Origin of the sequence: Asanoa ishikariensis (assembly GCF_900107455.1) — a bacterium.
Lineage (GTDB): Bacteria > Actinomycetota > Actinomycetes > Mycobacteriales > Micromonosporaceae > Asanoa > Asanoa ishikariensis.
In genome coordinates, this window is the sequence record NZ_FNQB01000001.1 from 680,259 (window position 1) to 737,929 (window position 57,671).

Sequence of the window (57,671 nt, forward strand, 5' to 3'; positions counted from 1 at the left end):
TTCTTCGAGCAGGTGCACCAGTTGATCGAGCCGTTGAAGAGGCGGAATCGCGGGGACGCGCCACCGGACGGCGCGCGTACCGTTCGCGTGCATTTTGCCGTGTTCCCTGACGACTGAGTCGAAGTCAGGGGTTGCGCCCGGCGGATGTGAAGGATTATTTTCGAAACATGTCCTTCGCATCTGCCGGTTCGTCGCGCTGGAGTGACGTCTACATCACCGCGGGCTCGCGGGCGCTGTCCATGGCCGGCGACGCGCTCGCCGCGACCACGCTCGCGCTCGCCCTGCAGGACCGCGGTGCCGGCGGGCTCGCGGTCTCCGGGCTCTGGCTCGCGGCGTCCCTGCCCCTCGTCGCGCTCGCTCCGCTGACGGGCCGGTTGGCCGACCGGTTCGACAGCCGCACGCTGCTGGTCGCGACCGGGCTCGTCCAGGCCCTGGTCTGCGCCGCCCTGGCCTTCGTCACCGCGCCCATCGCGTTGATCGCCCTGGTCGGCGTGCTGGCAGCGGGGCTAGCGATCACCAACCCGGTGTTCTCGGCGCTGGTGCCGTCGATGGTCACCCGCGACGACCTGCCCAAGGCGAGCGCGATCGGGCAGACCGCGTCGATGATCGGCACGCTGCTCGGGCCGGCCGCGGCCGGCTTCCTGGTCGGCGCCTTCGGCACCCGGCCGCCCCTGCTGATCGACGCCGCCACCTACCTGGCCGTCGCCTGCGCGGGGCTGCTGCTGCGTACCCGGCGCGGTGGCGCGACCGACGCGGCGCCGGCGGCCGCCGGCGCGGTGAACACGGTCTGGACGTTGCGCGGCGACGGCCTGCTGCTCGCCACCTTCCTCGCGTTCGGCGCGGTGGTCGCCGGCGTCGGCGGCGTCAACGTCATCGAGGTCTTCTTCATCCGCGACTCCCTCGGCGCCTCCGCGTCGGCGTTCGGGCTGGTCGCCGCCTCGTGGACCGCTGGCATGGCGGCCGGCGCCTGGGTGTTCGCCAAGCTCGTCCGCCGCTACGACGACGACGCCGGGTTGGCCCGGGCCGTGCTGATCCTGTTGGGCTCCACCTGCGTGCCGGTCGCGATCAGCGCCGCCGCGCCCGGCGTCTGGCTGGTCGTGCTGCTCTGGCTGGCCGGCGGCCTGCTCAACGGCGGTCTCGGGGTGTTCAGCACGATCCTGGTCTCCCGCCGGGTGCCGGAACGGGCGCGCGGTCGGGCGTTCGCCGGGCTCAACGCCGCGGCCAACGGCGGTGCCATGTTCGGGTACGTGCTGGCCGGCGCCCTGCTGGGGCCCTTCTCCCCGCGTGCGCTGGTGCTGGGGTTCGGCCTGGCCGGGGTGCTGGCGGTGGTCGCCGTCGCGGTGCCGGTCGCCCGGGCGATCCAGCGGGAGCGCGTCACATCCGCGGCGGTCGCCTGAGCGCCGTCCCACTGCTCGGGATACGGTGAGGTCACCATGATGGAGATTCGCAGACCCCGAGTCGGGCACATCCAGTTCCTGAACTGTCTTCCGATCTACTGGGGCCTGATGCGCTCGGGCGCTCTGCTCGACGTCGACCTCCACAAGGACACCCCGGACAAGCTCAACACGGCCCTGGTCGCCGGTGACCTCGACATCGGCCCGATATCGCTGGTCGAATACCTGCGCCACGCCGACGAGCTGGTCCTGCTGCCCGACCTCGCGGTCGGCAGCGACGGCCCGGTGCTGTCCGTCAACATGGTCTCGACCAAGCCGCTCGCCGAGCTGGATGGTGCCCGGGTCGCGCTCGGTTCGACCTCGCGGACCGGGGTGCTGCTCGCGCAGATGCTGCTGACCCAGCGGCACGGCGTGACGCCCGAGTACTTCCGGTGCCCGCCCGAGCTCACCCAGATGATGCTCGAGGCCGACGCCGCCGTGCTGATCGGTGACGCCGCTCTGCGGGCGCTCTACGAGGCACCGGGTCGCGGGCTGACGGTCACCGACCTGGGCCAGGCCTGGCGAGAGTGGACCGGCCTGCCGATGGTGTTCGCCGTCTGGGCGGCCCGGCGGGACTTCGCCGAGCGCAACCCGGGCCAGGTCAAAGAGGTGCACGAGGCGTTCCTGCGCTCGCGCGAGCTGTGCCTGTCGGAGCTCGACGAGGTGGCCACCGCCGCGGCCCGCTGGGAGCCGTTCGACGCGGCGACGCTGGCGGAGTACTTCCGGGTGCTCGACTTCTCCCTCGGCGAACGCCAGATCGCCGGCCTGCGGGAGTTCGCCCGCCGTGCGGCGATCGCGGGCGAGGCGCCCGAGCTCCCGGCGACCGGCCCGGTCTTCTACACGGACTAACCCCCGGCCGCCTTGCGGAGCTGCGCGCCGACCAGCCGGCAGATCTCGGCGCCGTACTCGGGGCCTTTCTCGATCTCGTAGCGGGCCATCACGCCGACCACCCAGCCGGTGCCGATGGCCATGCAGCTCACGTGGTACTCCTGCTCCTCTTCCCGGTCGACCCAGCCGTTCTTCGTGGCGATCGCCTTCTGCTGGTCCTCCGGGAACGCCTTGCGGATGCCGAAGTCGCCGTCGTCGCGCACCGCCCGGAGCTGTTCGAGCAGGTACTCGGTCCAGGTCGGCCCGGCCGCACGCCCGTCCGCGATGCACGCTCCGAGCCGGGTGATGTCGGCGGGGGACAACAGGGTGCCGCTCCAGCCGCCGTCCGCGGCGACCAGGCTGTCGTGCAACTCGCAGGTCGAGATCAGGCGCCGGATCGAGTCGTCCCGGCCGTTGGCGGCGTAGAGCTCCTCCGCCGCCTCGTTGTCGCTGTCTCGGATCATCGTCTCGACCAGTTCGGCCTCTTCGGCGCTCGGCAGCAGACCCCGCTCGGCCTCCCGCCGCAGGAAGTCCGCGCCGATCCACGACTTGATCAGCGACGCGGTGGTGCTCAGGGCATCGCGGTCGGCCGGACCGGACAGCTCACCGGTACGGGTGTCGAGCAGCGCCCACGAGTACCAGCCGCTGTGCGAGATCCTGATCTCGGTCGCCTTCACCGGCAGCGGCGTGAGCTTCGACGCCGCGGTGGTGGGTGCCGACTCGGGCACCCGGCCGGTGGCGACCGCCTGGGGCATGACCCGCGAGCGCGCCGCCGACCGCGAGGCGAACGGCGACCCGGGCCAGAGCCGCGCTCCCGCGAAGCCGAGAACGGCGAGTACGCCGATGACGGCGATGACGGTCGTGGCGCGGTGATCCCGGCGCCGCCTATGGCTTGTGCTCAACGTCAGCCCCGGATGCGCCGGACGAAGGGTGGCAGACCTTCGTTCTGTCCAAGATTCCCTGGGTCAGGTTAGCGAGCCGGCGCGGCCCGCACCCGGAAACTTGGAGATCTAGCCAGCGGCGGCGCGGAGCTGCTCGCCGACCTGCTCACAGATGTCGGCGCCGTACGTGTAGCCCTTGTTGATCTCGTACTTGGTCATCACGCCGACTACCCAGCCGTCGCCGATCGCCATGCAGCTCACGTGGTACTCCTGCTCGCGCTGCCGGTCGACCCAGCCGTTCTTGATGGCGATCTTCTTCTGGTCGGCCGCCGGGAAGGCCTTGCGGATCCCGAAGTTGCCGGTGCCGCGCACCGCCCGCATCTCGTCGAGCAGGTACTTCGTCCATTTCGGACCCGCGGCGGTGCCGTTCGCGATGCAGGCGCCGAGGCGGGTGATGTCGGCGGGGGAGAGCAGCGTGCGGCTCCAACCGCCGTCGGCCGCGACCTTGCTGTCCTTGAGCTTGCACATGGTGATCAGCCGTTTGATCGACGGCGACCCGCCGTTGGCCTCGTAGAGCGACTGCGCGGCGTTGTTGTCGCTGTCCCTGATCATCGTCTCGACCTGGGCCATCCGCGACGCGCTCGGGTCGGTGCCCTGCTCGGCCGAGCGGCGCAGGAAGTCGGCGCCGATCCACGACTTGATCAACGAGGCGGTGGTGCTCAGGTCGGTGCGGTCGGCCGGGCCGGACATCTTCCCGGTGCGGGTGTCCAGCAGCGCCCACGAGTACCAGCCGGTGTGGTCGATCTGGACGTCCGTAGCCGCGACCGGCAGGGGCTTGAGCGTTGGCTTGGGCGTGGTCTTGGCCGGCGGCGTGGTCGGCGCCGCGTCCGGGTCACCAGTGGCGCCGGTCAGGCCGGGTGGGGTCTCCCAGCGGGCGGCGGCACGGGTGGCCATCGGTGATCCCGGCCAGAGCCGGATTCCCGCGACCGCGAGGGCGGCGAGTACGACGGCTATGGCGACAACGGACGTGGTGCGCCGGGCTCGGCGCCGCTTAGAGGGAGTCGCCAACGCTCAGCCCTGGCTGCCGCTGGAAGAAGGGATCTTCAGCGCGGCGCCGACCTTCGGGGTCACCAACTGGGTCGCGGTGTCCTGACACACCTTGGCGCCATAAGCCAGGCCCTGCGAGATGGGGTAGCGCGTCTGCACGGCGAGTACCCAGTCCTTGCTGATGGCCATGCAACTGATGTGCCAGTCGTTGTCATAGACGAGCGGTGTCCAGCCGTTCTTGATGCTGATCGGGCCCTGCTTGGTGGTGATCTCCTTGGGCAGGCCGTCGATGACGCCCCAGCGGCCGCCGCCGGACGACCTCTGCTGCTGGGTGACCTTGCCTTCGACCTTGGTCATCTCTTTGAGCACCAGCGGGGTGTACTTCTTACCGGCGGCCTTGCCCGACTGGATGCACTTGCCGAGCCGCGTCACGTCCTGCGCGGACATCTCGGTGAAGCTCCACCAGCCTTCGTAACCGGACACCGTGCCGAGGTGGGTGTTCTTCAACCCGCACCAACTGATCATGCGCTTGGTCTGCGTGGTGCCGCCGCCAAGCCTGTTGATGGTGCCGGCGGCGTTGTCGTCACTGTTGCGAATCGCCCGCTGGACCATCACCTGATTAGTAGAACTGAGCGGTTTGCCCGATTCGTCCAATTGACGTAAATAGTCCGAGACGATCCAAGTCTTGATCATCGACTCGGTCGAGCTCGTCTGTGACGCGCTGTTCTTCGAGCCGGAGATCTTGCCTGTCTTCAGGTCCATCAGGGCCCAGGAGTAAAAACCGTCGACCTTGACCGAGACCGGCTGGGGGGCGAGCGTCGGCTGGGGTGGTTCGACCACCTTTGGGGGGATCGTGGGCGCCGGGCCGGCAGCCGTCGCGGCGCTGCCGCCGCCGCCATCACTGATCTTGGCGTAGGCGGCGGGCACGAGCAGCACGCCGCCGAGCAGCAGGGCTGCGATGGCGAGCACCATAACCACGCGTGGACGCATGAAGGTGATCTCCGGTTGTTTTCTGGCCGGGGGGTGGCTCTCGGTAACCGATCGCAGGGGGTGGCGATCTACCGCGTCGAAGTCTACGACCGTCCCCGCGTCGATAGCAGGGTCGAGATTGCGTTAGCGGCCCGATATAACGCTGTTTGGGCACCATTCGCCTACAGAGTTAAGGAAATCTTAGATGTCGAGGTGACCGGAGTCATTGTCCATAGTGGAAGAAAGCATTTGCAGATTGCAGGGATCCGGTCACCCAGGGTGATAGCGCGCCACGGGTTTGTTACAGGTGCTGGCTTGTGTGTCAGGAAGCTGTAACACTGAGAGCATGTACGGGAATGACTTCGCGGGCCCGGATGCCGGGGCCGACGGTGGTCTCCTCGGGCAGGTCGAGGCCGCCGAGGCGGCGCTACGCGCCGCCGCGCACCGTGGTCGGGTCGAAGGCGATCCGGCGGCACTTCAGGACTACTTCGACGCGGTGATCGACGCCGACCAGAAGATCGAGCCCCGCGACTGGATGCCCGACGCCTATCGGCGTGGCCTGGTCAGGCAAATCGCCCAGCACGCCCATTCCGAGATCATCGGAATGCAGCCCGAAGGAAGCTGGATCACCCGCGCGCCGTCGCTCAAGCGCAAGGCGATCCTGCTGGCCAAGGTCCAGGACGAGGCGGGGCACGGCCTTTATCTCTACGCGGCCGCCGAGACCCTCGGCGTCACCCGCGCGGAACTGGTCGACATGCTCCTCGACGGCCGTCAGAAATACAGCTCGATCTTCAACTACCCGACGCTGACCTGGGCCGACATCGGCGCGATCGGCTGGCTGGTCGACGGTGCCGCGATCGTCAACCAGGTGCCGCTGTGCCGCTGCTCCTACGGCCCGTACGCGCGGGCGATGATCAGGATCTGCAAGGAGGAGTCCTTCCACCAGCGGCAGGGCTACGAGATCCTGCACACCCTGTCGCACGGCACGCCGGAGCAGCACGCGATGGCCCAGGACGCCATCGACCGCTGGTGGTACCCGTCGCTGGCGATGTTCGGTCCGCCGGACACCGACTCCACCCACTCCGCGCAGTCGATGGCCTGGAAGATCAAGCGCTTCTCCAACGACGACCTGCGGCAGCGCTTCGTCGACATGTGCGTCCAGCAGGCCGGCGTGCTGGGCCTGCGGATCCCGGACCCCGGTCTCCGCTGGAACAGTGAGCGCCAGGCACACGACTTCACCTCGCCGGACTTCGACGAGCTGATGCGAGTGATCAAGGGCGACGGCCCGTGCAACGCGGAGCGGATGGCGCACCGGCGCCAGGCCCATTCAGACGGTGCCTGGGTACGCGAGGCCGCCGCGGCGTACGCCGCCAAGCAGGAGGAAGTGGTGGTCGTATGACGGGCGAACCGTTGTTCGAGGTGTTCGTGCGCCCGCGTCGCGGGTTGTCGCACACGCACGTCGGCAGCCTGCACGCGCCCGACGCGGAGCTCGCCCTGCGCAACGCCCGGGACGTCTACACCCGGCGGGAAGAGGGCGTCTCTATCTGGGTCGTGCCGGCTACCGCCATCACCGCGTCGAGCCCCGACGAGAAGGACTCCTTCTTCGACCCGGCCGGTGACAAGGTCTACCGGCACCCCACCTTCTACGACGTACCCGACGGAGCGAAGCACCTGTGACCACGGTCGACTACGTCCTCCGGCTGGGCGACGACGCACTCGTCACCGCCCAGCGGCTCGGCGCCTGGTATGCCGCCGGACCGGAGATGGAGGAAGACGTCGCGCTGGCGAACATCGCGCTCGACCAGCTCGGCGCCGCCCGGCTGCTGCTGACCTACGCCGGCGAGCTGGAGGGCGCGGGCCGCGACGAGGACGCACTGGCCTACCAGCGCGGCCCCGCGGACTTCCGCAACTGCCGGCTGGTCGAGCAGCCCGAGCCGGACTTCGGCACGGTGATCGCCAAGCTGTTGCTGCTTTCGGCGTTCCAGCTTCCGTTCTACGAAGCGCTGGCCGGCGCCGGCGACGAGCGGCTCGCCGCGATCGCCGGCAAGACCCGCAAGGAATCGGCCTACCACCTCGACCACAGCACACTGTGGACGCTGCGGCTGGGTGACGGCACCGACGAGTCGCACCGGCGCACGCAAGCGGCCTTCGACACGTTGTGGCCCTTCGTCGACGGCCTGTTCGCGAGCAGCGAAGGCGGCCCGGTCGACGCGGCCGAGTTGCGCAAGACGTGGACGTCCACTGTGGAGGACATCCTCGGTCGCGCCACCCTGACCGTGCCGACGCCGGTCGCCGAGCCGACCGGCGAGCGCACCCACCTGGTCGAGCTGTTGGCCGAGATGCAGCAACTGCACCGTGCCCATCCGGGAGCGCGGTGGTGACGGCCGCGCGCGAGGCGGTGGCCGGGGTCGTCGACCCGGAGCTGCGCGTGGTGACCATCGACGAGCTCGGCATCCTCCGCGAGGTCGAGACGGACGACCGCGGCCACGTCACCGTCACGATCACGCCGACCTACACGGGCTGCCCGGCGATGGACGTGATCCGCGCCGACATCGGTGCCGCCCTGCGCGCCGCCGGGCACGCCGACCACGAGGTCCGCACCGTCTTCGCGCCGGCCTGGAGCACCGACTGGATCTCACCCAGCGGGCGCGAGAAGCTGGCCGCCGCCGGTGTCGCACCGCCCGGCCCATCCCACGCCGTCGCGCTGTCGCTGGCCGTCCGCTGCACGAACTGCGGGTCGGCCGACACCGAGCAGCTCAGCCGCTTCGGCTCGACCGCCTGCAAGGCGCTGTGGCGCTGCCGCGCCTGCCGCGAGCCGTTCGACGCGATGAAGGCCTACTGACGATGAGCGTGACGATCAGCCGGCCGACCCGCCGGCGCCCGGTGTTCCACCCGCTGCCGGTGGCCGGCATCGACCGGCTGACCGACGACGCCGTCGCCATCACCTTCGCGGTGCCCGCCGAGCTGCGCGAGCAGTTCGCCTTCCGGGCCGGCCAGCACCTGACCGTGCGCAAGGTCGACGACGACGCGCGGCGCTCGTACTCGATCTGCTCGACGCCCGCCGAGTTGGCCGACACCGGGCTGCTCCGGATCGGCGTCAAGGAGATCCCTGGCGGCGTCTTCTCCAGCTACGCGGCCAGTGCGCTGCGCCGGGGCGACACGATCGACGTGATGCCGCCGCTGGGCAAGTTCACCTCGGCGTTCGAGGCCGGCCGGCAGCGGCACTACGGCGCGATCGCCGCGGGCTCGGGCATCACACCCGTCCTCTCGCTCGTCGCCACCGCACTCGCGGTCGAGGAACGCAGCCAGTTCACCCTGGTCTACGGCAACCGGTTCGCCCGCAGCGTGATGTTCGCCGACGAGCTCGGCGACCTCAAGGACCGGTACGCCGCCCGCCTGCACCTCGTACACGTGCTCTCCCAGGAACCCGGCGAGTCCGAGCTGCTGTCCGGCCGGATCGACGCCGACCGCCTGACCCGCATCCTCGACCGGCTCGTCCCGGCCGGCGAAGTCGACGAATGGTTCCTGTGCGGGCCGTACGGGCTGGTCACCGACGCGCGCAACGTGCTCACGGGTCACGGCACCGTGCACACCGAGCTGTTCCACGTCGACGAGGCACCCGAGCCGCCGCGCCGGCCCAGCACCGCCGACGACGCCGCACCCGTCGAGGTGTCCGTGCTGCTCGACGGCCGGGTCTCCACCCTGCGGATGCGCCGCGACGAGCGGGTGCTCGACGCCGCTTTGCGGGTCCGCTCCGAGCTGCCGTTCGCCTGCAAGGGCGGGGTGTGCTCGACCTGCCGGGCGCGGATCGTCGAGGGCGAGGTCACGATGGCCCGCAACTACGCGCTCGAGCCCGACGAGCTCGCCCGCGGCTACGTGCTGACCTGCCAGTCCAGCCCGGTCACCGACAAGCTGGTCGTCGACTACGACGGTTGATCATCGCCGAGGTCCCGATAGACGGGCCGGAGCAGGTCGACCAGGGGAATGTGCCGCACCCGCACCGCCGGTGGGTCCAGCACGCGCAGCAGCAGCTCAGGCGGCGCCGTCGGGCCGCCGCCGGGCAGTTCTTTGAGCTTCGCCAGCGACACGCCCGAGCTGTAGAAGTCGTCCACGCGCAGCGGCCGGTCAGGCATGTCCAGCGGATCGGCCGGGGGTTCCGCGACGACCGGCCCGCGCAGCGCGCTCAGCAGCACGTCGCGCTCCCGGCCGCGCCAGGCCAGCACCAGGAACGGGTCGTCGTCGAACGCCTCGGCGAGCAGGTAGAGCACCGCGGACAGGTGCTTGCAGGGAAAGCCCCAGTCCGGGCACGAGCAGCTCATGTCGAGCGCCGCCGGGAACAGCGGCAGCCCGAGGTCGTCGAAGATGGCCACGATCTGGGTCGGCATCTCACCGGCGAGCAGCTTGGCCCGGAACATCGCCTGGTGCGCCAGCGCCTCCTCGACCCGCGTCCAGGCTTCCCCGTCGAACACCGGGATCTTGACTTCCACCTGGTACGGCTCGGCGCGTGAGCCCTGCACCCGGGCGCTGAGCCGGCCCGGCTCGAGGTCGAGGTTGAGCACCTGGCCCTGGCGGGCGTACCGGCGGCCCCGGTCGAGCCGGCCCTTGTCGCAGATGCCCTCGAGGATGTCGATGAAGCGCCGCGACCACCACTCCTCGCCGATCGAGCCGCGCCGCGAGCGGGCCTTGATGCCGCCCTCGACCTTGATCGTCTTGCCGCCGTCGAACCAGCCGTCCGGACCGACCGGCATCAGCCCACCGCCTTCGGGTCGAGCGCGAACAGGTCGCGCAGCTCCTCGGTGGACAGCTCGGTCAGCCACTCCTCGCCGGTGCCGACGACCCGCTGAGCCAACGCCTTCTTGCGCTCGATCATCTCGTCCACCCGCTCCTCGATCGTGCCGGTGCAGACGAACTTGCGGACCTGCACGTTGCGCGCCTGCCCGATCCGGTACGCGCGGTCGGTGGCCTGGTCCTCGACCGCCGGATTCCACCACCGGTCGACGTGGATCACGTGGTTGGCGGCGGTCAGGTTGAGCCCCGTGCCGGCCGCCTTGAGTGACAACAGGAAGATCATCGGCTCCGGGTCGCTCTGGAACCGGGTGACCAGCTCGTCCCGCCGCTGCTTCGACAGTCCACCGTGGAGCCAGAGCACCGGCCGGTCGAGGTGGGCGGCCAGATAGGGCTGAAGCAGGGAGCCGAACTCCGCGTACTGCGTGAAGACCAGGCCCTTGTCGCCCTCTTCGACGATCTCCTCGGCCAGCTCCTGCAACCGGGCGAGCTTGCCGGACCGGCCGGCCAGCTTGGAACCGTCGCGCAGCAGGTGCGCCGGGTGGTTGCAGACCTGCTTGAGCCGGGTCATCGCGGCCAGCACGTTGCCACGCCGCTCGATGCCCGCGCTCGACCCGATCTTGTTCATCATGTCGTCGACGACGGCCTGGTAGAGCGCCGCCTGCTCCGGGGTCAGCGGACACCAGACCTTCATCTCCAACTTCTCCGGCAGGTCGGAGATGATGGTCTTGTCGGTCTTGAGCCGCCGCAACACGAACGGCCCGGTAGCCCGCTTCAACGCGGCGGCGGCGTCCTCGTCCTGCCGCACCTCGATCGGCTCCTGGTAGCGCCGCCGGAACGTCTTGGCCGGCCCGAGCAGACCCGGATTGGCGAAGTCCATGATGGACCAGAGTTCGGCCAGGTGGTTCTCGACCGGCGTGCCGGTCAGGGCGAGCCGGGTCCGAGCCGGGATGGCCCGCACGGCCTGCGCCTGCCGCGTGGCGGAGTTCTTGATGGCCTGCGCCTCGTCGCACACGACCCGACCCCACTCCACGGCCCGCAAGGCGTCGAGATCCCGCAACGCCGTCCCGTACGTGGTGATCACGAGATCGGAGTGCCCCAGTCTCGTTACGTCGCGGGTGGCGCCGTGGTGCACGTAGACGTCGAGCGAGGGCGCGAACTTCTCGGCCTCCTTGCGCCAGTTGCTCACCAGCGACATGGGACAAATCAACAACGTGGTCCCGGCGGCACCGCGCTCGCGCTCGGCGAGCAGCAACGACAACGTCTGGGCGGTCTTTCCCAAACCCATGTCGTCCGCGAGGATGCCGCCGATGCCCAGGCGCGAGAGGAAGTCCAGCCAGGACAAACCGCGTTCCTGGTACGGGCGCAGGGTGCCCTGGAAGGTGGTTGGGGTCGGGGTCGGTTGCAGGCGGTGGTCCGCGTCCCCGGACAGCAGGTCGCCGAGCCAGCCGTCCGCGTCGACCGCGACCAGGGGCAGGTCCTCCTCGCCGCCCGCGGCGACCTGGCCCAGCACCTCGGCGATCGTGAGCTCGCCGGTGCGGTGCTGCTCGACGGCTCGGATGGCGGCGGTGAGCTGGCGGTCGTCGAGCTCGACCCAGCGGCCCTTGACCCGCAGCAGCGGCACCTTCAGGCGGGCCAGGTCGTGCAGGTCCGCGGCGCTGATCTCCTCGTCGCCGACCATCAGGTCGACCTTGAAGTCGACCAACTGGTCCTTGCCGACACCCTGCGCGGCCAACGCCTTGCCGCCGCTGCCGCCGGCCGTCGACTTGGCGCGGGTGGTCAGCTTCAGGCCCAGGCTCTTGCGGCCGGCCCAGGCCGGTAGTTGCACCCCGTACCCGGCGGCTTGCAGGAGTGGCGCGGCCTGGCGCAGGAAGGTGAACGCCGCCGCCGTGTCGAGGATGCTCTCCGTGGGTTGCGCTTCGCGGAGTGCCTCGTCGAGCGGAGGGAACAGCCGGACCGCCCGGCCGAGGCCGGCGAGCAGGGTCTCGTCCGGGCGTGCGGGCAGGCCGGGCACGCGCTGGCCCGCCCAGATCACCGACGCGGGTACGTACAACGACGGGTCGTCGACCGACTGGAGCGCGAACTCGAGGTCCCAGCGGTCGGTGGTCGGCAGCGGTTCGACCAGCCGGAAGCAGACCCGGACCGGCTCGTTGGCCTGGTGCGCCGCGCGGTGCCAGGCGTCCAGCGCGGTGCGCAGCGCGGCCAGTTCCGGGCGTTGCGTGGCGGTCGCGGTGACCGTCGCGTCGTCGGCGGTCAGGGCCCGCATCCACCGGTCGGCGACCGGCGCCTTCGGACCGGGGCGGTGACCGAGCAACAGCCGCTCCGGCAGGGTGCGGCGGGCGGCCGCATCGGTGAACACGTCGAGCAGATCGCGCAGCACCTCGCCCGGCGGAGGTGCGTCGACGGCCCGGACCGCGCCGGGCATGGCCGTGGCCAACTCTCGGAACGCGGTGGCGTCGCGGCCGGTCAACACCGGGCGCCAGCGGGCCGCGTGCGCGCCGTCGGCGGTGACCAGCGCCGGGAGCAGCCGACCCCGTCGGAACAGTCCGGTGGCGTACGAGGCGACCACCGCGAGGTAGCGCAGGTCACCGCCCGGGGTCCAGTCCAGGTCCGACTCGAGCGCGCCCAGCAACTCCAGCGCGGCGGCGGGCTCCAGCAGAAGGGCCTCGACCGGCCACGCGGCCAGGGTGGCGCCGGCCGGCGGTTCGTCGTCGGCAGGCAAACGCAGGCCGTCCGCCGTCGGCAGGGTGAGGGTCAGCGTCGCGGGCTCGCCGGGCACGTCGGGTGGCGTCTGCTCACCCCACAGACCCAGCCGCCCGCCGGTCCAAACCCCGTGTACGACCTGCACCCTGACAACCTCCTACGCGACGCTCGACACTACCCGCGCGGTCCGACGAGCGGCCCGATCGGCGCGGGCTAGGCTCGGTGCGTGGATAACCGGCGGGAGATCGACGAGGTTCTGCAGCGGGGCGCCGACGGCGGGCGGATCACCGCCGAGGAGGCGTTGCTGCTCTACACCGAGGCGCCGTTTCATGCGCTCGGCGAGGCGGCCGACGCGGTGCGTCGCCGCCGCTATCCGGACGGCATCGTCACGTACCTGATCGATCGCAATATCAACTACACCAACGTCTGCGTGACGGCCTGCAAGTTCTGCGCCTTCTTCCGGGCGCCGAAGCACGCCGAGGGCTGGACCCACCCGACCGAGGAGATCCTGCGTCGCTGCGGCGAGGCGGTCGAGCTCGGCGCGACGCAGGTCATGCTCCAGGGCGGGCACCACCCGGAGTACGGCGTCGAGTACTACGAGGAGCTGTTCAGCTCCGTGAAGGCCGCCTATCCGCAGCTCGTCATCCACTCGATCGGCCCGTCCGAGATCCTGCACATGGCCAAGGTCTCCGGTGTGTCGCTGGACGAGGCGATCTCCCGGATCAAGACGGCCGGGCTCGACTCGATCGCCGGCGCCGGTGCGGAGATGCTGCCCGATCGGCCCCGCAAGGCGATCGCGCCGCTCAAGGAGTCGGGCGCGCGCTGGCTCGAGGTCATGGAGATCGCGCACGGGCTCGGTCTGGAGAGCACTGCGACGATGATGATGGGCACCGGCGAGACCAACGCGGAGCGCATCGAGCACCTGCGGATGATCCGCGACGTGCAGGACCGCACCCGCGGCTTCCGGGCCTTCATCCCGTGGACCTACCAGCCGGAGAACAACCACCTCAAGGGCCGGACCCAGGCGACCACCCTGGAATACCTGCGGTTGATCGCGGTGGCCCGACTGTTCTTCGAGAGCGTGCCGCACCTCCAGGCGTCCTGGCTGACGACCGGCAAGGACGTGGGCCAGCTCGCCCTGCACATGGGCGTCGACGACCTCGGTTCGATCATGTTGGAGGAGAACGTCATCTCTTCCGCCGGTGCGCGGCATCGGTCCAACTTGCACGAACTGATCTGGATGATCCGATCCGCGGGCCGCATCCCGGCGCAGCGGGACACGCTCTACAACCACCTGCGGGTGCACCACACGCCGGCCGACGACCCGACCGACGACCGGGTGGTCTCGCACTTCTCGTCGATCGCGCTGCCCGGCGGCGGGGTCGGCACGCCCCTGCCGCTCGTCGAACAGCACTGAGAACGTTTCAGCGGGCCCTTCGGCAACATTTCGGCAACGGTCAGCACACGATTGGTACCGCCTGCTAGCGGGCGGTTTTCCACGGTCGATAGCGTCCGTGGCGTCGCCGAGAACGCGACCAATGGCAGCGCCCATGAGACGCCGACCGCGAGACGGTCGTACATATAGAGCCGAGGCGGGATGGGAAACCATCCCGCCTCGGCGTTTTTCTATCTGATCACGGTCTAGCGCGGTCGCGCCGCGTGCGGTTAGCGTGCGCTGTTCCCCTTCTCAGCCGCCACACAGGCACCACTCGCCTCACAGCCCCCATGAGGAAGCAGATGAACACGCGCATGCGCGCCGTGGCCCTTCGCGCCGGTGCGGCCGCCGCTCTCGCGGTCGGCCTGGTCGCCGTCGCCGGCCCGGCGTACGCCGCCGATGGCCCGGACGTCGCCGTCACCCCGATCAGCCTCCACCTCGCCAAGGGCGTCAAGGAGGCGAAGGCCAAGCCGTTCCAGGTCGAGTTGCGCAACTTCGGCAACGCCGCGGCCAGCGACGTGTCCGTCAAGCTCGACCTGTCCGGCCTCAAGGGCAAGGTCGGCTACGTGACGCCGGACGGCTGCACGAAGTCGGGCCCGGCCGCGTACGCCTGCCCGATCGGTGACATCGCCGCCGACCAGGACGTGGTCATCGGCATCCCGCTCTTCAACGCCAACGGCAAGAAGGGCAACGGTGGCTCGTTCTCGATCACCGCGGTCGTTCCCGGCGACACGAACGAAGAGAACAACTCCGCGGACGTCGACGTCACCGTCGAGGCGAAGACCTACGACCTGACGGTCTGGGCGCAGGACATCTACGCCGACGTGGTCGCCGACGGCGACGAGGTCGGCGAGGAGGCCCGCACCCCGGTGGCACCGGGCGGCACCGCGCCGCTCGATTCGGCGATCTTCAACCACGGCAGCAAGCGCGTGGTCGGCATCGGCTACTCGGTGATGCTGCCGGCTGGGGCCTCGATCGCCGCGATGCCGGAGAACTGCATCGTGTGGGAAGACGTCAACGGCATCATCTGCGAGGACGACGAGGTCGTGCTCAAGCCGGGTGAGGTGCTGCTTCCGGAGATCAGCGTCAAGGTCGCCGACGACGCCACGGCCGGCGTGATCACGGACGGCATCATCGACGCCCGGGCGCTCGAGCCCGGTGCGACCGACCCAGAGCAGCCCGGCGACGAGGCGCGGGCGGCCACCCAGGAGCAGCGCAAGGAACTCGTCGACGCCGACGAGGCCGACAACCAGGCGCGCTTCGACATCTTCGTCGGTGCGGCCCCGACCGGCGAGCCGAGCACGCCGCCCGGCGAGCCCGGTGAGGGCGGCGGCGGTGGCCTCCCGGTCACCGGCCCGGCGGCCGGCATCATCGGTGGCATCGGCGCCCTGGTCGTCATCGCGGGCGTGGTGCTGTTCCTCGTCGCCCGCCGTCGCCGCATCGTCACGGTGACCCCCGACGCCTAGACACGGTCAGCCAGCAAGCGACACCTCGGCCCGCTCCCGAACTGGGAGCGGGCCGTTTCATTACAGTGGCCGGGTGACGCGAGCCAACCTGGACAAGCAGCCGCACGAGGTCGCCGAGATGTTCGACGGGGTGGCCGAGCGGTACGACCTGACCAACACCGTGCTCTCCTTCGGGCAGGACCGTGGCTGGCGGAAGGCCACCCGCGCGGCGCTGGAACTCCAGCCGGGCGAAAAAGTGCTCGACGTCGGCGCCGGCACCGGTGTCTCGACCGAGGAACTCGCCCGTTCCGGCGCGTACGCGGTCGGCGCGGATCTGTCGGTCGGAATGCTGCGCGCGGGCCGGCACACCAGGCCGACCGTTCCGCTGCTCGCCGGCGACGCATTGGCGCTGCCCTTTCCGGACGCCACCTTTGACGCCGTCACCATTTCCTTCGCACTTCGCAACGTCGTCGACACCCGTGGCGCCCTGCGTGAGCTGGCCCGGGTGACCAGGCCCGGCGGCCGGCTGGTGGTCTGTGAGTTCAGCCACCCCACCAACTTCACCTTCCGCACCATCTACCTCTCGTATCTGATGCGGTCACTCCCCGCGGTCGCCCGTCGGGTGTCCAGCAACCCGGACGCGTACGTCTACCTGGCCGAGTCCATCCAGACGTGGCCTAACCAGCGAGATCTCGCGGCACGGATTCAGGAGACCGGATGGGGCGACGTCGGCTGGCGGAATTTGTCGGGCGGAATCGTCGCGCTGCACCGTGCCACTCGCAAATGAGTGTTTTTCGGGAATGCCGGATTAGCGAAACGGACATCGATCGACAACTCGGTTCGGCCCTCGGGGTTAGGTATACCTAACTGGCCGTCCGCAGTATCCCCGGTTCTAGACTCCACCCGATGAGCTTGTGAAGCATTTCACGAGCCCGCGAGGAGCGAAGACAGCCGGAACCCCAGGGGGAGTCGTAGTGGCCGCCAGCAGGGACAACGACGCCGACGTGATCGTCGTCGGTGCCGGACCGGGTGGCTCCACTACCGCCTACCACCTGGCGCGGCACGGCGTACGCGTGCTGGTCCTGGAGAAGTCGCAGTTCCCCCGCGAGAAGGTCTGCGGCGACGGGCTCACCCCGCGCGCGGTCAAGCAACTGATCAAGTTGGGCCTCACCGCCGACGGCTCCTTCGAGGAGCAGGGCTGGCTGCGCAACAAGGGCCTGCGGGTGATCGGCGGCGGCGTGCGGCTCGAGCTCGACTGGCCCGACCTCGCCAGCTTCCCCAACTACGGGCTGGTGCGCACCCGCTTCGACTTCGACGACCTGATCGCCAAGCAGGCCGTGAAGGCCGGCGCCGACCTGCGCACCGGAGTGACCGTCACGGGCCCGGTGCTCGACGACACCGGCCGCGCGGTCGGCGTGACCGCCGAGGTCGAGGGTGGCGAGCCGCGCGAATACCGCGCGCCGCTGATCATCTCGGCCGACGGCGTCTCCGGCCGCTTCCCGCTCGCGCTGGGCCTGGCCAAGCGGGAGGACCGGCCGATCGGCGTGGCCGTCCGCCGCTACTACCACTCGCCGGCCAAGCACGACGACGACTACCTCGAGTCCTGGTTGGAGCTCCGCAGCAAGGAAGGCGGCGACCGCCTGCTGCCCGGCTACGGCTGGATCTTCGGCATGGGCGACGGCCGGGTCAACGTCGGCCTCGGCGTGCTCAACTCGTCGGCGGCGTTCGGCAAGACCAACTACCGGCGGATGCTCACCGAGTGGCTGGGCGCGACGCCGCCCGAGTGGGGCATGAACGACGAGGCCAACGCCGACGGCCCGATCCTCGGTGCCGCGCTGCCGATGGGCTTCAACCGCGTGCCGCACTACACCCGCGGTGTGTTGCTGGTCGGCGACTCCGGTGGCATGGTCAACCCCTTCAACGGCGAGGGCATCGCGTACGCGATGGAGTCCGGTGAGCTCGCCGCCGAGGTGGTCGCGCAGGCGCTCGGTCGCACCGGTGCCGACCGCGAGCGCGCGCTGGCCGCGTACCCGGCCGAGCTGAAGGCCCGCTACGGCGGCTATTACCGGCTCGGCAACATATTCGTGAAGATGATTGGCAACCCGCAGATCATGCGGATCGCCACGAAACACGGCATGCCGCACCCGACTCTGATGCGGTTCGTTCTCAAACTGCTGGCCAACCTCACGGATCCGCGCGGTGGCGACGCGATGGACCGAGTCATCAACGCGATGACCAAAGTGGTGCCAGCCGCGTAAGCACGGCACTTGGGCCCGACCCCGCCAAGCGAAGGCCCGCACAACGGTGAATACTCAGACGCTGATTCTCGACAGAGGGCAGGAAAGGACGAGCAGGGAAGACCATGACGCTCTCGCCGTACGCACCGATCCTGGGGCTCATGGCCCTGGCTGCCTTCTTCGCGCTGTTCTCCGTCGCGTCGGCCCGGATCGCCGGCCCGCGCCGGTACAACCGGGCCAAGCTCGACGCATACGAGTGCGGCATCGAACCTAGCCCGCAGCCCGTTGGCGGCGGCCGGTTCCCGATCAAGTTTTACCTGACGGCGATGCTGTTCATCGTCTTCGACATCGAAATCATCTTCCTGTACCCGTGGGCCGTGAGCTTCGATTCGCTCGGGCTGTTCGGGTTCGTCGAGATGGTCATGTTCATCGGCACCGTGTTCATCGCATACGCCTATGTCTGGCGTCGCGGCGGCCTGGACTGGGACTGAAGGGAGGCACGCCAGCATGGGTATCGAAGAGAAACTCCCCGCGGGCGTCCTGCTCACCTCCGTGGAGAAGCTCGTCAACTGGTCCCGCAAGTCGTCGGTCTGGGGCGCCACGTTCGGCCTGGCCTGCTGCGCGATCGAGATGATGGCGGCCGGCGGCCCGCACTACGACCTGGGTCGCTGGGGCATGGAGGTGTTCCGTGCGTCGCCCCGCCAGGCCGATCTGATGATCGTGGCTGGCCGGGTGTCGCAGAAGATGGCGCCCGTGCTGCGGCAGATCTACGACCAGATGGCCGAGCCCCGTTGGGTGCTCTCGATGGGCGTCTGTGCGAGCAGCGGCGGCATGTTCAACAACTACGCCATCGTGCAGGGCGTCGACCACGTCGTGCCGGTCGACATGTACCTGCCCGGCTGCCCGCCGCGGCCCGAGATGCTGATCGACGCGATCCTCAAGCTGCGCGAGAAGATCAATCACGAGCCGCTCGGCCCCAACGGCCGGCGCATGCTCGAGCAGCGCAAGGAGCGCGGTGACGTTCCCGTCGTGCCGTACGGCTCGATGCCTTCGTCCTACCGCAACGACAAGGCCCGGCGCGCCGAGTGGACCCAGGCGGTCCGCGACGGCCGCGAGGAACAGCTGCGGATCGAGAACTGGATGAAGGAAGAACGTCACCTCCAGGGAGGTGGGCGGTGGTGACCACCAGTCCTGACAAGGATCCCGTGACCGACGCACAGGCGCCCAGCGCCAAGCCCGGTGGCGGAGTGCCCGTGCAGGCGACGCCGGTCGGTGCCACCACCGGCGCCCCGGCCGAGCTGCCGCCGTCCTCTGTGGCCGGTCGCGGCATGTTCGGCATCTCCGGCTCCGGCGACACCTCCGGCTTCGGCGGCCTGGTCCGCCGGCGGGTGGGTGCCGGTGGCAGCGAGCGCCCGTACGGCGGCTACTTCGACGAGGTCTACGACGCGCTGGAGGAGGCCTTCCCGGGTCTCGACGACGCCATCGAGAAGGTGGTCGTCGACCGGGGTGAGCTGACCCTGCACGTCAAGGCCGAGCGGATCCTCGACGTCGCCCGCACGATGCGCGACGAGGAGTCGCTGCGCTTCGAGCTGTGCTCCTCGGTGTCCGGTGTGGACTATCTCGGCTCCGACGAGCGCCGGCTGCACGTGACCTACCACCTCACGTCGATGACCTACCGGCGTCGGGTGCGGCTCGAGGTCGCGGTCGGCACCGAACACCCGCACGTGCCGTCGGTCGCGCCGGTCTACCCGACCGCCGACTGGCAGGAGCGGGAGACGTACGACATGTTCGGCATCATCTTCGACGGCCACCCCGGTCTGACCCGCATCCTCATGCCGGACGACTGGGAGGGCTACCCGCAACGCAAGGACTACCCGCTCGGCGGGGTTCCGGTGGAGTACAAGGGCGCCGAGATCCCACCGCCGGACCGGCGGAGGAGTTACCAGTGACTACTAACCCCAGCTATGCCCCCGAGCGCGAGACGTCCGAGGGCAAGGTCTTCACCGTCACCGGTGGTGACTGGGACACCGTCGTCAACGGCACCGACCCGGTCAGCGACGAGCGCATCATCGTCAACATGGGTCCGCAGCACCCGTCGACGCACGGCGTGCTGCGGCTGATCCTCGAGCTCGAGGGTGAGACGGTCCGCGAGATGCGCTCGGTCGTGGGCTACCTGCACACCGGCATCGAGAAGTCGATCGAATACCGCAACTGGACGCAGGGCACGACGTTCGTGACCCGGATGGACTACCTCTCGCCGATCTTCAACGAGACCGCCTACAGCCTGGCGGTCGAGAAGCTGCTCGGCATCGAGGACCAGATCACCGAGCGGGCGTCCACCATTCGCGTGCTGATGATGGAGCTCAACCGGATCTCGTCACACCTGGTCTGGCTGGCCACCACCGGCATGGAGCTGGGCGCCATCTCGATCATGTTGTACGGCTTCCGCGAGCGCGAGTACATCCTCGAGATCTTCGAGATGATCACGGGCCTGCGGATGAACATGGCCTACGTGCGCCCGGGCGGCGTCGCGCAGGACGTGCCGGACAGCGCGGTCAAGAAGATCCAAGAGTTCCTCGTGATGATGCCGAAGCGGCTCAAGGAATACGAGGACCTGCTCTCCGGCCAGCCGATCTGGACCGAGCGGACCCAGGGCGTCGCGGTGCTCGACGTGACCGCCTGCGTGGCGCTCGGCGTGACCGGCCCGGTGCTGCGTTCCGCCGGCCTGCCGTGGGACCTGCGCAAGACCGAGCCGTACTGCGGCTACGAGAACTACGAGTTCGACGTGCCCACCTCCAACGACGCCGACGTGTGGGGTCGTTACCAGGTGCGGCTCGCCGAGATCCGTGAGTCGCTCAAGCTCGTCGAGCAGGCGCTCGACAAGCTCCGGCCGGGCCCGATCATGGTCGCCGACAAGAAGATCGCGTGGCCGGCACAGCTCGCGCTCGGCGTCGACGGCCTCGGCAACTCGCTGGAGCACGTCGCCAAGATCATGGGTCAGTCGATGGAGTCGCTGATCCACCACTTCAAGCTCGTCACCGAGGGCTTCCGGGTGCCGCCCGGCCAGGTCTACGTGGCGATCGAGGGCCCGCGCGGGGAGTTGGGCGCCCACGCGGTGTCCGACGGCGGCACCCGGCCCTACCGGGTGCACTTCCGCGAGCCCAGCTTCGTGAACCTTCAGGCGCTTCCCGCGATGGCCGAAGGCGGCCTGATCGCCGACGTCATCGCTGGCGGCGCCTCGCTGGACCCCGTGATGGGTGGGTGTGACCGATGACGACGCCAACGACGGTCTTCGACGAGGAGATCCGACAGCGGGCCAGGGAGATCCTGACGCGCTACCCGGCCGACCGCGCCCGGTCCGCCCTGCTGCCGCTGCTGCATCTCGTGCAGTCGGTCGAGGGGCACGTCTCCCCGGCCGGTGTGGAGTTCTGCGCCGAGGTGCTGGGCATCAACAAGGCCCAGGTCGGCGCGGTCGCGTCCTTCTACACGATGTACAAGCGCCGCCCGACCGGTGACTACCTGGTCAGCGTCTGCACCAACACGATGTGCAACGTGCTCGGCGGCCAGGAGGTCTACGACACGCTCAGCGAGCACCTCGGCGTCGGGCACGACGAGACCACCACCGACGGGTCGATCACGCTGGAGCACGCCGAGTGCCTGGCGGCCTGCGACTACGGCCCGGTCGTGACCGTCAACTACGACTTCTTCGACAACGTCACCCCCGGTGCCGCGGTCGACCTGGTCGACGAGCTCCAGCGGGGCAACCGTCCGCAGCCCAGCCGCGGCGCCCGGCTCTGCACGCTCAAGGAAATGTCGCTCCAGCTCGCCGGCTTCCCGGACACCCGAGACGACGCGGTCGCCGACGGCGTCCCGGGCGAGCCGACGCTGCGCGGCCTGCACCTCGCACAACAGCACGGCATCGCGGTCGCGGGGTTCAACCCGGACACCCCGATCAAGAAGGCCGGCGCCAAGGAGGACAAGAAGTGACCACCACTCCTCGGCGGGAAGTTCTCGAGAAGCTCACCCCGGTCCTGACCAAGCGCTGGCTGTCGCCGAACGCCTGGGCGCTGAAGACCTACGAGCAGCTCGACGGCTACGCGGCGCTCAAGAAGTCGCTGAAGGCCAACCCCGACGACCTGATCCAGCTCATCAAGGACTCGGGCCTGCGCGGCCGTGGCGGCGCGGGCTTCCCGACGGGTTTGAAGTGGGGCTTCATCCCGCAGGGCGACGGCAAGCCGCACTACCTCGTCGTCAACGCGGACGAGGGCGAGCCGGGCACCTGCAAGGACCTGCCGCTGATGACGCACGACCCGCACTCGCTGATCGAAGGCGTGATCATCGCGTCGTACGCGATCCGCGCCGAGCGGGCCTACATCTACATCCGCGGCGAGGCCGTGCACGCCGCTCGCCGGCTGCGCAACGCGGTCGTCGAGGCCTACGACAAGGGCTACCTCGGCCGCAACATCCTCGGCTCGGGCTTCAACCTCGACGTGGTCGTGCACAGCGGCGCCGGCGCGTACATCTGCGGTGAAGAGACGGCGCTGCTGGACTCGCTCGAGGGCTTCCGCGGCCAGCCCCGCCTGCGCCCGCCGTTCCCGGCGACCCACGGCCTCTACGCCTCGCCGACGGTGGTCAACAACGTCGGCACCATTGCCAGCGTGCCCTACATCGTGCTGGGCGGCGCCGACTGGTGGAAGACGATGGGCACCGAGAAGTCGTCGGGCCCGATGATCTACTCGCTGTCCGGCCGGATCAACAACCCGGGGCAGTACGAGGCCTCGATGGGCATCACGCTGCGCGAGCTGATCGAGCTCGCCGGCGGTATGCAGGAGGGTCACGAGCTGCGCTTCTGGACCCCGGGTGGCTCGTCGACCCCGCTGCTCACGGCCGACCACATGGACGTGCCGCTCGACTTCGAGGGTGTGGCCGGTGCCGGCAGCATCCTGGGCACCACGGCGACGCAGCTCTTCTCCGACCAGGACTGCCCGGTCTACGCGACGTTCCGGTGGCTGGAGTTCTACCACCACGAGTCGTGCGGCAAGTGCACTCCGTGCCGCGAGGGCAATTACTGGATGGTCCGGGTCTACCAGCGGATCCTGTCCGGTCAGGGCACCCACGAAGACCTCGACACGCTGCTCGACACCTGTGACAACATCCTGGGCCGCTCGTTCTGCGGTCTGGGCGACGGCGCGACGAGCCCGGTGACGTCCTCGTTGCAGTACTTCAAGCAGGACTACCTCGACTACATCGAGGGCCGGACGGCTCCGCGCCTGTCCGACAAGGCTCTCGTGGGGGCGCACTGATGACGGATGTAGCCAAGAAGGCCGACGAGGTCACGCTGACCATCGACGGCGTCGAGGTGACCGCGCCGAAGGGGACGCTGCTCATCCGCGTCGCCGAGCAGCTCGGCATCGCGATCCCGCGGTTCTGCGACCACCCGCTGCTGGCGCCCGCGGGCGCCTGCCGGCAGTGCCTGGTCGAGGTCGAGGGGCAGCGCAAGCCGGTCGCCTCCTGCACCCAGGCGGTCGCCGACGGCATGGTGGTCAAGACCCAGCTCAGCTCTCCGGTCGCCAAGAAGGCGCAGGAGGGCATCATGGAGCTGCTCCTGATCAACCACCCGCTCGACTGCCCGATGTGCGACAAGGGCGGTGAGTGCCCGCTCCAGAATCAGGCGATGTCGACCGGTCGGGCCGACTCGCGGTTCCACGAGCACAAGCGGGAATACCCCAAGCCGATCAACATCTCCTCGCAGGTCCTGCTGGACCGCGAGCGGTGCGTGCTCTGCCAGCGCTGCACCCGGTTCTCCGAGGAGATCGCGGGCGACAAGTTCATCGACCTGATGAACCGCAGCAGCAACGAAGAGATCAACGTCTACCGCGACGAGGTGTACGACGCCGACGCGGGCGAGGACGCGGAGGGCGACGTCCCCTTCAACTCCTACTTCTCCGGCAACACGGTGCAGATCTGCCCGGTCGGCGCGCTGACCGGTTCGCAGTACCGGTTCCGGTCGCGGCCGTTCGACCTGGTTTCCTCCCCGTCGACGTGTGAGCACTGCGCTTCGGGCTGCAGCATGCGGACCGACCACCGGCGCGGGAAGGTGCTGCGCCGACTGGCCGGCGACGACGCGGCGGTCAACGAGGAGTGGAACTGCGACAAGGGTCGCTGGGGCTTCCGCTACGCGACCGCCACCGACCGGCTCACCACACCGCTGGTCCGCGACGCGGCCACGGGCGAGTTGCGTGAGGCGTCCTGGAGCGAGGCGCTGAGCGTCGCCGCCGAGGGGCTGCGCACCGCGCGCGACGGCGCGCACGGCGTCGGCGTGCTGACCGGCGGCCGGCTGACCGTCGAGGACGCGTACGCGTACGCCAAGTTCGCCCGGGTCGCACTCGGCACCAACGACATCGACTTCCGTTCGCGGCCGCTGTCGGTCGAGGAGACGGAGTTCCTGGCCTCCTCCGTCGTCGGCACCACCGATGTCACGTACACCGACATCGACTCGGCGCCGGCGGTGGTCATCGTCGGGCTGGAGCCCGAAGAGGAGTCGCCGATCCTCTTCCTCCGCCTGCGCAAGCAGTTCACCAAGCGCAAGCTGCCGATCTACGCGCTCTCGCCGTACGTGACGCGGGGCCTGGAGAAGCTCGGCGCCAAGGTCGCCCGGATCATCCCGGGCGAGGAGGCGCGGGTGCTCGCCGAGCACGACGTGGTCGCCGAGGCGCTCAAGGCGCCGGGCGCACTGCTGCTCGTCGGCGAGCGGCTCGCCTCGGTGCCCGGTGGCCTGTCGGCCGCCGCGGCCCTGGCGGAGCGCACGGGCGCGAAGCTGGCCTGGGTGCCGCGGCGCGCGGGTGACCGCGGCGCGGTCGACGCGGGCTGCCTGCCGAACCTGCTGCCCGGTGGCCGGCTGGCCGTCGACGCGGCGGCGCGGGCCGAACTGGCCGGCGCCTGGGACGTGGCCGCGGGCGTGATCCCGAGCCAGCCCGGCCGTGACACCGACACGATGCTGGTGGCCGCGGCCGGTGGCCGACTCGGCGCGCTGGTCGTGGCCGGCGTCGACCCGGCCGACCTGTCCGACCCCAAGCTCGCCGAGCAGGCCCTCGACGCGGTGCCTTTCCTGGTCAGCCTCGAGGTCCGGCTCAGCGCGGTCAGCCGCCGGGCCGACGTGGTCTTCCCGGTCGCACCGGTCGCCGAGAAGGCCGGCAGCTTCCTCGACTGGGAGGGCCGGCTGCGGACCTTCGAGACGGTGCTGCCGACCGAGTCCATGAACGACGGCCGGGTGCTCGACGCGCTCGCCGCCGCGCTGGACGTCACGCTCGGCACGGGCGACGTCAACACGGTCCGCCGCGAGCTCGGTAGCCTCCCGGTGACCCGGGCCGACCGCCCGCACGCGCCGCTGCACGAGCCGACCGACGTGGTCGAGCCCGGCGACGGCGAGGCGGTGCTGGCGACCTGGCACCAGCTCATCGACCTGGGCAGCCTGCTCGACGGCAACGAGGAACTGGCCGGCACGGCCCGGCCGCCGGTGGTCCGGCTCGACAAGGTGACCGCCGAGGCGATCGGCGTCGCCGACGGCGACGCGGTCACCGTCGGCACCGGCCGCGGTGCGGTCACGCTGCCGGCGATGATCACGGAGATGCCGGCCGGCGTCGTCTGGCTGCCGACCAACTCGCCCGGTGCGACCACTCGGCGGACGCTCGGCGTCACCTCGGGCGCGGTCGTCTCGATCTCGGCTGGAGGGGTTCGATGACGCCTGCGGTGTACCTCGCGCAGGACCCGACGCTGTCCGACTTCGGGCACGATCCCTGGTGGATCGTGCTTATCAAGATTGTCTTCGCGTTCGTCTTCGCGGTGCTCGCCACGCTGCTCGGCGTCTGGTTCGAGCGGCGCGTCGTCGGCTTCATGCAGGTGCGGCCCGGCCCCAACCAGGTCGGCCCGTTCGGCCTGCTGCAGACGCTGGCCGACGGCCTGAAGATGGCCTTCAAGGAAGACATCCTGCCGAAGGCCGCCGACAAGGTCGTCTACTTCTTCGCGCCGACGATCTCGGTGATCTGCGCGGTGACCGCGCTGGCGGTCATCCCGTTCGGCCCGATGGTGAGCATCTTCGGCCACCAGACGCCGCTGCAGGTCACCGACGTCTCGGTGGCCGTGCTGGTGATCCTGGCCGCGTCCTCGATGGGCATCTACGGCATCGTGCTGGGCGGCTGGGCCTCGGGTTCGACGTACCCGCTGCTCGGTGGTCTGCGGTCGAGCGCCCAGATGATCTCGTACGAGGTCGCCATGGGTCTGTCGATCGTCGCGGTGTTCATGACCGCCGGCACGATGTCGACCAGCGGCATCGTCGCTGCCCAGGCCGGCAGCGACCGGAGCGCCTCGCTCGGCGGCTTCGACTTCTTCGCGCCCGGCTGGTACGCGATCCTGCTGCTGCCCAGCTTCGTCATCTACTTCATCTCCGCCGTCGGTGAGACCAACCGCGCGCCGTTCGACCTGCCCGAGGCGGAGTCCGAACTGGTCGCCGGCTTCATGACCGAATACAGCTCGCTGAAGTTCGCGCTGTTCATGCTCGCGGAATACGTGAACATGGTGACCGTCTCCGCGGTCGCCACGACGCTGTTCCTCGGCGGCTGGCGTGCGCCCTGGCCGATCAGCATCTGGTCCGGAGCCAACGAGGGTTGGTTCGGCCTGATCTGGTTCTTCGCCAAGGTCATCCTGCTGGTGTTCGTCTTCGTCTGGCTCCGCGGCACGCTGCCCCGGCTGCGCTACGACCAGTTCATGCGGCTCGGCTGGCGAGTGCTGCTGCCGATCAACCTGGTCTGGATCCTCGCGCTGGCCGGCATCCGGGTGCTCCAGAAGGAGAACAGCGACGCGGTGCGCTGGGGGATCATCGGCGGCGCGTTGGTCGTCATCCTGTTGATCACCCTGCTCTGGCCGGACCGCAAGAAGCGCCCGCAGGTCACGCTGCAGGAACAGGTCAACCAGCGGCCGCAGGGCAGCTTCCCGCTTCCGCCGATGGACCTCGTGGTGCCGCCGAGCCCCCGGGCCCGGCGTGGGGTGGCGGAGCGGCAGCCGGCCAACGTGGGCGGTGGCGCACCCGACGTCATCGAGTCCACCACGTCCGAAGAGAAGGAAGGCTGAGATGGGCGCCATCACGGGCACGTTCAAGGGCTTCGGCGTCACGTTCTCGCACATGTTCCGCAAGATCGTGACGACCGACTACCCGTTCGAGCCGGCTCCGGCGGCACCGCGCTACCACGGCCGACACATCCTCAACCGGCACCCGGACGGGCTGGAGAAGTGCATCGGGTGCGAGCTGTGCGCCTGGGCCTGCCCGGCCGACGCGATCTACGTCGAGGGTGGCGACAACACCGACGAGCAGCGCTTCTCGCCGGGTGAGCGGTACGCCAGCATCTACCAGATCAACTACGCCCGCTGCATCTTCTGCGGTCTGTGTATCGAGGCGTGCCCGACGCGTTCGCTGACGATGAGCAACGAGTACGAGCTCGCCCGCGACTCCCGCCAGGACCTGATCTTCACCAAGGAGCAGCTGCTCGCGCCGCTGCTGCCCGGCATGGAGCAGCCGCCGCACCCGATGCGGCTGGGCGAGACGGAGAAGGACTACTACCTCGGCGCGCTCACCAACCCGGGCACCTCGGCCGGCGCCGAGAAGGCACCGTGGTCGGAGACCGGCACGAAGGACGCGACGGGAGAAGCGTCATGACCAACATTGCGTTGGCGGCGACGGTCACCACCGGTGAGGCGGTGACCTTCTGGATCCTCGCCCCGCTCGCGCTGCTCGGCGCGATCGGCATGGTGGCGGCACGCAACGCCGTGCACTCGGCGCTCTGGCTGGTGCTGACCATGCTCTGCCTGGGCGTGTTCTACGTCGTGCAGGCCGGTCCGTTCATCGGCATGGTGCAGATCATCGTCTACACCGGCGCGATCATGATGCTGTTCCTGTTCGTGCTGATGCTGGTCGGCCGGGACGCGTCGGACTCGCTGATCGAGACACTGCGCGGCCAGCGGGTCGCCGCGATTCTCGTCGGGCTCGGCTTCGCCGGCCTGGTCGGCACGCTGGTCGCCCGCTCGGTCAGCGACACCACGGCGGTGGGCCTGGAGGCGGCGAACCGCGACGGCAACGTCCAGGGCATCGCGGCGCTGCTGTTCACCAACTACGTGTTCGCGTTCGAGGCGACCTCGGCGCTGCTGATCACCGCGGCGGTGGGCGCGATGGTGCTGGCGCACATCCACAAGCCGAAGAGCGAGCGGCTGGGCCAGCCGGACCTCATGCGGCTGCGCTTCCGCGCCGGCAACCACCCCGGGTCGAAGGCCGGCCCCGGCGTGTACGCCACCTCAGACTCGGTCGCCACCCCGGCGCGGCTGCCGGACGGCACGCTCAGCCGGGCAAGCATTCCCGAGATCCTCCCGACGCGTGAGCTCAGCCCGCGCGAGACCGCCCCGAAGGGCACCGAGAAATGAACCCGAGCTACTACCTGGTGCTGGCCGGCATCTTGTTCACGATCGGTGCCGTGGGCGTGTTGATCCGCCGCAACGCGATCGTGCTCTTCATGTGCATCGAGCTGATGCTCAACTCGGCCAACCTGACGCTGGTCACGTTCAGCCGGATCAACGGCAACCTCAATGGCCAGATCATCGCGTTCTTTGTCATGGTCGTCGCCGCGGCGGAGGTCGTGGTCGGTCTGGCGATCATCATGACGATCTTCCGGACGCGACGCTCGGCGAGCGTCGACGACGCGAACCTGCTGAAGTACTAGAGGGGCCGTATTCGTGGAACAGACGATCGAGTACGCCCACGCGACGGGCGTACTGGGCAGCGTGTGGCTGCTCATAGCCATCCCGCTCGTGAGCGCGGCGGTCATCCTGCTGCTCGGCCGCCGGAGCGCGAAGTTCGCGCACTGGCTCGGCACAGCGGCCATCGGCTCCGCCTTCGTGCTGACTTTGATCTACTTCTTCTCGCTGCGCGACCAGCCCAACCGGGCGGTGGAGCGCAACCTGTGGGAGTTCATCCACGTCGGCAACCTCAAGGTTGACATCGGTCTGCTGTTCGACCCGCTGGCCGCCGTCTTCTGCCTGCTGATCACCGGTGTGGGTTTCCTGATCCACCTGTACGCGGTCGGCTACATGGCGCACGACGAGCGCCGGCACACCTTCTTCGGCTACTTCAACCTCTTCGCCGCCGCGATGTTGCTGCTGGTCCTCGGCAACAACTACGTGATGCTCTACCTCGGCTGGGAGGGCGTCGGCCTGGCGTCGTACCTGCTGATCTCGTTCTGGTACACGCGTCCGGCGGCGGCGACCGCGGGCAAGAAGGCGTTCCTGATGAACCGCGTCGGCGACGCCGGCCTGGTCATCGCGATCTTCACGATGTTCGCCTACCTCGGCTCGACGAACTACGCGGACGTCTTCAACGGCGTCGGCGGCCTGTCGTCGACCGTCGTGCTGCTGATGGGCCTGCTGCTCCTGCTCGGCGCGACCGGCAAGTCCGGCCAGTTCCCGTTGCAGGCGTGGTTGCCGGACGCGATGGAGGGCCCGACCCCGGTCTCGGCCCTGATCCACGCGGCCACGATGGTGACCGCGGGCGTCTACCTGATCGCCCGGTCCAACGCGATCTTCTCGGCCAACGAGGTGCTGCAGACCGTCGTGGTGAGCGTCGGTGCGCTGACGCTGCTGATCGGCTGCATCATCGGCGCGGCCAAGGACGACATCAAGCGCGTGCTGGCCTGGTCGACGGTCTCGCAGATCGGCTACATGTTCCTGGGCGTCGGTCTGGGTGGCGGCGCGTACGCGCTGGCGATCATCCACCTGCTCGCGCACGGCTTCTTCAAGGCCAACATGTTCCTCGGCGCCGGCTCGGTCATGCACGGCATGAAGGACCAGGTCAACATCCGCCGCTTCGGTGGGCTGTGGAAGCTGATGCCGTGGACGTTCGGCACGTTCACCGCCGGCTGGCTGGCGATCGTCGGCTTCCCGGGCTTCTCCGGCTTCTTCACCAAGGAGCCGATCATCGTCGCCGCCTTCGAGCGTGAGGGCTGGACTGCCTGGCTGTTCGGCTGGGCCGCGCTGCTCGGCGCCGGGCTCACCGCGTTCTACATGACCCGGCTCTGGGTGCTCACCTTCCTCGGGCCGAAGCGGTGGACCGAGGACATCGACCACCCGCACGAGTCGCCACCGATCATGGTCGGGCCGCTGGTGCTGCTCGCGATCGGCTCCGCGATCGCCGGTGGCCTGATGGCCAGCCCGGTCGCCAAGTGGCTCGAGCCGCCGCTGCCAGAGGAGGCACATGACCTGCACCCGGTCATGTCCCACGGGGTGATCACCACGCTCTCGCTGGTGCTCACGTTCGCCGGCATCGGCCTGGCCTACCTGCTGTTCCGCCGCGGCACCGCCGTGGTCGAGCAGCCGGCCGGTGTGGTCGTCACCGCGGCCCGCCGCAACCTCTACGCCGACGCCTTCAACGAGATCGTCTTCGAGAAGCCCGGCATCTTCCTGACCCGCGCGCTGGTCTTCCTCGACAACCGGGGCATCGACGGCGCGGTCAACGGCCTCGCGGCCGCGGTCGGCGGCGGCTCCGGCCGGTTGCGTCGGCTGCAGACCGGCTTCGTCCGGTCCTATGCGATGTCAATGATGACCGGCGCGCTGCTCGTGGTCGCCGCGTTCGTCGCCGTGCAGATGGGATGGCTGAGCTAGCAATGCAGGACTTCCCGTACCTCTCGGTGCTGACGGGGTTGCCGCTCCTCGGCGCGCTCGTCGTCTGGTGCCTGCCCAAGGCCAAGCCGGAGCTCGCCAAGGTCGTCGCCCTGGCGTGGTCGCTCGTGGTGTTCGTGCTGTCGGTCGTCATGTGGGTGGCCTTCAGCGCCGGGGGCGAACGCTTCCAGCTCCGCGAGTCGTACCAGTGGATCCCGACCTGGGACGCCCGGTTCACCTTCGCGGTCGACGGCATCGCGCTGGTCATGCTGATGCTGATCACGGTGTTGGTGCCGCTGGTGATCCTGGCGTCGTGGCACGACGCCGACAAGAGCCGGCGGAGCATCCCGACGTACTTCGCGCTGCTGCTCGTCCTCGAGTGCACGATGATCGGCGTCTTCGCGGCCGCCGACGTCTTCCTGTTCTACGTGTTCTTCGAGGTCATGCTCGTGCCGATGTACTTCCTGATCGGCAGCTTCGGCGGACACCAGCGGCAGTACGCGGCCGTCAAGTTCTTCCTGTACTCGCTGGTCGGCGGCCTGTTCATGCTGGCCGCGGTGATCGGCCTCTGGGTGGTCGGCGGGCACACCTTCGACTGGGCGGCGCTGACCAGCAGCGAGTTCGCGACCAACACCGGTCGCTGGCTGTTCCTGGGCTTCTTCCTCGCTTTCGCGATCAAGGCGCCGTTCTTCCCGTTCCACACCTGGCTGCCGGACGCCGGTGGCGCCGCTCCCGCGGGCGCGGCCGCACTGCTGGTCGGCGTGCTCGACAAGGTCGGCACGTTCGGCATCCTGCGCTACTGCCTGCCGCTGTTCCCGGAGGCGTCGCGCTGGTTCGCGCCCTGGGCGATCGCGCTGGCGGTGATCGGCATCATCTACGCCGCACTGCTGGCGATCGGCCAGAACGACCTCAAGCGACTGGTGTCGTACACCTCGATCGCGCACTTCGGTTTCATCGGTGTGGGCATCTTCGCCTTCACCACCCAGGCCGGCACCGGCGCGGTGCTCTACATGCTCAACCACGGCCTGGCCACCGGCCTGCTGTTCCTCGTGGTCGGCATGCTGGTCGCCCGTCGCGACTCCTCGAACATCCGCGACTTCGGCGGCGCCGGCAAGCTGGTCCCGGTGCTGGCCGGCGTGCTGTTCTTCGCCGGTCTGGCCTCGCTGGCCCTGCCCGGCACGGCGCCGTTCGTCTCGGAGTTCCTGGTGCTGATCGGCACCTTCACCGTCAACAAGCCGGTGGCGGTGATCGCGACGCTCGGCATCATCCTGGCGGCCGCGTACGTGCTCTGGATGGTGCAGCGGACGACGCAGGGCAACCTGAACCCGGCGCTGCTCGACGAGCCACGCATGCGGCGTGACCTGTCGGTGCGGGAGAAGGTCGTGGTCGCACCGCTGATCCTGCTGATCCTGTTCCTCGGCTTCTACCCGAAGCCGGTCACTGACGTGATCAACCCAGCCGTTCAGGCCACCATGCAAGACGTGGGCAAGTCGGATCCGGCCCCCATCTCCGGCACCACCACGGAGGCAGCAGTCAAATGACGATCAAGTTCCCGGACTTCGACTACGCCGCGATCGCGCCGATCCTCATCGTGTTCGGCGTGGCGGCGATCGGAATCCTCGTCGAGGCGTTCGTACCGAAGCGCGGTCGCTACCTGACCCAGCTCGTACTGGCGCTGACCGGTCTGGTCGCGGCGCTGATCGTGCTGATCACCCAGGCCGACACCCGCGTGGTGACCGCCGGTCAGGCGATCGCGATCGACGGCCCGGCGCTGTTCCTGCAGGGCTCGATCATCGTGCTCGCCATCATGTCGGTGCTGCTGATCGGCGAGCGGGCGCTGGAGAAGGGCGGCCCGTTCGTCGCGCAGGCGGCGATCACGGTGGGCTCCGAGGACGACCGCAAGCAGGCGGCACACGCCGACGGCGCGACCGAGGTCTACCCGCTGGCCACGTTCGCCATCGGCGGCATGATGCTCTTCGTCTCCGCCAACGACCTGCTGACGATGTTCATCGCGCTCGAGGTGCTCTCGCTGCCGCTGTACCTGATGTGCGCGCTGGCCCGCCGCCGGCGCCTGGTCAGCCAGGAAGCGGCGCTCAAGTACTTCATGCTCGGCGCGTACGCGTCGGCGTTCTTCCTGTTCGGTGTCGCGCTGGTCTACGGCTTCACGTCGTCGGTGCAGGCGGCCCCGGGCCGGCAGGCCGGTGGCGTCGACTTCGCCACCATCCACGCCGCGGCGACCGCGTCGCCGGCCAACCGCGCGCTGCTCTTCGCCGGCCTGGCGATGATCGCGATCGGCCTGCTGTTCAAGGCGGCCGCGGCACCGTTCCACGTGTGGACGCCCGACGTCTACCAGGGCGCACCGACGCCGGTCACCGGCTTCATGGCCGCCTGCACCAAGGTCGCCGCGTTCGGCGCCCTGCTGCGGGTGCTCTACGTCGCCTTCGACGGCGCGCGCTGGGACTTCACCCCGGTGCTCGGCGCGATCGCGATCCTGACGATGCTCGTCGGTGCGGTGCTCGCGGTCACGCAGACCGACCTCAAGCGGCTGCTCGCCTACTCGTCGATCGCCAACGCCGGCTACCTGCTGGTCGGTGTGCTCGCCGGGGTCCGCGAGGGCATCTCCAGCACGATGTTCTACCTGGTGGCCTACGGCTTCACCGTGATCGCCGCGTTCGCGGTGGTGACCCTGGTGCGCGACGCCGACGGGGAGGCCACCCACCTGTCCCGCTGGGCCGGCCTGGGCCGCCGTTCGCCGGTGTTCGCCGGCGTCTTCACGTTCATCCTGCTGGCCTTCGCCGGCATCCCGCTCACCAGCGGCTTCATCAGCAAGTTCGCGGTGTTCGGGGCGGCGTTGGACGGTGGACAGACGTGGCTGGTGATCGCCGGTGTGATCACGAGCATGATCCTCGCGTTCCCGTACCTGCGCGTGGTGGTCATGATGTGGCTCTCCGAGCCGGGTGAGTCCACCCCGACGATCGCCGTGCCCGGCGCGCTGACCGCCGCGGCGCTGGTGATCGGCGTGGCGGCGACCCTGGTGCTCGGTGTGGCGCCGGCACCGCTGCTCAATCTGTCGGACACCGCTGCGCAGTTCATCCGATAATCCCGTTTCATCGAATGGGGGTCGCTTTCGCGGCCCCCATTCGGCGTTTCCGGCTTTTTTCGCCGGCCACGCTGGGTACCTCCGCGCGCTGAGTCGATTTCGCGGTGTGGCATCGTGGGTTACGTGGTGAGGGGGGCTGAAGAGCTGACGTCGATCGGGGTCGACTTCGTCGATCCGGAGGTCGAAGCGTCGGCGCGTGCGGTCCTGGCCGCGGTCGAAGACGAGTTGCGCACGTGCGTGACGAGTGCCGATCCGATGGTCACGGAAGCGGCGCGGCATCTCGTCGAGGCAGGCGGCAAGCGGTTCCGTCCGCTGCTGGTCGCGCTCGGCGCGCAGTTCGGAGACCCGACGGCGCCGATGGTGGTGCCGGCCGCGGTGGTGATGGAGCTGACCCACCTGGCGACGCTCTACCACGACGACGTGATGGACGAGGCGCCCGTGCGGCGCGGCGTGCGCAGCGCGAACTCGCGGTGGACCAACTCGGTGGCCATCCTGGTGGGCGACTACCTGTTCGCCCGGGCCGCGGATCTCGCCGCCGACCTCGGCACCGAGGCCGTCCGGCTGCAGGCGCGCACGTTCGCGCGGCTGGTGCACGGCCAGATCGCCGAGACCGTCGGGCCGCGGTCCGGTATGGACCCGGTCGCGCACTACCTCGACGTCCTCGCGGAGAAGACCGGCTCGCTGATCGCCACCTCGGCCCGGTTCGGCGGCATGTTCGGCGGTGCTGGTCCGGAGGCGACCGAGGCGCTGGGCCGCTACGGCGAGAAGATGGGCATCGCGTTCCAGCTCTCCGACGACCTGCTCGACATCGCGTCCGAGTCGGAGCAGAGCGGCAAGACGCCCGGCACCGACCTGCGCGAGGGCGTGCCGACCCTGCCGGTGTTGTTCGCGCTGGCCTCCGACGACGCTTCCCCGGCGGCGATCCGCCTGCGGGAGATCCTCGCCGCCGGCCCGGTCACCGACGACGCCCTGCATGCCGAGGCGCTGTTCCTGCTGCGCGAGTCGACCGCGATGAAGCAGGCGCGTGAGACGGTGCGGAGCTATGCCGAGGAGGCGCGGGAACGGCTCGCTCCGTTGCCCAACAACGCGACCCGGGCGGCTCTGGAGTCGCTTTGTGACTTCATCGCCGACCGTACGGGCTGAGGCGGTCTGGATCTCGGTCTCGGCTCGGTCCCTGGTCGCTCTTGGCTCGCTCTCGGCGCGGTCTCTGGTTGGTCTCGGCTCGCTCTCGGCTCGCTCTTGGCTCGCTCTTGATCTCGGGCGGCTGATCTTGTTTGCTTGGTCAGGTCGCTGACACTACCGGGCGGATGAACGCCACGTATCGGGCGCATCGACGCTCCGTGTCGATAAATTTGGCGTTCTCGATACCAACAGGCATTTCGCGGACCGGAGCTTTTTCATATGGTGTAAGCCCCGGCCCGCGGAGGTGGGTGTGCGCGACCCTCTGGCAGAACCATCGGACCTGATCCGCAGCGTCTCTCGCGCCCTACGCGTGCTGGAAGCGGTGGGTCGGGCTCCGAAGGGGCTCACCGTCAAACAGGTCGCGCGCCGGTGCGAGCTCACCGTCGCGACGACCTACCACCTGGTGCGGACGCTGGCCTACGAGGGCTACGTCATCCGCCGGGAGGACGGCACCTACATCGTCGGGCTCGAGGTCGCCGATCGCTACCGCGAGCTCGTGGCGGCGTTCCGTGGGCCACCCGCGGTCGGTGACGCGCTGCGCAAGGCGGCCGTCGACACCGGCTACAGCCATTTTCTCGGCCGCTTCGTCGGCGGACAGGTCGCCATCACCGCGTCAGCGGAGGGCCCGCGGTCACCGTACCTGGAGGAAATGGTCCCCGGATTCGACGAGGGAGCGCACGCGACGGCGTTGGGGAAGGCCCTGCTGGCCACACTGACGCCCGATCAGCGGTTCCGTTACCTCCGGGAATACGGGATGCGGCCGTTCACCCAGCAGACGCTGACGACGACCGAGTCGTTCGAGAGCGACCTGGCCGCCGGCGAGCGCCGCGGCATGCACCTCGAAATGGGGCAATACCGACCCGGCGTGGCCTGCGCGGCGGTGATCGTCTCGCCCGACCGCGACATGGAACGCCGGGTCGTCCTCGCCTGCGCGTTGCCGGCGGCCGAGATGATGACGTCGGCCCGCGTGGTCCGGGCGAAGCTGTTGGCGGTAGCCCGGACGGTCTCTGACGCATTGGGTGCACCAGACAACGGAAATGGCTGAACCGCTGCCGCCTGCCGTACGTGCACTGGAATGGAAACAGACCAGGGGAGGCCGGGAGCTTGGCCGACGACGACGCTGAGCTGCTGCGCGCGCTCAACGAAGAGCACGGTGACGCACTCTTCGCGCATGCGCTGCGGTTGGTGAGCGGCGACCGGCAACGGGCCGAAGACCTGGTGCAGGAGACGATGCTGCGAGCCTGGCGCCATCCGGAGGCGCTCGACCCGGAGCGCGGCTCCGTGCGGGCGTGGCTCTTCACGACCGCACGACACCTCGCCATCGACGCGTGGCGCCGGCGGACGTCGCGGGTCGGCGAGGTGGTCACCGACGACCTGCCCGAGCCGCCGCCCGAGGTCGACGAGGCCGACCGGGCGGTCGAGGCGTGGACGGTCGCGGAGGCGTTGGGCCGTTTGTCGCCCGCGCATCGCGACGTCATCGTCGAATGTTTCTACCAAGGACGCTCGGTCGCCGAGGCGGCCGTCCGGCTGGGCGTGCCACCAGGCACGGTCAAGTCGCGCACGCATTACGCGCTGCGCTCGTTGCGCCTCGTACTGGCGGAGATGGGGGTGACTCAGTGACGAACTGCCCGCACGCGCTCGACGACGGCGCCTACGTTCTGGGTGCCCTGTCGCCGAGCGAACGCGCCGAGTACGAACGGCACCTCGCCGGCTGCCCGGCGTGCCGGGAGGCGGTCGCGGAGATCGCCGTGCTGCCCGGCCTGCTCGGGCGGCTGGCCGACCCGGACCACCTGGACCTGTCGGCGGTGGCGCCCCCGCCGGACCGGCTGCCCGCGTTGCTGACCCGGGTCGGCGACGAGCGGCGGAGCGCGCTCAAGCTGCGCCGCCGTCGGCGCGTGGGCGCGGTGCTGGTCGCCGCCGGGCTCGCCGCCGTTGTCGGGGTCGGAGTCGCGGGTGTCGACGCCGGTTGGTTCGGTGGTCGCTCAAGCGCCGGGTCCTTCACCGCCCGGGGCACGCAGATCACCGGCAAGCTGGTCGCGATGCAGCCCGTGGGCAACACGGTGCCGGTCACCGCGGAGATCGGCATCAACGGCACCAAGTGGGGCACCGAGATCAGCATGCGGTGCACGTACAAGGCCGGCGGGGACAGCTCGAAGTCGTGGACGTTCCGGCTCGTGGCGCACGGCGCCGACGGGGCCAAGGAGCAGGTCGGCTCGTGGGTGGCCGCGGCCGGCGAGACGGTCGAGATGAACGGTGCCACCCGGTTCACCGGGCGTGAGCTGGTGCGGTTGGAGCTGACCCGATACGACGGGACGGCGCTGCTGTCGTACGACGTGCCCTAGCTCGCGCTTGTGTCCTAGCTCGTGGCTTTCGCTAGCTCTAGTCGGGCGTTTCGGTTGGCGCGGGCGGTGCGTCGTGCCGTGCGGAGGCCGTCGGCGGTGAAGACGATCAGGGCGAGCCAGACGAGCGCGAAGCCGGCGAGCCGGGCTGGTGGCATCGGTTCGTGGTACAGGAAGACGCCGAGGGCGAGCTGGAGGATCGGCGTCAGGTACTGCAGGATGCCGAGCGCGGTCAGCGGGATCCGGTTGGCGGCGCCGGCGAAGAAGAGCAGCGGGATGGCGGTCACCGCGCCGGCCAGCACCAGCAGGATCGTGATGTGCGCGTCGTCGCCGAAGGTGCTGTGCGGAGTGCTGGTCAGGTAGAGCAGGTAGGCCAGGCACGGCAGCGCGAGGACGCCGGACTCGACGAGGAGCCCTTCCGCCGCCGCCAGCTTGAGTCGCTTCTTCACCAGGCCGTAGCCGCCGAAACTGACCGCCAGCGTGAGCGCGATGTAGGGAAGCCGCCCGTAGTCGATCGTGAGCACCGCGACGGCGCCGGCACCGATGCCGACCGCGAGCCATTGCAGCGGCCGCAGCCGTTCCCGCAGCACGGTGACGCCGAGGACGACGGTGACCAGCGGGTTGATGAAGTAGCCGAGCGCGGTCTCGACCACGCGGTCGCTGTTGACGCCGTAGATGTACATCCACCAGTTGACCGCGAGCAGCATGGCGGCGAACGCGATCGCGGCGACGGCGCGGGGTCGCTTGAGCAGAGCGAGCAGTTGTTTCCCGCGTCGCAGGGCCAGCAGGATCAACGCGACCAGGACCACCGACCAGACCACTCGGTGGGCGAGGATCTCGACGGAGCCGGCTTGGTGTAGCTGCTTGATGTAGATCGGCATGAACCCCCAGAGGAGGTACGCGCCGAGGCCGAACAGGTATCCCTTGCGCAGTTCGGTCATGGGGTGTTCCGCCGGTCGATCTCCATCCAGCGGTCCGGGCGGGCGACCGGCTCGAACCCGGCCTTGGCGTAGACGCCGTGCGCGTCCATCGTCGCCAGGATGATCCGGAGCACGCCGATGTCGGCGAGCAGGTCACGGGCGGTCTCGGCGAGCCAGGTGCCCAGGCCGTGCCCGCGTTCGGCCGGGTCGACGTAGACGTCGCACAACCACCCGAAGGTGGCCTGGTCGGTGACGACCCGGGCGAAGGCGACCTGGGCGTCTTCGCGGTAGACGCCGAGGACTACGGAGTGCGCGAGGGAGCGCTCGACGATGTCGCGGGGGCGGTTCGCGGCCCAGTAGGAGTCGGTCGAGAGCCAGCGGAAGACCCGGTCGACGTCGATCCGGCTGGGGTCGGACGAGAGCAGGTGCGCGCCCCGAACCTCGTGCCAGATCGGAATCCCGCCGCTGTCGGCTTCGGCTTCCGTGCCCGGTCGTGCTGCCTCCGTGCCCGGCCGTGCTGCCTCCGTGCCCGGTCGTGCGGCCTCCGTGCCCGGTCGTGCGGCGTCCAGGGTGGGCGGCGTCGTTCGGACCGGGCTCGTGCCGTCGGCCGTGCGCGCGCTGTCCCTGGTGGTCGTATCCACACAGCCGACGTTAGCCCGCGACCGATTGACGGTCGCGGGCCAATGCCGTGCTCGCGGCCCTGTGCGGGGCCGCTTTCTTCGCTTTTGCCGGTGGGATCAGTCCCGATCGAAGATCAGGCCCAGCACCCAGGTGACGAGGCTCACGAACAGCGCGCCCAGCACCGCCGCGGGCCAGAAGCTCTCGACGTCGAACGGCAGGTCGACCTGCTCGGCGATCCACCCTGTCAGCAGGAACAGCAACGCGTTGACGACGATGGCGATCAGCCCGAGGGTCAGGATGTAAAGCCCGCACCCGAGCGTCTTGATGATCGGCTGCAGCACGGCGTTGACCACACCGAAGATCACCGCGACCAGGATGACGGTCAGCACCACCTGGCCGGTGGAGTCGGTGTCCAGCGTGATGCCGGGAATGATCAGAGTCGCCAGCCAGAACGCGAACGCCGTGGCCAGCAGTCTGACAAGAACACCCTTCATGAAACCCATGCGCGGCATAGTGCCATGGAGATCGCCACTAGTCGCCCCCTCACAGTGAGTTTCCAGGCCTGGTCACGGGCTGCGACGCATCGACGTCGCTCGGTGTTGCCGCCTCGCCCCAGCGAGTAGCCGGCCCGACCACCGACCGCTCGATCGGCGTCGTCGCCAGCACGGCCCATCGCAACGCGTCGCCGCTGACGACCGCCACCATGTCGTCGCGGATCCGGGTCAGCCAGTCGGCGGCAGCGCCGAACCCGAGGGCGTCGGCGGCGATGGCCGCCTCCGGCGGTCGGAGAGTTCCCAGCACGACCAGGTCGGCGGTAGTTAGTAGGTCGACGTCCGCCTCGGTCAGCTCATCCCGCACGGTCAGCACGGCCTGCCATCTGGCGCCTGGCTCTGGGGCCGTGCTCGGCCTGGCGCTGCCTGCGCCGGGTTCGGCATCGAGGTCGTCCTCGCCGCCGACTTCGAGCATGTGCCGTCGGGTCGAGCGGGCGACTGCGGGTTCACGTGGGTGCCCGCTCGCCGTCATCCCGTCGGTGTCGCGTTCGACGGTCGCTGCGCTGGCGGTGTCTTGGCGGCGGGCCGGTGTCCCGCGAGTGGTGTCGCGTTCGACGGTCGCTGCGCTGGCGGTGTCTTGGCGGCGGGCCGGAGTCCCGCGAGCGGTGTCGCGTTCGACGGTCGCTGCCGTGCCTTGGCGGCCAGCCGAAGTCCCACGAGTGGCCACGTCGACGATCGTCAGCAGCGGCTCCCACGGCGTCGCCGTCGCCTGCGGATGACCATTGTTTCGATGGGCCGTCGCTGATCCGTCGGTCGTAGGCCCCGCGATCGGTTCGCGGATGGGTGGCGATCCGCGTGCTTGAACCCAGCGGTGGAGAGGTGCGGCGTCGGGCGTCACGGTCATGGCGCCGGCCGCGGCGCCGATCTCCTCGGCGAACTCGTGCCAGGCCGCCCACCTGCGCGTCCGCACGTCGATCCGGGTGCCCAACGCCAACGCGCGCAGCGTGAGGATCTGAGCGGTCCGTAGCTCACCCGCCACGACTATCCGGGTGCCGGTCGGCCGAAACACTCGTGCGACCACCGGGGCGCCGTGCCGGTCGTAGCCCAACACCATCCCGGCGGGTGGCAGCACCTCGCTGGCCGTGGCGGCGCCAACCGGGCTCGGTCCTCTCCTGGGGCGCGGGCTCGGTCTTGGCCGGCCAGGGTCGCCGGCCGCCGACGAGCTCTCGGGTGCGCGTGCCTGACCTGGTCCGACCGTAGGTGCGCGTGCGCCACCGGTCGGCAGGCCCAGCGTCCTGGAGTGCCCGCCGAACGGCAGTGTTTCGGCAACCGTGAAGCGATGGTCGCCGTCGAGCCGCTGGACGGTCGCACGCTCGACTGCCGCGAGCTCGCCGAGGGCCCGGTCGGCGTGTGCCAGGTGCTGCGGTGACTCGCCGGCCAGCCGAACGTGCAAGCGCACCTCCGGAGCCGAGGTGACCGCGGCCGACACGGTCGTCGCGGCTGCCGGCAGGCTGAGCAGCCGGCCCATGGCCCGCGTCCGGTGAGCCGCGCCCTCGTCGCCCGGCGCGCTGGCCAGCGTCATGCGGTAGCAGGCCTGCCACAGCCCGCCGATCGCGACGAACGGCCAGCGGTCGTCGACGCCGGAGCGGCCGTCGTGGTGCGCGAGCTCGGCCACCGTGGCCAGCGCGTCGTCGTGGTCGAGGCGGCGGTGCGGGCCGATCCGCCGGGCGACGCGGCGGGTGATGCCGGACATCGTCGGGCGTAGGGCGCTGTCAGACCATCCGGGCGGTCGCACGACGCGCACGACGACGAAGGTCCGCCGCTGCGGCAACACCCGGTCGTAGGTCAACTGCCGATACGACGCGGCCGCGGCGGTGCGGGCCGTTCGCGGCCGGCCGGTGGCGACCAGCAGGTCCAACCTGACGTGCGGCGGCTCGGCGGCCCGAGCGATCAGGGCCGCGATGTCGGGCAGCGCGGTGGGCTCGACGGCGAGGACCGGCTCGTCCAACTCGAAGACGGTCACCAGGCCGTCCGCGTCGACGAAGCCGCCGTCGTGCGTCGTGGCCAGGTCGGGTGCCAGAAAACGGGCCAGCTCCTCGGGCGTGGTGTGCGCTGGCAACGCGTGCCGACGTGTCGCGTATCGGACGCCCGTCGCCAGCCAGTCGAACAGCCACCGGCCGCGCACACGGGCAAAAGCGACGACAACCAGCACGGCTGCGGCCGCTCCGGCGGCGCTGACCAGGAGCGGGCCTCGGCCGACAGCCACCAGGACCAGAGCGACCGCCACCTGAGCCGTAACCACCTGGCCGGCCCGAATGCGCATCCACTGTGGAGCTGACCGAACAGCCTTGCGAGAGGGGTCCACTGTCATCGATGTCATCGCGGTAGCCTCCCGTCCGTATTCGGCGCGGTTACCCACCGCATTTTAGAGCCGTCACTGCCCACAAGGGAGTCCCGATGCCGTCGCGGCAGGACCAGCTCCAGTCGCACCAGTTCATGGTGCAGCGCGTGGTGTCCGCGCTGGTCATGCGCGAGACCGACCCGGCGCAGCCGCCTTTCCGGCGGGCGGCCGGCGCGACGTTGGCCGGAGTGCTCGTCGCGGCGATCGCTTTGGGCGGATTCGTCGTATATGGCGCCCTCGCCGACGGTGGCGGCACCGCGTGGCGCGACACCTCCGCGGTGATCGTCGAGCGTGAGTCCGGCGCCCGCTACGTCTATCGCGAGGGCAAGCTGCATCTGGTCGTCAACTACGCGTCGGCACTGCTCGCGGTCGGCTCGCCGCAGCCGAAGACGGTGCTGGTGTCGCGCCGCTCCATCGAGGGTGTGCCACGGGGCAGCACGCTGGGCATCGCCGAGGCGCCGGACTCGTTGCCCGCGGCCGGTCGTCTGCTCGGTCCACCGTGGACCGTGTGCGCCCTGCCCGGGCCGGCGTCGGCGGTGCTGGTCGGCGCGACGGGCGCGGGTGGTGTGCGACTCGGCGACCGCGGGGTGCTGGCGCGACATTCGGACGGCTCCCTGCATCTCGTCTGGCAAGGTCATCGTTATCGGGTCCGCGATCCGGGCCTCGCATTGACCGCGCTCGGCTGGACGACCGCGCCGGTGCTGGTCGCTCCGGCGTTGTTGGACGCGCTGCCGGCCGGTGCGGACCTGGCCGTGCCCCGCATCTCCGGTGCTGGCGAACCCTCCACCGCCGTGCCCTCGGCGCTGATCGGTGAAGTCTTTGTCGTGACCAGTCAGGGCGGCGGGCGGCAGTATGCGCTGGCGGTGCGCGACGGCCTCGCCGGCATCACGCAGGTGCAGGCCGACCTGCTGTTGACGGCGGGTCGGCAGGACCAGCCCACGGACCTGAGCCAGGGGCGGTTCGCCGCCACCGCGAAGGCGCCGGATCTGGTGCCGGACGGGCTCGTGCCCACGGTGACCCCTTCCCTGGTCGAGTCAGTCGGGCGTGCGCTGTGCGCCGAGGTGCGGGACGAGCGCGGCGTCGCCGATGTCGTGGTCGATGCCGACCTGCCTGATCTGGCGGATGCCGTCAGCTCGCGGCCGGGCGACGGGGTCGACCACGTGGTCGTGGCACCGGGCCGGGCCGCCCTGGTCGAGACGGTCGCGCTGGGCAATCGGACCGGGGGAACGGTCAGCATCGTCACGGACCTCGGCCGCCGGCACGCGGTGGTCGGTGCGGAGACCCTGGCGATGCTCGGTTATGGCGGCGTGCGGCCGCTGCGGCTGCCGTCGGCGGTGGTGGCATTGATCGAGGAGAGTGCATCCCTCGATCCTGCCCGGGCCAGGGAGCCGGTTTGAGGTTATCCACAGGCAGAAGTTGTCCACAGCGGGTGTTCCTAGGGCTACCGAACGTGTGCCCGCAGGTCTAACGTCAGCGACGGCATGCGAGACATTCGCCAACTTCGACGCGAGAGCGGGGTGACGTCCGGGTGTCCCAGACCCAGGCCCAGGCGGCGGTGATGCAGCAGACCGCGGCCAGGTTCGAGCAGGTCGACCAGACGCTACAAAGCATGCTGACCAGCCTCATGGCCGAGCTCGCCGTCCTGCGGACCGCTTGGCGTGGCGCGGGCGGCCGCTCGTTCGAGCAGGTCAAACAGCAGTGGTCCCAGGACCAGGCGACCATGCAGCGCGCCCTGCGCGAAACGGCCGGCGCGATCCGCACCGCGGGAAGACACTACGAGGCCGCGGACGGCGACGCCGCGAGCCGGATCGCCATCACCAATCGCGGCATCCAGCTGCCGTTGTAGAGGAGAGATGTGATGAACGACGACGTCCTGGTCGTCAACTTTCCCGCCCTGCAGCAGGCCAGCGCCGATATCCAACGGGCGCTGAACACCCTCGACACCCAGTTGGGCCAACTGGAACGCGATGCCGCACCGCTCATCGCCTCGTGGGATGGCGAGGCCAGACAGGCATACGACCAACGCCAGTCCCGCTGGCGCACCGCCTCCGCGGACCTGCAGTCGATGCTCCGCGACATCAAGCGTGCGCTGGACGACTCCGCGGCCGACTACCTGAGCACGGAGAAGAAGAACACCAGCCTCTTTCAGTGAACGGACGGCGACCGCGAACGTCCGTGGTGTCCAGAAAGTCCGTGCCGCTTGTCACCCGGTCGCGGCGTTGCAGGTGATCTGCGTCCACGTCGCGGTCAACTACCGCTAGCGTCACGCCGGTGTTGGTTGCCAGGTCGGGTGGGCCGGACGCGGGCGAAGTGTCCGTGCGGTCACCGGAGCGGGGCGCCAGGACGCGGTTGGGAGCACGCCCGTGCACGCTGGCGGGACGGTGACGGAGACCTAGGCAACTGGCAAGATGACGATTGGCAGGGAGAAGGCGGCGGCGGCTACGGTCGCGAAGGGACGTGGTGCGCAGCCGGCGTTTCGTCGAGCACCTTTCGGGTCTGCCCGTGGGTCCGAATCGGGAGGGTATCGACGGTGGGCACGGTGAGACCGCCCGTGACGTCCCTACATCGTGATCTAGCCGACACCTTGTAGGTTGTACGCGATGCGTCTGGCCTGTCCGGGAAGGAGGTGGCCGTGACCGACTGGGAACCGGCCACCGAGGTCGAGGCCGCGATGCGAGACGCGCTCCGTGCCGGAGACCAGGAACTCTACTTCCGCATCCTGGCTCGCTCCGAGCTGCTGCTGCCGGTGTCGTCCGACGCGCTCGCCGGGCGGGCACAGGTCGGTTGGGGCACCTGGACCACCAACGGCCGCACGCACGTCCTCGCCTTCACGTCCGGTGAGGCCCTGCGCGTCTGCCTGGCCGACAACGCCGGGTCGGCGCGCCGCATGCCCTACCACGACCTCGCCGCCACCTGGCCAAACCTGGAGTGGTGGCTCGCGGTCAACCCGGGCCTGCCGATCGAGGGCTACCTGCCGGCGTGGTTCGTCGCCCAACTCGCCCGCGGTGACGTCCGTCTGCCGGGCCGCACCATGGGCGCCCGCGCCCGCCTCGACCGGGCCGAGTCCGCCGCGCGCGCTCGCGCCCGGGCGTCCGTGCCGGGGCAGGTAGTCCAGGGCGAGATCATCGAGCCTCCGTTCGTCGACCGGGCCGCCGCCGTGACCGGTCCAGTGCTCGAGCCGGACAGCATCGAGCCGCCGCAGCGCAACCGTCCGACCCGGCCGCCCGGCTTCGACTCGCCGCTCGCCTCCATGCGCCGGCGGGGCGGGGTGCCGGCACCGACCGACGCCACTCCGTCGTCGCCCGCGGCGCCGCCGCCTTTCCGTCCCGTCCCGACGCCGCAGGTCACCGACGTCACTCCCGAGCCCTATCGGGCGCCGGTCCTCCCCCCGCAGGTCACCGATGACACGCCGGAGCCGTATCGGGCGCCGGTCCTACCCTCGCGGGTCGCCGACGCGACCCCGGAGCCCTATCGGGCGCCGGTCCTACCCTCCCGGGTCGCCGACGCGACCCCGGAGCCGTATCGGGCGCCAGTCCTACCCCCGCGAGTCACTGATGCCACCCCGGAGCCCTATCGCGCGCCGGTCGCACCCCCACAGGTGAGTGACACCACGCCACACTCGCAGCGCCCGGTCCAGCGGCCTGCGGCCAACGGGGAGTCGGCTTGGCCGCCGCCGGTGGTCCACGGCGACCAAGCACCGCGGCCGTCGCGCCAGCCTGCGGATCCGCCGCGAGAGGTCACCGAACGTCCGACGCCGGCCATGCGGCCGCGATCGCCGTTCCGCGAAGACCCGGCGCGGTCGAGCCCACCCGGGCGGTTCGCCGGGCCGCCGCGCCCTCCGCGGCCCCAGGTCCGGCCCACCTCGGGCGGGGGTTTCTTCGGCGCACCGGACCAGGCCGAACAGGGTCAGCCAACCGGCCAGCCGGGCACTCCGGCGCGCGACGAGCAACGTCAGACGAACTGGTCGCCGGCCAACGGCGCAGCCGCGAGCGTGCCGCACGAGACCAGACCATCCGCGGGTACGCCCAACGGGTCCGCCACGCAGCCGTCGCCCTGGCCGGCGGCGGGCCGCGACGCGCCCGGTTGGGCGGACAGCACGCCGCCGGCACCAGCACCGGCATGGCCGGCCGCGTCCGCGTCACCAACGGTCCCGCCGCCCGACGCGCAGTCCTGGACTGCCCGGCAGTCCGGGCCAGTGGGGCCGGATCTGTCGGGCACGAACGTTCAGCGCCCCGCCGGACCGATTCCCCCGTCGGACCTGGGACCCGTCCGCCGGACGCCCGGCCAGTCCTGGCCCGAGGCCTCGGTCGCCGGTGCACCGCGACCGGCAGAGCCTCCGGTCGCGCAGCCGTGGCCAGGTCGACCGTCCGTCCCCGCTCCCGGCGGGGCTACCGTCGCGGGCGACCCAAATTGGCCCGCCCGCGCTAGCGGCTCCGCGCCGGCCCAGCGATGGGCCGAGCCCGCGTCGGACGCGGCAGCGACCAGCAGCCCCACCTCCTTCCAACCCGTCTCCGGCGCTCCGGCGTCTACGACGCCGCAGACCTGGGACCGGGTCGTCCCGACGTCCGAGGCGCCCAGTGGTGCAGCGTCGGGTGACCCGCAAGCTCCCTCACCAGCGGCAGGCCTATGGCCGGAGCGGCAGCTACCCGCGACGCCGATCGAGCCCGAGCCGGCGGTCGGCCCCAAGCCGGCGCCACGCGCCACTGATCTGTGGCCGGACCAGAGTCGGCCCGACGCGGAGCCCGCGGCTCGCGTCGCCGACCTGTGGTCGGCTCAGCAACCCACCGGCGGCCCGTCCGCAGGGACGGAGAAGAACCGAGCTACCGACCTGTGGTCCGGTCAACGTCCCCCGGGCGAGCCGGCCGCCGACGCCGCGGCCCCGGCGGGTTCGGACAAGCCGCGTGCCACCGACTTGTGGTCCGGTGGGAAGCCGGCCGACGGTGGCCCGCAGCCAGGCTCGGACAAGTCGCAGGCCACGGACCTTCGGCCCAGTGAGCAGCGGGCGGATGGCGCCCCGCGCCTAGCCTCGGACAAGCCGCGTGCCACCGACTTGTGGTCCGGTGAGAAGCTGGCCGACGGTGGGCTGCAGCCAGGCTCGGACAAGTCGCAGGCTACGGACCTGTGGCCCGGTAAGCGGCCGGCCGACGGTGGGCTGCAGCCAGGCTCGGACAAGTCGCAGGCCACGGACCTGTGGCCCGGTGAGCAGCCCGCCGATGACACCCCGCGCCTTGGCTCGGACAAGTCTCGCGCGACTGACCTTTGGTCGGGTGCGCGGCCGGTAGATGGGTTGGCTGACGCCACCCAGCGGGTGGATTCGGATAAGCCGCGCGCCACGGATCTGTGGTCGGGTGAGCAGCCGGGCGGCGGGTCGTCGGACGGCGCCCCACGCCAGGGTTCCGAGAAGCCCAAAGCGACAGACTTGTGGTCAGGTGAGCGGCCGACCGCTGACGCCGCTCAGCAGATGAGCTTGGACAAACCGCGTGCCACCGAACCGGGGTCCGTCGACGCCGGGACGCAGGCGGGTTCGGGTGGGCCGCGCGCCACCGACTTGTGGTCGGAGCAGAAGTCACCTGAGGCCGCCAAGCCGGCGCCGCGCGCGACTGACTTGTGGTCCGGTCAGCAGCACGCCGAAGGCGAAGGATCGGACCAGCCGCGCGCGACGGACCTCTGGACAGAGCAGAAGGCCGCGGAGCCGGCCGCACGTGCGACTGACCTGTGGTCCGGCCAGAAGCCGACCGCCGGGTCGGACGCGACCGAAGCGGCCGCGCCGCCGCTGGGTCAGCTACCGTCCACCGAGCGGAGCGGGGCCGAAGACGCGGCTCCCGCAGAGGCGGCGCCCCGCACCGGAGACCTGTGGTCCGAGCAGAAGCCCGACGAGCCGGCGATCGCGGCGCCGGCCAAGGCTGACGAGGCATCCGCTGGACCGGGGTCGCGCGCCGCGGATCTGTGGTCGACGGGCGAGAAGCAGGCGGGCACCGACGAGTCAGCTCCTCGCGTGGTCGACCTCTGGGCGAATCAGGCGGCCGAGCCGGCCAAGGCTGACGAGCAGCCGGCCACAGCGCCCGCCGTGAACCTTTGGACGGACCAGAAACCGTCACCCGCCGCGACACCAGCTTCCGACCTGTGGTCGGATCAGCGGCCGGCAGAGCCGAGCCCCGGGGCAGAGCCGCGACCGGCCGATCCGCAAGCAACCGGGTCAGACCCCCAACCCACCGACCTGTGGTCGAGTGGGACCACGACCGAAGCCCCGTCGTGGTCGGACCGCGCCTCCGCGGGCACCGCCGAGAACCCCGTGGCCACTCCCGCGCAGTCCTGGTCGGGCCGCGCTTCGGCCGCGACCGGCGTCGACCGCCAGTGGACAGATCCCGCGACACCAGCGGGCGACGACGCGGCGCAGCAATCGTGGACCGACCGCACGCCGACCACCGGCACCGAAGCACCGTCCTGGCTGGAGCGACCGGTGGCGCGGCAGGAGCCCTCCGTCTTCGCCGCCAATGCTGGCCCGGTGCCGGCGGACTTCCAGCCGGCCAACGATGTCGAGGAGAGCCTGCTCACCGCCGCCGGTTCCGGCAGCACCGACACGTTCCTGTCGACCTTGCTGCTCGCGCGCGTGCTGCTTCCCGTGTCCACCGAGTCCAGGGCCGGCGCGCAACCAGGCAGCGACGGTTTCGCCTGGCACACCGAGACCATGGACGACGAGCCCCATGTCGTGGTGTTCACCTCGGCCGAGCGGATGGCCGAGTACCTGGACAAGGGCACAGAGACGGTCACCGTCAAGTTCGTCCGGCTGATCAACAGTTGGCCGAAGGAGAACTGGTCGTTCGCCGTCAACCCGGGTACGCCGGTGGGCGCGAAGCTGCCTGGTGCTCAGATCGTCGCGTTGGCGAGTTGGGCCGCCGAGGTCGGGCTCGACGCCGGCGAGGACGAGCCGGTCGTCGCGGCGCAGCCCAAGGAGGAAGCGCCGGCGCCGGATCCCGCGCCGGCTGCCGTCGACGCGGCGCTGCCGACGATGATGCAGAAGACCATCGCGCCGAGCCAGGTCGACTACTACCTGGAGCGGGGGTACGACCGGGTCTCGGGCTTCGTGCACCGGGTCACCGAGGTCTCGCACCTGCGCACCCCGGGCCAACTGTTCACCGCGCTGGGCCTCGGCTACGCCAAGAGCCCGTTCGTCGCCGACGCGGCCGAGGTCTACGTGTTGCGTTGGCCGGCGTACCGCCCAAGCCTTTACCGCATTCCGTACGGCGGTCAGAACGAGAACGCCATGCGGGCCATGGAGGGCTGGGTCATCGAGCGGTCGCCCTTCCGGGGCAACGGTTTCGCGCCCGGCGAGGGCAGCGACGTGATCGCGGAGTTCAAGGTGGACAGTGCCCGGTTGCCGCACGGGGCCCAGCTCTGGCTGATCCGCGCGGACGGTTCCGAGAAGGTGGTCGCCACCCTCGACGCCGACGCGCCCGGCTGGACCCGGGCCGGTGACCAGTGATGCGCGACGGCTACGTGGCCCGCTGGAAGGACCGCGAATACGACGCCAGCCCCGACGGCGACCAGGTCCGGATCTACCAGCCGGACCCGGGCGACGGCTTCACCGAGGTACGCGGCGGGCGGCACGTCCGGGTCGTCCCGGTGGCCGACGTCGCCGAGCTCGCGTACGTGCGGACCACCTGCTCGTGGAAGGGTGAGCCGTTCATCGTGCTGGCCGAGCACGACGGGTGGCTGCGGGTCGAGTACACGGGTGGGCGCGCCCCGATCGCCGAGTCGTTGGGCCTCGAGGCCTTCGATTTCGGCGTCTACCAGGGCTGGGCGCCCGCCAACGAGGTCACCGACCTGCGCGAGCAACGCGCCTGACGAGCGCGGCTAGGACTTCGCCCACCTGAGCACCTCGCCCAGCACCAGGTCCGGCGCCTCCAGGTGCGGATAGTGGCCGACACCTTCCAACAAGCGCCACTCGTACGGCGCCACGCAGTAACGCCCGGAGCCCTGCGCCGTGCGCGGCAGCACCGCCGTGTCGAGCGCGCCGTGTAGCTGCAAGGTCGGCGTGGTCAGCGGCGTCTGCATCTGCTTGACGAACCGGTACCCGTGCAGCCGCAGCACCGACCGGAACGCCCACCGGTAGCCCTCCAGCGCGCAGAACGCCGCCTGCGGGATCCGCATCGCCGACCGGCAGCGCGCCACGTAGTCGGCGAAGCCGGGGGTCTCCGGCCACGCCGGGCCGGACCAGCGCCGCAAGAACTCGCCGACCATCGCCGCGCCGTCCCGCACGAGGACGTGTTCGTAGCGCGGCAACTGGAAGCGCAGCGTCGGCGTCGCGGCACTGAACTGCCCGCGCGGGTCGGCGAAGATCGCAGCCCGGAGCCGCAACGGGTGGGCGGCGCCGAGCACGACCAGGCGGCGGACCATCTTCGGGTGGAACGCGGCGGCCGCCCAGCCGACCATCCCGCCGAACCCGGCGCCGACGATAGTGGCCTGCCGTTCGCCGAGCGCCCGGATCAGCCCGGCGACGTCGGCCGCCATGGTGAACCCGTCGTACCCCCGCGGTGGTTTGTCGCTCGCACCGTATCCGCGCATGTCGACCGCGACCGCCCGAAAGCCGGCGTCGGCGACCGCGGGCAGCATCTCGTGCCACGCCCACCAGAACTCGGGGAACCCGTGCAGGAACAGCACGAGCGGCCCGGTGCCGGCCTCCACGATGTGGAAGCGGTTGCCGTTGGCGCCCACCGACCGGTGTGTCCACGGCCCGTCGACCAGCACGCTCGTCTCGTCTACCTGCGGTTCCATCCGGCCAGCGTAGGTCAGCGGCGCCCCTAACCGGCTCCGGAGATCTCCCGGAGGGGCGGCTAAGGGATTACCGTCAGGGGTATGACACTGCCTGTCCCTTACGTCGACGTCAGCGGTACGCCGGGTGAATGCGGCTTCGCGTACGGACAGGCGGCGCGCGGTCAGATAGCCGCGAACCTGGACCTCTACGCCGGTCGATTCCGGGCCGTGGGGCTCGACGCAGCCACCACCAGAAGCGCCGGCGAGACCTTCCGGGCGCAGACCGTGCGGCTCTACCCCCGGATCGCGGAGATGCTCGACGCCACGGCGGAGGGTGCGGAAGTCGCCGTCGGTGATCTCTACGCGGTCAATGCCCGCACCGAGCTGATCTACGGCACGCCACCGGACGGCGCGGCCGGCGGTTGCACGGTGCTCGGCGCGCTCGGCACGCACACCGCCACCGGGCACACGCTCATGGCGCAGAACTGGGACTGGCACCCTGACCAGCGCGGCGCGATGGTGCTGCTGGGCACGACCGACGAGCGTGGGCACCGGGTCGTCGCGCTGACCGAGGCCGGCATGCTCGCCAAGGCCGGGCTCAACTCGGCCGGCCTTGGCATCTGCGTCAACATGCTGACCACCGACCGCGACGGCGTTACGAAGGACAACCCGGGCGTGCCGTACCACGTGGTGCTTCGCGCCGCCCTCGAGAGCGACACCCTGGGCCGGGCGCTCAAGGCGGTCGTGCCGAGCCCGCGCAACGCCTCGATGAACCTGCTGCTCGGCCAGTCCGGCCCGGCCGGCGGTGAGCTGATCGACCTGGAGCTCGTGCCGGGGGTGGCGGGCTGGCTCCACCCCGAGGGCGGGGTGCTCGCGCACGCCAACCACCTGGAGACGGCGCTGCCCGTGCGCGACCTGATCAACGACTTCGGCGGGTCGACGCTGTTCCGCGCGGCCCGGGCCCGGCGCCTGCTGACCGCCGCGGCCGAGCCGGGCAAGCTGACCGAGGACGACCTGGCCACGATCCTGCGCGACCACCAGAGCTACCCGAACGCGATCTGCCGGCACGTCGACGAGCACGACGCCTACGGGGAGCGGTCCGAGACGGTCTACGCGGTGCTGATGGACCTCGACGAGCGCCGGATCGGGATCGCCGAGGGGCCGCCCTGCGACCACGAGTTCACCTGGGTCGAGCTCACAAACGCTTGAACGAGATCAGCTCGTACGGGATGCCCTCGCCGCAGTCGATCTTCGCTAGCAGCGGGCCGACCTTGGCCGTGATGTAGCTGCCCTCCGCGAGGGCGAGACCGGCGGCGTTGTGCAGTGCGAAGCGCTGGTTGTCGTCGTTGACGACCGCGTAGCAAGGACCGGAACCGCCCTTGACCACGCGCCCGCTGATCATGTCGCCCTCGATGTAGTCGCTGGGCGTCGACGGGCCGACCTTCGGCGGCGGTGGAGCAGGGGGACGGGTCGGCGACGGCGTGCGCCCCGACGGCGGCACCGAGGACAGCGTCCGCGATGGCTCCGCCGAAGACACCTCGCCCGTTCCCGTGCCGCCACACGCGCCCGTCAACCCGATCGCCAACAGGAGGGCGGCGGCGGCGAAGCGTCGGCTCACGTGCACCTCCCTTGGACGCTGAAGCGGTACCCCTGGTTCCAGGAATGGAACGCCCCCGCACCACCGAAGTGATGCGGGGGCGCATACCCGCAAGACCAGATCTCTCTAGGTCGTACCAGAGAAGGTCAGTTGACCTTGATCTTGACGGAGGTGCCCTTCTCCTCGATCACCCTGATCTTCACGCCGATCGCGGGCAGCTTGACGCCGTGGTTCGGCAGCGCCGCGTCGAAGTAGTTCTTGGTGTCGTCGAAGAGCGGGTTCGCCTCCGGCCCGCGGACGTACATGGCCTGGCCCTCGTGGTGCACGGTGAAGGAGTCGGCCTTGCGCAGGCTGAACGGCGCGTCGTAGATCTGGACCCGGGTGCGCCACGGCTGGCCGTCGAGGCGGTACAGGGTCTTCGGGCGGGCGTCGATGTAGAGGTTGAGGCCCTCACCGGGGTGCTGGCTCACCTCGTTGTCGTCCTGCGAGGTGTCCCAATAGGAGATCAGCAGACCCGTCTGGTACGGGTAGTGGTCAACCTTGTCCCCGCCGGTCTTCTGGAAGTAGTACGGGCCGTACTGCAGGTACTTGTCGAAGCCGACGTAGGTCCGCCAGCCCGCGATGTAGTAGTGCGGGTGCTGGGTGATGAACGTCGACGTGATGTTCTGGAAGCCGTCCACCGTCCAACCCTGGTTGCCGGCCGCGTCGCCGTCGGCGAACACCGAGGTGCCGCCGCTGGTGATGGCGAGCTTGTCGACGAACAGACCGTTGGGCAGGTCGACGCCGTAGTTGCCTTGCTGAGCCGGGTCGGTCGCGTAGCGGAACCGCAGGCCGATCGTCTTGTTGGCGAACGCCGACAGGTCGAACGTCGCGTCGGTCCAGGTCTCCTGGACACCGTCGATGCCAGCGCCACCGTCGGCCTCGGCGGCCGTGGTGATGTTGCCCTTGATCGGGACGAAGCCGCTTCCGGAGTCGACCTCGACGTACGCGAAGTCGCACGGGTCGGCACCGCAGTCCTCGATGTCCCACCGGGCTTTGAAGGTCAGCGTGGAAGCAGCGGCGGGCAGCGTGACCTGGCGCGTCAGCGTGTGCGCCGCCGTGTTGGACAGGTCGTCGTCGCTGCCGCTCCACCACTGGTAGGTGCCGTCGGCGGCGGGGCCGACGTCATGGCTGACGTCCTTGAGGCCCAGCGGAACGACCAGCGCCTGCGGGTTCTTGGAGTTGTACTCCTCAGGGCCGAGGGTCCAGGTGTCCTTGACCCCGGCCGGGGTGACCACGTAGTCGAGCCAGCCGAGCTGGAGCTTGTTCCAGGCGCCCAGGTCGCCGGCGCGGTCGCCGATGAACTGCTCGCCCTTGGCGCCGAGGCGGCTCTGCGCCATCAGCGTCCAGTACTCGTTGGGGCCGTCACCGGCGCTGTCGTAGTCGTCCGGCAGGCCCAGGTCGTGCGAGTACTCGTGGTAGAAGACGCTGCGACCACCGTTTTCCGGCTGGATCGTGTAGTCGTAGATCCACACGCCACTGTTGCCGATCTGCGAGCCGCCGATCTTGAAGTCGGGCGGGCCTTCCGTCTGGCTCGGGAAGACGCTCCAGCGGTGGGCCCACGAGGCGTCCTCGCCCTGCTGCGGGTCACCGTCGGACTGGTCGCCGCCGGCGTGGACGATCTGGAAGTGGTCGATGTAGCCGTCGGGCTCGTTGAAGTCGCCGTCGTTGTCGTGGTCGTAGCGGTCCCACACGTCGAAGCTCTTCAGCTCGGCGTTGACCTCGGCGACCGGGCGCCCCTGCGCGATCTGGTCGCTGTACCAGACGTTGGCGGCGTCGCGGATGAGTTCCCAGGTGTTGCTGCAGTTGCTGCCCGTGCAGACGGCGGGGTCGTCACCGGGCTGACCGTCGCGCACCGGGTCGTTGGAACGGGCGTAGCGCGCCTCGTTGTAGGGCACCTTCACCCAGTTGGTGACCTTGCCGTCCACGGTGTAGCGGCCCGAGGACTGCTGCTCCATGTACTGCTTCAGCGACTCGTCGTTCTTGCCGGTGCCGAAGTAGAGCTTCTGGTAGTGGGCCTGGTTGAAGTCCGGCTGCCAGACCGTCGAGTTGTCGACCGCCCGGTTGGGTGCCGGGATCTTGTTGTGCAGCGGACCTTCGAAGGTGCTCGGACCGGGGATGTTGGGGTTCGTGTCCTTGTCCGGGAAGCTCGGGTGGCGCTGGTTGCCGAACTCGGCCAGCACCACGAAGATCTTGTCGGACCTCTCCCGCTGGAGCTCGACGTACTGGTCGACCTTCTTCTTGCCGGTCCGCTTCTGGTCGGCCTTGCTCAGGTCCTTCTTGCCGACCTTGACGACCTTGCTGCCGTTGATCATCTGCGGCGCGGCATCGCCGGCGATGACGTCCTGGATCGCGCCGTCGCGGAGTTCGCGACGCTTCGACTCGAGCGGGTTGGGCAGGTCGTCCGAGACCTGTTGGGGCTCGGACTGCGTGGGGGCTTTCGCCGCCGCCATCGGCGACTGACCGAGCGCCGCACCGCTCAGCGCGAAGCTGGTCGTCGTCGCGACCAGCGACAGACCCAGCAGCCCCACTGCGACTTTGCGCACGTGGATACCTCCGGTATGAGGGAGCCGTCCTCGGGGGGTGACGGGGACGGAACGAGCAAGCCCCGAATAAGGGGCCACTGAGGAAACTAAGCACTACAGAGCCAGGAGGGAAGCGGGACGCGTCGATTTATTTCAAAAATCTTGGTGGCGCGTACACCGGCCGTCATATAGATGCCCTCCACCTGCATACGAAAGCGGGCGAGCCCCGTACAGGGCTCGCCCGCTCAGTTCGTCGGACCTGGCTACTCGTCGGATTTGGCCGACTTCATGCCGTCCGAGATGAGATCCATCACTGTCGAATCCTGCAATGTGGTCACGTCACCGAGCGACCGGTGCTCGGCCACGTCGCGGAGCAGCCGGCGCATGATCTTCCCGGACCGGGTCTTCGGCAACTCGGCCACGAGCATGATCTGCCGGGGTTTCGCGATCGGGCCGAGCGTCTTGGCCACGTGGTCGCGGAGTTCCTTGATCAGCGCCTCACCCGCGTCGCCCGCGGTGTCGACGGAGCCGCGCGGGATGGTGAACGCGACGATCGCCTGGCCGGTGGTCGGGTCGGTCGCCCCGACCACCGCCGCCTCGGCCACCGACGGGTGCGACACCAGCGCCGACTCGACCTCGGTGGTCGAGATGTTGTGTCCCGAAACGAGCATCACGTCGTCGACCCGGCCGAGCAGCCACAGGTCGCCGTCGTCGTCCTTCTTGGCGCCGTCGCCGGCGAAGTACATGCCCGGGAAGCGGCTCCAATAGGTGTCGATGAAGCGCTGGTCGTCGCCCCAGATCGTGCGCAGCATCGACGGCCACGGCTCGCGCAGCACCAGGAAGCCGCCGCCTCCGTTCGGCACGCTCTTGCCCTCGTCGTCGACCACGTCGGCGCTGATGCCCGGCAGCGGGCGCATCGCACTGCCCGGCTTCGTGCCGGTGACACCGGGCAACGGCGAGATCATGATGGCGCCGGTCTCGGTCTGCCACCAGGTGTCGACAACGGGGGTGTTGTCGTGGCCGATGTTCTTCCGGTACCACATCCAGGCCTCGGGATTGATCGGCTCACCGACCGAGCCGAGCACCCGCAGCGACGACAGGTTGGCCGCGGCCGGGAACTCGTCGCCCCACTTCATCATCGTGCGGATCAGCGTCGGCGCGGTGTAGAGGATGGTGACGCCGTACTTGTCGACGATGTCCCAGAACCGTCCCTTGTGGGGGGTGTCCGGCGTGCCCTCGTACATCACCTGGGTCGCGCCGTTGGAGAGCGGCCCGTAGACGATGTAGGAGTGGCCGGTCACCCAGCCGATGTCGGCGGTGCACCAGTAGACGTCGGTCTCCGGCTTCAGGTCGAAGACCGCGTGCTGCGTGTACGAGGCCTGCGTCAGGTATCCGCCGGTGGTGTGCAGGATGCCCTTCGGCTTGGCCGTCGTGCCGCTGGTGTAGAGGATGAACAGCGGGTGCTCGGCGTCGAACGGCTGGGCCTCGTGCTCGGTGCTGGCCGTCTCGACGGTCTCGTGCCACCACAGGTCCCGCTCGCTCCAGGCCACCTCCTGGCCGGTGCGGCGGACCACCAGCACGTGCTCGATCGTCGGGCACTGGGCGACCGCCTCGTCGACGATCGTCTTGAGCCCCGACGGCTTCCCGCGGCGATAGCCGCCGTCGGCGGTGATCACCACCTTGGCGCTGGCGTCCTGGATCCGGCCGGACAGCGCGTCGGCCGAGAAGCCGCCGAAGACCACGCTGTGCGTCGCGCCGATCCGGGCGCAGGCCAGCATGGCCACCGCCGCCTCGGGGATCATCGGCAGGTAGATCGCGACCCGGTCGCCGGCGCGGACGCCGAGGTCGGCCAGCGCGTTGGCCGCCTGGCAGGTGAGCGCGTGCAGGTCGGCGTAGGTCAGCGTGCGGGTGTCACCCGGCTCGCCCTCCCAGTGGATGGCGACCTTGTCACCTCTGCCGGCCGCGACGTGGCGATCGAGACAGTTGTAGGCCACGTTGAGCTCGCCGCCGACGAACCACTTCGCGAACGGCGGATTGGACCAGTCGAGCACCTGGTCCCACTCCTTGGCCCAGTCGAGCCGGTGCGCCTGCTTCGCCCAGAACGCCAGCCGGTCGGCGTCCGCCTCTTCGTAGGCGTCGGCCTTGACGTTGGCTGCATCGGCGAGCGCGGCCGGTGGCTCGAAACGTCGGTTCTCCTGAAGCAAGTTCGCCAAGGTCTCGCTCATCGTCACGCTCCCTGCGCAGGGGTTGGGGGGTCTGTGGAGGAATCTAGTGTCCGGGCCGCCTGGGCTGGGAGGGGTCGGTGGGCCCGGGCGCGCGCCGAGTGGACCCGCCCGCGCGCCGGTTGGAGGCGGCTGCGTCCGTACGTGTTCGAATCTTGCCATTACCGCGCGCTTTCGCGCAGCCTTCGCGCGCTCCGCTAGCGTTGCCGTCGTGACCGCTCTCGCTGATCCGCTCGCGCCTCTGCTGGCGCTCGCCGACGTGCAGGATGCCGTCGGGCAGGCCCGCGCCGCCGCCGATGCCGCGATGCGACATCGGGCATTGCGCCGACAGGGTGGCGTGGTCGCCGCCGAGATCAGCTTGCGGTCCGCGGTCGCTTCGGCGGCTTTGGAGGGATACGCGCATGATCGTGAGCTGGTGCGCTCCGGCGTGGTGACCGACACCGTGGTGCAGGGCTGCCTACGGGTCGCAGCGGCGCTCCCGTCGCTGGTCGACACCTGGCCGAAGGCGCCTCGGCAGGTGCTGGCGCGGCTGCACGTGCTGGCGGCGCGGGGTTCGGTGCCCATGGACGCGCTCGGGCATCCGGTCGACCCGTCCTCCGGTCCGCGACTGGACGCGCTGGCGGCGCTGGTGGCCGGCGGGACGTCGGCGCCACCGCTGGTGCTGGCGGCCGTCGTACACGGTGAGCTGTTGGCTCTGCGGCCCTTTGCCGGTGTGCCCGGGGTGGTGGCACGCGCCGCGGCCCGGTTGACGCTGATGTCGTCGGGCTTCGACCCGCGTGGGCTGATCGCGCCCGAGGTGGGGCATCTGGCCCGGGAGCCGGAGTACCTGGGTGCGGCGGGTGCGTTCGCGACCGGCACGCCGGACGGGGTGCGCTCCTGGCTGCGGCATTGCGCCGGTGCGGTGTCGCTGGGTGCGGCTTCGCTGGAAGAAGTGGCCGAACAGACGTGGACGGCGCCTCAATCCTGAGGCGCCGTCACTCACGTC

Annotated in this window: 49 protein-coding genes and 1 pseudogene (1 of these 50 only partly in view); 37 read left to right on the plus strand and 13 right to left on the minus strand. The window is 70.0% G+C overall.

Going from position 1 to position 57,671, the window contains the following annotated elements; all coding sequences use genetic code 11:
* The 3 genes in view from BLV39_RS03185 to BLV39_RS03195 are tightly spaced (at most 50 nt apart) and all read left to right on the plus strand, a layout consistent with a single transcriptional unit that may run on beyond the window.
* Positions 1-117, plus strand: partial view of an ArsR/SmtB family transcription factor gene (locus BLV39_RS03185; protein ID WP_090786920.1) — the 3' end only. 462 nt of this gene lie to the left of the window's left edge; only the last 117 of its 579 coding nucleotides appear in the window; its start codon lies beyond the left edge, outside the window; its stop codon occupies positions 115-117.
* Positions 118-167: 50 nt separating this feature from the next.
* Positions 168-1,397, plus strand: a complete 1,230-nt coding sequence (locus BLV39_RS03190; RefSeq protein WP_090786923.1) for an MFS transporter — start codon at positions 168-170, stop codon at positions 1,395-1,397.
* Between the two features lie 36 nt (positions 1,398-1,433).
* Positions 1,434-2,282, plus strand: coding sequence for a menaquinone biosynthetic enzyme MqnA/MqnD family protein (locus tag BLV39_RS03195; protein WP_090786926.1), 849 nt, complete (start codon positions 1,434-1,436; stop codon positions 2,280-2,282).
* Here BLV39_RS03195 and BLV39_RS03200 read toward each other — a convergent pair.
* From BLV39_RS03200 to BLV39_RS03210, 3 genes are all read right to left on the minus strand, one after another.
* Positions 2,279-3,202: a serine hydrolase gene (locus tag BLV39_RS03200; protein ID WP_090786929.1), complete on the minus strand. Its 924-nt coding sequence runs from the start codon at positions 3,200-3,202 to the stop codon at positions 2,279-2,281. The two genes, BLV39_RS03195 and BLV39_RS03200, sit on opposite strands and share 4 nt — an antisense overlap.
* Positions 3,203-3,310: 108 nt before the next feature.
* Positions 3,311-4,249 (minus strand): serine hydrolase, encoded by a 939-nt coding sequence (locus BLV39_RS03205; protein WP_090786933.1) that lies wholly within the window; start codon positions 4,247-4,249, stop codon positions 3,311-3,313.
* A gap of 3 nt (positions 4,250-4,252) precedes the next feature.
* Positions 4,253-5,218: a hypothetical protein gene (locus BLV39_RS03210; RefSeq protein ID WP_090786936.1), complete on the minus strand. Its 966-nt coding sequence runs from the start codon at positions 5,216-5,218 to the stop codon at positions 4,253-4,255.
* Positions 5,219-5,543: 325 nt separating this feature from the next.
* On the opposite strand from BLV39_RS03210, the gene paaA reads away from it, so the two are divergent.
* From paaA to paaE, 5 genes are read left to right on the plus strand one after another with little or no spacing between them, the layout of a single operon-like run.
* Positions 5,544-6,596, plus strand: coding sequence for a 1,2-phenylacetyl-CoA epoxidase subunit PaaA (gene paaA, locus BLV39_RS03215; RefSeq protein WP_090786939.1), 1,053 nt, complete (start codon positions 5,544-5,546; stop codon positions 6,594-6,596).
* Positions 6,593-6,874 (plus strand): 1,2-phenylacetyl-CoA epoxidase subunit PaaB, encoded by a 282-nt coding sequence (gene paaB / locus BLV39_RS03220; protein ID WP_090786942.1) that lies wholly within the window; start codon positions 6,593-6,595, stop codon positions 6,872-6,874. The genes paaA and paaB overlap by 4 nt, the downstream gene beginning before the upstream one ends.
* Positions 6,871-7,578, plus strand: coding sequence for a 1,2-phenylacetyl-CoA epoxidase subunit PaaC (paaC, locus tag BLV39_RS03225; protein WP_090786944.1), 708 nt, complete (start codon positions 6,871-6,873; stop codon positions 7,576-7,578). The genes paaB and paaC overlap by 4 nt, the downstream gene beginning before the upstream one ends.
* Positions 7,575-8,039, plus strand: coding sequence for a 1,2-phenylacetyl-CoA epoxidase subunit PaaD (gene paaD / locus BLV39_RS03230; protein ID WP_090791079.1), 465 nt, complete (start codon positions 7,575-7,577; stop codon positions 8,037-8,039). Before paaC ends, paaD begins: the two co-directional genes overlap by 4 nt.
* 2 nt (positions 8,040-8,041) lie before the next feature.
* Entirely contained in the window at positions 8,042-9,133 is a 1,092-nt protein-coding gene (gene paaE, locus BLV39_RS03235) for a 1,2-phenylacetyl-CoA epoxidase subunit PaaE (protein WP_090786946.1), read from the plus strand.
* On the opposite strand, the gene BLV39_RS03240 is transcribed toward paaE, so the two are convergent.
* Positions 9,121-9,945 (minus strand): SWIM zinc finger family protein, encoded by an 825-nt coding sequence (locus tag BLV39_RS03240; protein WP_090786948.1) that lies wholly within the window; start codon positions 9,943-9,945, stop codon positions 9,121-9,123. The two genes, paaE and BLV39_RS03240, sit on opposite strands and share 13 nt — an antisense overlap.
* A complete protein-coding gene (locus BLV39_RS03245; protein ID WP_090786951.1) occupies positions 9,945-12,830 on the minus strand; it encodes a DEAD/DEAH box helicase in 2,886 nt (961 codons plus the stop codon). Before BLV39_RS03245 ends, BLV39_RS03240 begins: the two co-directional genes overlap by 1 nt.
* Positions 12,831-12,911: 81 nt before the next feature.
* On the opposite strand from BLV39_RS03245, the gene mqnC reads away from it, so the two are divergent.
* From mqnC to BLV39_RS03355, 22 genes and pseudogenes are all read left to right on the plus strand, one after another.
* Complete coding sequence (mqnC, locus tag BLV39_RS03250) at positions 12,912-14,102, plus strand: cyclic dehypoxanthinyl futalosine synthase (RefSeq protein WP_090786954.1); 1,191 nt, start codon at positions 12,912-12,914, stop codon at positions 14,100-14,102.
* Positions 14,103-14,422: 320 nt separating this feature from the next.
* The gene (locus BLV39_RS03255; protein WP_090786957.1) at positions 14,423-15,586 is read left to right on the plus strand and encodes a hypothetical protein; all 1,164 of its coding nucleotides are present in this window, start codon (positions 14,423-14,425) and stop codon (positions 15,584-15,586) included.
* 73 nt (positions 15,587-15,659) lie between these two features.
* Positions 15,660-16,352, plus strand: a complete 693-nt coding sequence (locus tag BLV39_RS03260; RefSeq protein ID WP_090786961.1) for a demethylmenaquinone methyltransferase — start codon at positions 15,660-15,662, stop codon at positions 16,350-16,352.
* 187 nt (positions 16,353-16,539) lie between these two features.
* Positions 16,540-17,823, plus strand: coding sequence for a geranylgeranyl reductase family protein (locus BLV39_RS03265; RefSeq protein ID WP_090786964.1), 1,284 nt, complete (start codon positions 16,540-16,542; stop codon positions 17,821-17,823).
* A 104-nt stretch (positions 17,824-17,927) separates the two neighbouring features.
* On the plus strand, positions 17,928-18,293 hold the full coding sequence (locus BLV39_RS03270; RefSeq protein WP_090786966.1) for an NADH-quinone oxidoreductase subunit A: 366 nt from the start codon (positions 17,928-17,930) through the stop codon (positions 18,291-18,293).
* 16 nt (positions 18,294-18,309) lie between these two features.
* Positions 18,310-18,984, plus strand: a complete 675-nt coding sequence (locus tag BLV39_RS03275) for a NuoB/complex I 20 kDa subunit family protein (protein ID WP_090786969.1) — start codon at positions 18,310-18,312, stop codon at positions 18,982-18,984.
* A 23-nt stretch (positions 18,985-19,007) separates the two neighbouring features.
* Positions 19,008-19,751 carry an NADH-quinone oxidoreductase subunit C gene (locus BLV39_RS03280; protein ID WP_090791081.1) on the plus strand — a complete coding sequence of 248 codons (744 nt, stop codon included), beginning with the start codon at positions 19,008-19,010 and terminating at the stop codon, positions 19,749-19,751.
* On the plus strand, positions 19,748-21,076 hold the full coding sequence (locus tag BLV39_RS03285) for an NADH-quinone oxidoreductase subunit D (protein WP_090786973.1): 1,329 nt from the start codon (positions 19,748-19,750) through the stop codon (positions 21,074-21,076). The genes BLV39_RS03280 and BLV39_RS03285 overlap by 4 nt, the downstream gene beginning before the upstream one ends.
* Positions 21,073-21,774 (plus strand): annotated as a pseudogene (gene nuoE / locus BLV39_RS03290) (NADH-quinone oxidoreductase subunit NuoE); the annotation flags it as partial. The gene BLV39_RS03285 and the pseudogene nuoE, both read left to right, overlap by 4 nt.
* Before the next feature lie 11 nt (positions 21,775-21,785).
* Positions 21,786-23,105: an NADH-quinone oxidoreductase subunit NuoF gene (gene nuoF, locus BLV39_RS03295; protein ID WP_090786976.1), complete on the plus strand. Its 1,320-nt coding sequence runs from the start codon at positions 21,786-21,788 to the stop codon at positions 23,103-23,105.
* A complete protein-coding gene (locus BLV39_RS03300; protein WP_090786979.1) occupies positions 23,105-25,543 on the plus strand; it encodes an NADH-quinone oxidoreductase subunit G in 2,439 nt (812 codons plus the stop codon). The genes nuoF and BLV39_RS03300 overlap by 1 nt, the downstream gene beginning before the upstream one ends.
* Positions 25,540-26,928, plus strand: coding sequence for an NADH-quinone oxidoreductase subunit NuoH (gene nuoH / locus BLV39_RS03305; RefSeq protein WP_090786982.1), 1,389 nt, complete (start codon positions 25,540-25,542; stop codon positions 26,926-26,928). The genes BLV39_RS03300 and nuoH overlap by 4 nt, the downstream gene beginning before the upstream one ends.
* Before the next feature lies 1 nt (position 26,929).
* Positions 26,930-27,511, plus strand: a complete 582-nt coding sequence (nuoI, locus tag BLV39_RS03310) for an NADH-quinone oxidoreductase subunit NuoI (RefSeq protein WP_090786985.1) — start codon at positions 26,930-26,932, stop codon at positions 27,509-27,511.
* Positions 27,508-28,269, plus strand: coding sequence for an NADH-quinone oxidoreductase subunit J (locus BLV39_RS03315; protein WP_090786987.1), 762 nt, complete (start codon positions 27,508-27,510; stop codon positions 28,267-28,269). Before nuoI ends, BLV39_RS03315 begins: the two co-directional genes overlap by 4 nt.
* A complete protein-coding gene (gene nuoK / locus BLV39_RS03320; protein WP_089252461.1) occupies positions 28,266-28,565 on the plus strand; it encodes an NADH-quinone oxidoreductase subunit NuoK in 300 nt (99 codons plus the stop codon). The genes BLV39_RS03315 and nuoK overlap by 4 nt, the downstream gene beginning before the upstream one ends.
* A gap of 13 nt (positions 28,566-28,578) precedes the next feature.
* Positions 28,579-30,498, plus strand: a complete 1,920-nt coding sequence (gene nuoL, locus BLV39_RS03325; RefSeq protein WP_090786990.1) for an NADH-quinone oxidoreductase subunit L — start codon at positions 28,579-28,581, stop codon at positions 30,496-30,498.
* 2 nt (positions 30,499-30,500) lie between these two features.
* A complete protein-coding gene (locus BLV39_RS03330; RefSeq protein WP_090786993.1) occupies positions 30,501-32,036 on the plus strand; it encodes an NADH-quinone oxidoreductase subunit M in 1,536 nt (511 codons plus the stop codon).
* Complete coding sequence (nuoN, locus tag BLV39_RS03335; RefSeq protein WP_090786996.1) at positions 32,033-33,595, plus strand: NADH-quinone oxidoreductase subunit NuoN; 1,563 nt, start codon at positions 32,033-32,035, stop codon at positions 33,593-33,595. The genes BLV39_RS03330 and nuoN overlap by 4 nt, the downstream gene beginning before the upstream one ends.
* Positions 33,596-33,739: 144 nt before the next feature.
* A complete protein-coding gene (locus BLV39_RS03340; protein ID WP_373315330.1) occupies positions 33,740-34,738 on the plus strand; it encodes a polyprenyl synthetase family protein in 999 nt (332 codons plus the stop codon).
* 289 nt (positions 34,739-35,027) lie between these two features.
* Positions 35,028-35,822: an IclR family transcriptional regulator gene (locus tag BLV39_RS03345; protein WP_090791083.1), complete on the plus strand. Its 795-nt coding sequence runs from the start codon at positions 35,028-35,030 to the stop codon at positions 35,820-35,822.
* Positions 35,823-35,902: 80 nt separating this feature from the next.
* A complete protein-coding gene (locus BLV39_RS03350) occupies positions 35,903-36,397 on the plus strand; it encodes a sigma-70 family RNA polymerase sigma factor (RefSeq protein WP_239083705.1) in 495 nt (164 codons plus the stop codon).
* On the plus strand, positions 36,394-37,119 hold the full coding sequence (locus BLV39_RS03355) for an anti-sigma factor family protein (RefSeq protein WP_090787005.1): 726 nt from the start codon (positions 36,394-36,396) through the stop codon (positions 37,117-37,119). Before BLV39_RS03350 ends, BLV39_RS03355 begins: the two co-directional genes overlap by 4 nt.
* Before the next feature lie 14 nt (positions 37,120-37,133).
* On the opposite strand, the gene rarD is transcribed toward BLV39_RS03355, so the two are convergent.
* From rarD to BLV39_RS03375, 4 genes are all read right to left on the minus strand, one after another.
* Positions 37,134-38,057 (minus strand): EamA family transporter RarD, encoded by a 924-nt coding sequence (gene rarD / locus BLV39_RS03360; RefSeq protein WP_090787008.1) that lies wholly within the window; start codon positions 38,055-38,057, stop codon positions 37,134-37,136.
* Positions 38,054-38,488, minus strand: coding sequence for a GNAT family N-acetyltransferase (locus BLV39_RS03365; RefSeq protein ID WP_090791084.1), 435 nt, complete (start codon positions 38,486-38,488; stop codon positions 38,054-38,056). Before BLV39_RS03365 ends, rarD begins: the two co-directional genes overlap by 4 nt.
* 285 nt (positions 38,489-38,773) lie before the next feature.
* Positions 38,774-39,160: a phage holin family protein gene (locus BLV39_RS03370; protein ID WP_090787011.1), complete on the minus strand. Its 387-nt coding sequence runs from the start codon at positions 39,158-39,160 to the stop codon at positions 38,774-38,776.
* Positions 39,161-39,200: 40 nt separating this feature from the next.
* Positions 39,201-41,471 (minus strand): hypothetical protein, encoded by a 2,271-nt coding sequence (locus tag BLV39_RS03375; protein ID WP_176984751.1) that lies wholly within the window; start codon positions 41,469-41,471, stop codon positions 39,201-39,203.
* Between the two features lie 134 nt (positions 41,472-41,605).
* Here BLV39_RS03375 and eccB point away from each other — a divergent pair, with 134 nt between their 5' ends.
* From eccB to BLV39_RS03405, 5 genes are all read left to right on the plus strand, one after another.
* Complete coding sequence (gene eccB / locus BLV39_RS03380; protein ID WP_090787017.1) at positions 41,606-42,946, plus strand: type VII secretion protein EccB; 1,341 nt, start codon at positions 41,606-41,608, stop codon at positions 42,944-42,946.
* A 131-nt stretch (positions 42,947-43,077) separates the two neighbouring features.
* Complete coding sequence (locus BLV39_RS03385) at positions 43,078-43,395, plus strand: WXG100 family type VII secretion target (RefSeq protein WP_090787020.1); 318 nt, start codon at positions 43,078-43,080, stop codon at positions 43,393-43,395.
* 12 nt (positions 43,396-43,407) lie between these two features.
* Positions 43,408-43,701: a WXG100 family type VII secretion target gene (locus BLV39_RS03390; RefSeq protein ID WP_090787023.1), complete on the plus strand. Its 294-nt coding sequence runs from the start codon at positions 43,408-43,410 to the stop codon at positions 43,699-43,701.
* A gap of 480 nt (positions 43,702-44,181) precedes the next feature.
* Complete coding sequence (locus tag BLV39_RS44960) at positions 44,182-49,032, plus strand: SseB family protein (protein ID WP_308442690.1); 4,851 nt, start codon at positions 44,182-44,184, stop codon at positions 49,030-49,032.
* Positions 49,029-49,394 (plus strand): hypothetical protein, encoded by a 366-nt coding sequence (locus BLV39_RS03405; protein ID WP_090787026.1) that lies wholly within the window; start codon positions 49,029-49,031, stop codon positions 49,392-49,394. The genes BLV39_RS44960 and BLV39_RS03405 overlap by 4 nt, the downstream gene beginning before the upstream one ends.
* Before the next feature lie 9 nt (positions 49,395-49,403).
* Here BLV39_RS03405 and BLV39_RS03410 read toward each other — a convergent pair whose 3' ends face one another.
* Positions 49,404-50,324 (minus strand): alpha/beta fold hydrolase, encoded by a 921-nt coding sequence (locus BLV39_RS03410; protein WP_090787029.1) that lies wholly within the window; start codon positions 50,322-50,324, stop codon positions 49,404-49,406.
* 81 nt (positions 50,325-50,405) lie between these two features.
* Here BLV39_RS03410 and BLV39_RS03415 point away from each other — a divergent pair, with 81 nt between their 5' ends.
* Positions 50,406-51,512, plus strand: coding sequence for a C45 family autoproteolytic acyltransferase/hydrolase (locus tag BLV39_RS03415; protein WP_090787032.1), 1,107 nt, complete (start codon positions 50,406-50,408; stop codon positions 51,510-51,512).
* On the opposite strand, the gene BLV39_RS03420 is transcribed toward BLV39_RS03415, so the two are convergent.
* The 3 genes from BLV39_RS03420 to acs all read right to left on the minus strand — a co-directional run bounded on the left by BLV39_RS03420 (position 51,499) and on the right by acs (position 56,689).
* On the minus strand, positions 51,499-51,921 hold the full coding sequence (locus BLV39_RS03420; protein ID WP_090787035.1) for a hypothetical protein: 423 nt from the start codon (positions 51,919-51,921) through the stop codon (positions 51,499-51,501). The two genes, BLV39_RS03415 and BLV39_RS03420, sit on opposite strands and share 14 nt — an antisense overlap.
* Before the next feature lie 125 nt (positions 51,922-52,046).
* The gene (locus BLV39_RS03425; RefSeq protein WP_425304690.1) at positions 52,047-54,470 is read right to left on the minus strand and encodes an immune inhibitor A domain-containing protein; all 2,424 of its coding nucleotides are present in this window, start codon (positions 54,468-54,470) and stop codon (positions 52,047-52,049) included.
* A 257-nt stretch (positions 54,471-54,727) separates the two neighbouring features.
* Positions 54,728-56,689, minus strand: coding sequence for an acetate--CoA ligase (gene acs / locus BLV39_RS03430; protein WP_090787041.1), 1,962 nt, complete (start codon positions 56,687-56,689; stop codon positions 54,728-54,730).
* Positions 56,690-56,897: 208 nt separating this feature from the next.
* Here acs and BLV39_RS03435 point away from each other — a divergent pair, with 208 nt between their 5' ends.
* Complete coding sequence (locus BLV39_RS03435; RefSeq protein ID WP_090787043.1) at positions 56,898-57,653, plus strand: Fic family protein; 756 nt, start codon at positions 56,898-56,900, stop codon at positions 57,651-57,653.
* Positions 57,654-57,671 lie beyond the last annotated feature (18 nt).

What these genes read in the sequence shown, in the direction of transcription:
- BLV39_RS03190 (WP_090786923.1), top strand. Translation starts at nt 168, where the DNA reads ATGTCCTTCGCATCTGCCGGTTCGTCGCGCTGGAGTGACGTCTACATC.
- BLV39_RS03195 (WP_090786926.1), top strand. Translation starts at nt 1,434, where the DNA reads ATGATGGAGATTCGCAGACCCCGAGTCGGGCACATCCAGTTCCTGAAC.
- BLV39_RS03210 (WP_090786936.1), bottom strand. Translation starts at nt 5,218, where the DNA reads ATGCGTCCACGCGTGGTTATGGTGCTCGCCATCGCAGCCCTGCTGCTC.
- paaA (WP_090786939.1), top strand. Translation starts at nt 5,544, where the DNA reads ATGTACGGGAATGACTTCGCGGGCCCGGATGCCGGGGCCGACGGTGGT.
- paaB (WP_090786942.1), top strand. Translation starts at nt 6,593, where the DNA reads ATGACGGGCGAACCGTTGTTCGAGGTGTTCGTGCGCCCGCGTCGCGGG.
- paaE (WP_090786946.1), top strand. Translation starts at nt 8,042, where the DNA reads ATGAGCGTGACGATCAGCCGGCCGACCCGCCGGCGCCCGGTGTTCCAC.
- BLV39_RS03240 (WP_090786948.1), bottom strand. Translation starts at nt 9,945, where the DNA reads ATGCCGGTCGGTCCGGACGGCTGGTTCGACGGCGGCAAGACGATCAAG.
- BLV39_RS03255 (WP_090786957.1), top strand. Translation starts at nt 14,423, where the DNA reads ATGAACACGCGCATGCGCGCCGTGGCCCTTCGCGCCGGTGCGGCCGCC.
- BLV39_RS03270 (WP_090786966.1), top strand. Translation starts at nt 17,928, where the DNA reads ATGACGCTCTCGCCGTACGCACCGATCCTGGGGCTCATGGCCCTGGCT.
- BLV39_RS03275 (WP_090786969.1), top strand. Translation starts at nt 18,310, where the DNA reads ATGGGTATCGAAGAGAAACTCCCCGCGGGCGTCCTGCTCACCTCCGTG.
- BLV39_RS03300 (WP_090786979.1), top strand. Translation starts at nt 23,105, where the DNA reads ATGACGGATGTAGCCAAGAAGGCCGACGAGGTCACGCTGACCATCGAC.
- nuoH (WP_090786982.1), top strand. Translation starts at nt 25,540, where the DNA reads ATGACGCCTGCGGTGTACCTCGCGCAGGACCCGACGCTGTCCGACTTC.
- nuoI (WP_090786985.1), top strand. Translation starts at nt 26,930, where the DNA reads ATGGGCGCCATCACGGGCACGTTCAAGGGCTTCGGCGTCACGTTCTCG.
- BLV39_RS03315 (WP_090786987.1), top strand. Translation starts at nt 27,508, where the DNA reads ATGACCAACATTGCGTTGGCGGCGACGGTCACCACCGGTGAGGCGGTG.
- nuoK (WP_089252461.1), top strand. Translation starts at nt 28,266, where the DNA reads ATGAACCCGAGCTACTACCTGGTGCTGGCCGGCATCTTGTTCACGATC.
- BLV39_RS03330 (WP_090786993.1), top strand. Translation starts at nt 30,501, where the DNA reads ATGCAGGACTTCCCGTACCTCTCGGTGCTGACGGGGTTGCCGCTCCTC.
- nuoN (WP_090786996.1), top strand. Translation starts at nt 32,033, where the DNA reads ATGACGATCAAGTTCCCGGACTTCGACTACGCCGCGATCGCGCCGATC.
- rarD (WP_090787008.1), bottom strand. Translation starts at nt 38,057, where the DNA reads ATGACCGAACTGCGCAAGGGATACCTGTTCGGCCTCGGCGCGTACCTC.
- BLV39_RS03370 (WP_090787011.1), bottom strand. Translation starts at nt 39,160, where the DNA reads ATGGGTTTCATGAAGGGTGTTCTTGTCAGACTGCTGGCCACGGCGTTC.
- BLV39_RS03375 (WP_176984751.1), bottom strand. Translation starts at nt 41,471, where the DNA reads ATGCGCATTCGGGCCGGCCAGGTGGTTACGGCTCAGGTGGCGGTCGCT.
- eccB (WP_090787017.1), top strand. Translation starts at nt 41,606, where the DNA reads ATGCCGTCGCGGCAGGACCAGCTCCAGTCGCACCAGTTCATGGTGCAG.
- BLV39_RS03390 (WP_090787023.1), top strand. Translation starts at nt 43,408, where the DNA reads ATGAACGACGACGTCCTGGTCGTCAACTTTCCCGCCCTGCAGCAGGCC.
- BLV39_RS03410 (WP_090787029.1), bottom strand. Translation starts at nt 50,324, where the DNA reads ATGGAACCGCAGGTAGACGAGACGAGCGTGCTGGTCGACGGGCCGTGG.
- BLV39_RS03415 (WP_090787032.1), top strand. Translation starts at nt 50,406, where the DNA reads ATGACACTGCCTGTCCCTTACGTCGACGTCAGCGGTACGCCGGGTGAA.
- acs (WP_090787041.1), bottom strand. Translation starts at nt 56,689, where the DNA reads ATGAGCGAGACCTTGGCGAACTTGCTTCAGGAGAACCGACGTTTCGAG.